This is a genomic window from Pseudomonas sp. NPDC088890, assembly GCF_044900155.1.
GTDB classification, from domain to species: domain Bacteria; phylum Pseudomonadota; class Gammaproteobacteria; order Pseudomonadales; family Pseudomonadaceae; genus Aquipseudomonas; species Aquipseudomonas urmiensis.
This window is the reverse complement of record NZ_JBJDNG010000005.1, coordinates 1-54791: the sequence shown is the minus strand read 5'-3', so window position 1 is coordinate 54791 and position 54791 is coordinate 1. Positions and strand designations below refer to the sequence as shown.

At 62.4% G+C, this 54791-nt stretch carries 55 protein-coding genes, 1 tRNA gene and 1 pseudogene (1 of these 57 running past the window's edge); 28 read left to right on the top strand and 29 right to left on the bottom strand.

Annotated elements, in window-relative coordinates; translation table 11 throughout:
* Window positions 1-1329, bottom strand: the 5' portion of a protein-coding gene (locus ACI2JX_RS12710) for a fumarate reductase/succinate dehydrogenase flavoprotein subunit (RefSeq protein ID WP_264233845.1). 396 nt of this gene lie to the left of the window's left edge; only the first 1329 of its 1725 coding nucleotides appear in the window; its start codon is at window positions 1327-1329; its stop codon lies beyond the left edge, outside the window.
* Window positions 1326-2075 carry a GntR family transcriptional regulator gene (locus tag ACI2JX_RS12705; protein ID WP_264233847.1) on the bottom strand — a complete coding sequence of 250 codons (750 nt, stop codon included), beginning with the start codon at window positions 2073-2075 and terminating at the stop codon, window positions 1326-1328. The genes ACI2JX_RS12710 and ACI2JX_RS12705 overlap by 4 nt, the downstream gene beginning before the upstream one ends.
* Window positions 2076-2290: 215 nt before the next feature.
* Here ACI2JX_RS12705 and ACI2JX_RS12700 point away from each other — a divergent pair.
* The 5 genes from ACI2JX_RS12700 to ACI2JX_RS12680 all read left to right on the top strand — a co-directional run bounded on the left by ACI2JX_RS12700 (window position 2291) and on the right by ACI2JX_RS12680 (window position 6132).
* A tRNA-Arg gene (locus ACI2JX_RS12700) sits at window positions 2291-2367 on the top strand.
* Window positions 2368-2531: 164 nt separating this feature from the next.
* Window positions 2532-4262: a dipeptidase gene (locus ACI2JX_RS12695; RefSeq protein WP_404690198.1), complete on the top strand. Its 1731-nt coding sequence runs from the start codon at window positions 2532-2534 to the stop codon at window positions 4260-4262.
* 267 nt (window positions 4263-4529) lie between these two features.
* Window positions 4530-4886 (top strand): RING-HC finger protein, encoded by a 357-nt coding sequence (locus ACI2JX_RS12690; RefSeq protein ID WP_264233850.1) that lies wholly within the window; start codon window positions 4530-4532, stop codon window positions 4884-4886.
* 22 nt (window positions 4887-4908) lie between these two features.
* Window positions 4909-5367, top strand: a complete 459-nt coding sequence (locus ACI2JX_RS12685) for a DUF805 domain-containing protein (protein WP_372353290.1) — start codon at window positions 4909-4911, stop codon at window positions 5365-5367.
* Between the two features lie 327 nt (window positions 5368-5694).
* The gene (locus ACI2JX_RS12680; RefSeq protein ID WP_404690197.1) at window positions 5695-6132 is read left to right on the top strand and encodes a CBS domain-containing protein; all 438 of its coding nucleotides are present in this window, start codon (window positions 5695-5697) and stop codon (window positions 6130-6132) included.
* Here the strand turns inward: ACI2JX_RS12680 and ACI2JX_RS12675 are convergent, their stop codons facing one another.
* The 3 genes from ACI2JX_RS12675 to ACI2JX_RS12665 form a co-directional block, all read right to left on the bottom strand.
* On the bottom strand, window positions 6133-6771 hold the full coding sequence (locus ACI2JX_RS12675; protein WP_404690196.1) for an NADH:ubiquinone oxidoreductase subunit N: 639 nt from the start codon (window positions 6769-6771) through the stop codon (window positions 6133-6135).
* A 71-nt stretch (window positions 6772-6842) separates the two neighbouring features.
* Window positions 6843-7085 carry a DUF2789 domain-containing protein gene (locus tag ACI2JX_RS12670; protein WP_264233857.1) on the bottom strand — a complete coding sequence of 81 codons (243 nt, stop codon included), beginning with the start codon at window positions 7083-7085 and terminating at the stop codon, window positions 6843-6845.
* A 61-nt stretch (window positions 7086-7146) separates the two neighbouring features.
* Window positions 7147-7605 carry an aminoacyl-tRNA deacylase gene (locus ACI2JX_RS12665; protein ID WP_186552925.1) on the bottom strand — a complete coding sequence of 153 codons (459 nt, stop codon included), beginning with the start codon at window positions 7603-7605 and terminating at the stop codon, window positions 7147-7149.
* A gap of 177 nt (window positions 7606-7782) precedes the next feature.
* Between ACI2JX_RS12665 and ACI2JX_RS12660 the strand changes: the two genes are divergently transcribed.
* Complete coding sequence (locus ACI2JX_RS12660) at window positions 7783-9144, top strand: nodulation protein NfeD (RefSeq protein WP_404690195.1); 1362 nt, start codon at window positions 7783-7785, stop codon at window positions 9142-9144.
* A 2-nt stretch (window positions 9145-9146) separates the two neighbouring features.
* On the top strand, window positions 9147-9902 hold the full coding sequence (locus tag ACI2JX_RS12655) for a slipin family protein (RefSeq protein ID WP_368971603.1): 756 nt from the start codon (window positions 9147-9149) through the stop codon (window positions 9900-9902).
* Window positions 9903-9931: 29 nt separating this feature from the next.
* Here ACI2JX_RS12655 and ACI2JX_RS12650 read toward each other — a convergent pair whose 3' ends face one another.
* From ACI2JX_RS12650 to ACI2JX_RS12640, 3 genes are all read right to left on the bottom strand, one after another.
* A complete protein-coding gene (locus ACI2JX_RS12650; protein WP_186552928.1) occupies window positions 9932-10564 on the bottom strand; it encodes a LysE family transporter in 633 nt (210 codons plus the stop codon).
* Between the two features lie 98 nt (window positions 10565-10662).
* Window positions 10663-11250 carry a mechanosensitive ion channel family protein gene (locus ACI2JX_RS12645; protein ID WP_264233861.1) on the bottom strand — a complete coding sequence of 196 codons (588 nt, stop codon included), beginning with the start codon at window positions 11248-11250 and terminating at the stop codon, window positions 10663-10665.
* Window positions 11250-13160 (bottom strand): ATP-binding cassette domain-containing protein, encoded by a 1911-nt coding sequence (locus ACI2JX_RS12640; protein ID WP_404690194.1) that lies wholly within the window; start codon window positions 13158-13160, stop codon window positions 11250-11252. Before ACI2JX_RS12640 ends, ACI2JX_RS12645 begins: the two co-directional genes overlap by 1 nt.
* A gap of 50 nt (window positions 13161-13210) precedes the next feature.
* Between ACI2JX_RS12640 and ACI2JX_RS12635 the strand changes: the two genes are divergently transcribed.
* A complete protein-coding gene (locus ACI2JX_RS12635) occupies window positions 13211-13693 on the top strand; it encodes a TIGR02444 family protein (RefSeq protein ID WP_392463787.1) in 483 nt (160 codons plus the stop codon).
* Here the strand turns inward: ACI2JX_RS12635 and ACI2JX_RS12630 are convergent.
* Window positions 13669-14832, bottom strand: coding sequence for an AlgP family protein (locus tag ACI2JX_RS12630; protein ID WP_404690193.1), 1164 nt, complete (start codon window positions 14830-14832; stop codon window positions 13669-13671). The genes ACI2JX_RS12635 and ACI2JX_RS12630 overlap by 25 nt on opposite strands.
* A 223-nt stretch (window positions 14833-15055) precedes the next feature.
* Here ACI2JX_RS12630 and ACI2JX_RS12625 point away from each other — a divergent pair, with 223 nt between their 5' ends.
* A complete protein-coding gene (locus ACI2JX_RS12625) occupies window positions 15056-15721 on the top strand; it encodes an FKBP-type peptidyl-prolyl cis-trans isomerase (protein WP_404690192.1) in 666 nt (221 codons plus the stop codon).
* 9 nt (window positions 15722-15730) lie between these two features.
* Here ACI2JX_RS12625 and rsd read toward each other — a convergent pair whose 3' ends face one another.
* The 7 genes from rsd to ACI2JX_RS12590 form a co-directional block, all read right to left on the bottom strand.
* Complete coding sequence (gene rsd, locus ACI2JX_RS12620; protein WP_186552934.1) at window positions 15731-16201, bottom strand: sigma D regulator; 471 nt, start codon at window positions 16199-16201, stop codon at window positions 15731-15733.
* 230 nt (window positions 16202-16431) lie between these two features.
* A complete protein-coding gene (locus ACI2JX_RS12615) occupies window positions 16432-16938 on the bottom strand; it encodes a disulfide bond formation protein B (RefSeq protein ID WP_264233873.1) in 507 nt (168 codons plus the stop codon).
* 224 nt (window positions 16939-17162) lie between these two features.
* Window positions 17163-18401, bottom strand: coding sequence for a heme biosynthesis protein HemY (locus ACI2JX_RS12610; RefSeq protein WP_368971597.1), 1239 nt, complete (start codon window positions 18399-18401; stop codon window positions 17163-17165).
* Window positions 18398-19498: a uroporphyrinogen-III C-methyltransferase gene (locus ACI2JX_RS12605; protein WP_264233877.1), complete on the bottom strand. Its 1101-nt coding sequence runs from the start codon at window positions 19496-19498 to the stop codon at window positions 18398-18400. Before ACI2JX_RS12605 ends, ACI2JX_RS12610 begins: the two co-directional genes overlap by 4 nt.
* 45 nt (window positions 19499-19543) lie before the next feature.
* Window positions 19544-20311: a uroporphyrinogen-III synthase gene (locus ACI2JX_RS12600; RefSeq protein ID WP_368971596.1), complete on the bottom strand. Its 768-nt coding sequence runs from the start codon at window positions 20309-20311 to the stop codon at window positions 19544-19546.
* A complete protein-coding gene (hemC, locus tag ACI2JX_RS12595) occupies window positions 20308-21249 on the bottom strand; it encodes a hydroxymethylbilane synthase (protein WP_404690191.1) in 942 nt (313 codons plus the stop codon). The genes ACI2JX_RS12600 and hemC overlap by 4 nt, the downstream gene beginning before the upstream one ends.
* Before the next feature lie 135 nt (window positions 21250-21384).
* Window positions 21385-22134: a LytTR family DNA-binding domain-containing protein gene (locus ACI2JX_RS12590; RefSeq protein ID WP_264233883.1), complete on the bottom strand. Its 750-nt coding sequence runs from the start codon at window positions 22132-22134 to the stop codon at window positions 21385-21387.
* A gap of 311 nt (window positions 22135-22445) precedes the next feature.
* On the opposite strand from ACI2JX_RS12590, the gene argH reads away from it, so the two are divergent.
* On the top strand, window positions 22446-23840 hold the full coding sequence (gene argH / locus ACI2JX_RS12585) for an argininosuccinate lyase (protein WP_264233885.1): 1395 nt from the start codon (window positions 22446-22448) through the stop codon (window positions 23838-23840).
* 234 nt (window positions 23841-24074) lie between these two features.
* Here the strand turns inward: argH and ACI2JX_RS12580 are convergent, their stop codons facing one another.
* Window positions 24075-24734 (bottom strand): glutathione S-transferase, encoded by a 660-nt coding sequence (locus tag ACI2JX_RS12580; protein WP_404690190.1) that lies wholly within the window; start codon window positions 24732-24734, stop codon window positions 24075-24077.
* A 145-nt stretch (window positions 24735-24879) separates the two neighbouring features.
* On the opposite strand from ACI2JX_RS12580, the gene ACI2JX_RS12575 reads away from it, so the two are divergent.
* The 3 genes from ACI2JX_RS12575 to ACI2JX_RS12565 all read left to right on the top strand — a co-directional run bounded on the left by ACI2JX_RS12575 (window position 24880) and on the right by ACI2JX_RS12565 (window position 28536).
* Complete coding sequence (locus tag ACI2JX_RS12575; protein ID WP_186552941.1) at window positions 24880-25179, top strand: hypothetical protein; 300 nt, start codon at window positions 24880-24882, stop codon at window positions 25177-25179.
* A gap of 72 nt (window positions 25180-25251) precedes the next feature.
* The gene (locus tag ACI2JX_RS12570) at window positions 25252-25497 is read left to right on the top strand and encodes a TIGR02647 family protein (RefSeq protein WP_404690189.1); all 246 of its coding nucleotides are present in this window, start codon (window positions 25252-25254) and stop codon (window positions 25495-25497) included.
* Between the two features lie 174 nt (window positions 25498-25671).
* Complete coding sequence (locus ACI2JX_RS12565) at window positions 25672-28536, top strand: class I adenylate cyclase (protein ID WP_404690188.1); 2865 nt, start codon at window positions 25672-25674, stop codon at window positions 28534-28536.
* A 76-nt stretch (window positions 28537-28612) separates the two neighbouring features.
* Here ACI2JX_RS12565 and rnk read toward each other — a convergent pair whose 3' ends face one another.
* The 3 genes from rnk to cyaY form a co-directional block, all read right to left on the bottom strand.
* Window positions 28613-29023 carry a nucleoside diphosphate kinase regulator gene (gene rnk / locus ACI2JX_RS12560; protein ID WP_404690187.1) on the bottom strand — a complete coding sequence of 137 codons (411 nt, stop codon included), beginning with the start codon at window positions 29021-29023 and terminating at the stop codon, window positions 28613-28615.
* A 135-nt stretch (window positions 29024-29158) separates the two neighbouring features.
* A complete protein-coding gene (locus ACI2JX_RS12555; protein ID WP_264233895.1) occupies window positions 29159-29371 on the bottom strand; it encodes a DUF1289 domain-containing protein in 213 nt (70 codons plus the stop codon).
* Window position 29372: 1 nt separating this feature from the next.
* Window positions 29373-29705, bottom strand: coding sequence for an iron donor protein CyaY (gene cyaY / locus ACI2JX_RS12550; protein WP_264233897.1), 333 nt, complete (start codon window positions 29703-29705; stop codon window positions 29373-29375).
* A 188-nt stretch (window positions 29706-29893) separates the two neighbouring features.
* Between cyaY and ACI2JX_RS12545 the strand changes: the two genes are divergently transcribed.
* From ACI2JX_RS12545 to ACI2JX_RS12520, 6 genes are read left to right on the top strand one after another with little or no spacing between them, the layout of a single operon-like run.
* The gene (locus ACI2JX_RS12545) at window positions 29894-30097 is read left to right on the top strand and encodes a lipoprotein (protein WP_264233899.1); all 204 of its coding nucleotides are present in this window, start codon (window positions 29894-29896) and stop codon (window positions 30095-30097) included.
* Between the two features lie 9 nt (window positions 30098-30106).
* The gene (lysA, locus tag ACI2JX_RS12540; RefSeq protein ID WP_186552949.1) at window positions 30107-31354 is read left to right on the top strand and encodes a diaminopimelate decarboxylase; all 1248 of its coding nucleotides are present in this window, start codon (window positions 30107-30109) and stop codon (window positions 31352-31354) included.
* Between the two features lie 4 nt (window positions 31355-31358).
* Window positions 31359-32189, top strand: a complete 831-nt coding sequence (dapF, locus tag ACI2JX_RS12535) for a diaminopimelate epimerase (RefSeq protein ID WP_392463798.1) — start codon at window positions 31359-31361, stop codon at window positions 32187-32189.
* Between the two features lie 13 nt (window positions 32190-32202).
* A complete protein-coding gene (locus ACI2JX_RS12530; RefSeq protein ID WP_264233903.1) occupies window positions 32203-32913 on the top strand; it encodes a DUF484 family protein in 711 nt (236 codons plus the stop codon).
* Complete coding sequence (gene xerC / locus ACI2JX_RS12525; protein WP_264233905.1) at window positions 32913-33812, top strand: tyrosine recombinase XerC; 900 nt, start codon at window positions 32913-32915, stop codon at window positions 33810-33812. The genes ACI2JX_RS12530 and xerC overlap by 1 nt, the downstream gene beginning before the upstream one ends.
* On the top strand, window positions 33809-34504 hold the full coding sequence (locus ACI2JX_RS12520) for an HAD family hydrolase (RefSeq protein WP_264233907.1): 696 nt from the start codon (window positions 33809-33811) through the stop codon (window positions 34502-34504). Before xerC ends, ACI2JX_RS12520 begins: the two co-directional genes overlap by 4 nt.
* A 104-nt stretch (window positions 34505-34608) precedes the next feature.
* On the opposite strand, the gene sutA is transcribed toward ACI2JX_RS12520, so the two are convergent.
* The 3 genes from sutA to glnK all read right to left on the bottom strand — a co-directional run bounded on the left by sutA (window position 34609) and on the right by glnK (window position 37071).
* A complete protein-coding gene (gene sutA, locus ACI2JX_RS12515) occupies window positions 34609-34932 on the bottom strand; it encodes a transcriptional regulator SutA (protein WP_186552954.1) in 324 nt (107 codons plus the stop codon).
* 430 nt (window positions 34933-35362) lie between these two features.
* Window positions 35363-36685 carry an ammonium transporter gene (locus ACI2JX_RS12510; protein WP_186552955.1) on the bottom strand — a complete coding sequence of 441 codons (1323 nt, stop codon included), beginning with the start codon at window positions 36683-36685 and terminating at the stop codon, window positions 35363-35365.
* A 47-nt stretch (window positions 36686-36732) separates the two neighbouring features.
* Window positions 36733-37071 (bottom strand): P-II family nitrogen regulator, encoded by a 339-nt coding sequence (gene glnK / locus ACI2JX_RS12505; protein WP_002555808.1) that lies wholly within the window; start codon window positions 37069-37071, stop codon window positions 36733-36735.
* A 419-nt stretch (window positions 37072-37490) separates the two neighbouring features.
* On the opposite strand from glnK, the gene ACI2JX_RS12500 reads away from it, so the two are divergent.
* From ACI2JX_RS12500 to ACI2JX_RS12480, 5 genes are all read left to right on the top strand, one after another.
* Window positions 37491-37784 (top strand): accessory factor UbiK family protein, encoded by a 294-nt coding sequence (locus ACI2JX_RS12500; RefSeq protein WP_404690186.1) that lies wholly within the window; start codon window positions 37491-37493, stop codon window positions 37782-37784.
* A 131-nt stretch (window positions 37785-37915) separates the two neighbouring features.
* Window positions 37916-39070, top strand: coding sequence for a hypothetical protein (locus tag ACI2JX_RS12495; protein WP_404690185.1), 1155 nt, complete (start codon window positions 37916-37918; stop codon window positions 39068-39070).
* Between the two features lie 123 nt (window positions 39071-39193).
* Window positions 39194-40681: a YifB family Mg chelatase-like AAA ATPase gene (locus ACI2JX_RS12490; RefSeq protein ID WP_404690184.1), complete on the top strand. Its 1488-nt coding sequence runs from the start codon at window positions 39194-39196 to the stop codon at window positions 40679-40681.
* Between the two features lie 142 nt (window positions 40682-40823).
* On the top strand, window positions 40824-41075 hold the full coding sequence (locus tag ACI2JX_RS12485) for a DUF2790 domain-containing protein (protein ID WP_264233915.1): 252 nt from the start codon (window positions 40824-40826) through the stop codon (window positions 41073-41075).
* 173 nt (window positions 41076-41248) lie between these two features.
* Entirely contained in the window at window positions 41249-42550 is a 1302-nt protein-coding gene (locus ACI2JX_RS12480; RefSeq protein ID WP_186552976.1) for an Nramp family divalent metal transporter, read from the top strand.
* Window positions 42551-42592: 42 nt separating this feature from the next.
* On the opposite strand, the gene ACI2JX_RS12475 is transcribed toward ACI2JX_RS12480, so the two are convergent.
* Together ACI2JX_RS12475 and ACI2JX_RS12470 are read right to left on the bottom strand one after the other, a co-directional pair.
* The gene (locus ACI2JX_RS12475) at window positions 42593-42976 is read right to left on the bottom strand and encodes a response regulator transcription factor (protein ID WP_404690183.1); all 384 of its coding nucleotides are present in this window, start codon (window positions 42974-42976) and stop codon (window positions 42593-42595) included.
* Window positions 42973-43968, bottom strand: a complete 996-nt coding sequence (locus ACI2JX_RS12470) for a response regulator (RefSeq protein ID WP_404690182.1) — start codon at window positions 43966-43968, stop codon at window positions 42973-42975. The genes ACI2JX_RS12475 and ACI2JX_RS12470 overlap by 4 nt, the downstream gene beginning before the upstream one ends.
* Before the next feature lie 262 nt (window positions 43969-44230).
* On the opposite strand from ACI2JX_RS12470, the gene ACI2JX_RS12465 reads away from it, so the two are divergent.
* The gene (locus ACI2JX_RS12465) at window positions 44231-49330 is read left to right on the top strand and encodes an AAA family ATPase (protein WP_404690181.1); all 5100 of its coding nucleotides are present in this window, start codon (window positions 44231-44233) and stop codon (window positions 49328-49330) included.
* A gap of 31 nt (window positions 49331-49361) precedes the next feature.
* Here the strand turns inward: ACI2JX_RS12465 and ycaC are convergent, their stop codons facing one another.
* Together ycaC and ACI2JX_RS12455 are read right to left on the bottom strand one after the other, a co-directional pair.
* Window positions 49362-49988 carry an isochorismate family cysteine hydrolase YcaC gene (gene ycaC / locus ACI2JX_RS12460; RefSeq protein ID WP_186552979.1) on the bottom strand — a complete coding sequence of 209 codons (627 nt, stop codon included), beginning with the start codon at window positions 49986-49988 and terminating at the stop codon, window positions 49362-49364.
* A 58-nt stretch (window positions 49989-50046) separates the two neighbouring features.
* Complete coding sequence (locus ACI2JX_RS12455) at window positions 50047-50409, bottom strand: helix-turn-helix domain-containing protein (RefSeq protein ID WP_404690180.1); 363 nt, start codon at window positions 50407-50409, stop codon at window positions 50047-50049.
* 135 nt (window positions 50410-50544) lie between these two features.
* Here ACI2JX_RS12455 and ACI2JX_RS12450 point away from each other — a divergent pair, with 135 nt between their 5' ends.
* Window positions 50545-51519, top strand: a complete 975-nt coding sequence (locus tag ACI2JX_RS12450; RefSeq protein ID WP_264233928.1) for a GlxA family transcriptional regulator — start codon at window positions 50545-50547, stop codon at window positions 51517-51519.
* Window positions 51520-51653: 134 nt separating this feature from the next.
* Complete coding sequence (locus tag ACI2JX_RS12445; protein WP_404690179.1) at window positions 51654-53438, top strand: monovalent cation:proton antiporter-2 (CPA2) family protein; 1785 nt, start codon at window positions 51654-51656, stop codon at window positions 53436-53438.
* 5 nt (window positions 53439-53443) lie between these two features.
* On the opposite strand, the gene ACI2JX_RS12440 is transcribed toward ACI2JX_RS12445, so the two are convergent.
* Window positions 53444-53728: a HigA family addiction module antitoxin gene (locus tag ACI2JX_RS12440; protein ID WP_404690178.1), complete on the bottom strand. Its 285-nt coding sequence runs from the start codon at window positions 53726-53728 to the stop codon at window positions 53444-53446.
* A 463-nt stretch (window positions 53729-54191) separates the two neighbouring features.
* Between ACI2JX_RS12440 and ACI2JX_RS12435 the strand changes: the two genes are divergently transcribed.
* Window positions 54192-54485, top strand: a complete 294-nt coding sequence (locus ACI2JX_RS12435) for a hypothetical protein (RefSeq protein ID WP_186552983.1) — start codon at window positions 54192-54194, stop codon at window positions 54483-54485.
* An 84-nt stretch (window positions 54486-54569) separates the two neighbouring features.
* Here ACI2JX_RS12435 and ACI2JX_RS12430 read toward each other — a convergent pair.
* Window positions 54570-54791, bottom strand: a pseudogene (locus ACI2JX_RS12430) (hydrolase); the annotation flags it as partial.

The following is a 54791-nucleotide window of genomic DNA, read 5'->3' as shown; positions in this document are numbered from 1 at the left end:
GCGCCGCAGCTTGTACTCGACCTGCGCTGGCGGCAGACCGTGCTCACGCTGCAACGGCGCGAACACCCGCGCCCGCTCGCGCTCGACCTGCTCGACATCGACCTCGGCAAATTCCCGCCCGGCCACGTACTGCGCGGCATTGACCCCGGCGAACCAGCCATAGGTGAAGGCGCCGAGCATATAGTTGTGCGGCACCGCAGCCATGTCGCCCGCCGCGTACAGGCCCTTGACGCTGGTCTGGGCCTTCTCGTCGACCCACACGCCCGAGGCCGAATGCCCGGAGCAGAAGCCGATCTCGGAGATGTGCATCTCGACCATGTGCTGGCGGTAGTCGGTGCCACGATTGGCGTGGAACTGGCCGCGACTGGGGCGCTCGTTGCTGTGCAGAATCTCTTCGATGTTCTGGATGGTTTCCTCGGCCAGGTGATCGAGCTTGAGGAATACCGGGCCATTACCACCCTCCAGCTCCTGATGAAACTCCCACATCATCTGCCCGCTCCAGTAGTCGCACTCGATGAAGCGCTCGCCCTTGCTGTTAGCCGTGTAGCCACCCAACGGGCCAGTGACGTAGGCGCAGGCCGGGCCGTTGTAGTCCTTGATCAGCGGGTTGATCTGGAAGCACTCAAGGTTGGCCAGTTCAGCCCCTGCGTGATAGGCCATGGCGTAGCCGTCACCGGCATTGGTCGGGTTCTCGTAAGTGCCCATCAAGTAACCCGACGAAGGCAGGCCCAGACGCCCGGCGGCACCGCAGGCAAGAATGACGGCCTTGGCGCGGACGACCTTGAACTCACCGCTACGGCAGTCAAATCCAAGAACTCCGGCAGCGGCGCCCTGGCCATCGAGCAGTACCCGTGTGCAGACCATGCGATTGCTGATCTCGATCCGCGCCCGCTTGAGCTGGCGGTACAACACCTTCTTGATGTCGTGGCCCTCGGGCATCGGCAGTACGTAGGCGCCCATGTGGTGCACCTTCTTCACCGCATAATCACCCGTCTCGTCCTTTTCGAACTTCACGCCCCAGCGGTCGAGCTGCTCGATGGTGGCGAAACTGTGAGTGGCATAGGCGTGCACTGCGGTCTGGTTGACGATGCCATCGTTGGCGACGGTGATCTCCTTGGTGTACTGCTCAGGCGTGGCGTGGCCGGGAATAATGGCGTTGTTCAGGCCATCCATGCCCATGCTGATGGCACCGCTGCGCTTGACGTTGGCCTTGTCCAGCAGCAGGACGCGCAGACTTTTGTCGTGCTCCTTGGCCTTGATCGCCGCCATCGGGCCGGCGGTGCCGCCGCCGATGACGATAATGTCGTAGTCCTGGGTCTCGATACTCATGCCTTGCCCCCCTTCTGGCGGTCGATGCGCAGGCGATACTGGAAGGCATCGCCGCGGTAGTAGAGGTGTTCGAAGTCCAGCGGCGTACCATCGGCGGCGTGGGTCAGACGTTCGATGCGCATGATCGGCGCGCCCTCCTCGACCTCCAGTGCCTGGGTCAGGTCGCTGTCGGCCAGCACCGCGTCGATGGCCAGATCGGCGTGCCCAAGCTCGATGCCACAGTCGTTCTCTAGCACCAGGAAAATGTCGCGGGTGACCAGGTCGGCTTTTTCCAGCTTTTCACCGACCGCCTTGGGCAGCCAGGTCAGCTCCAGCGACACCGGCTCACGGTTGATCAAGCGCACGCGGCGGATCTCGGTGACCAGCTCTCCCTCCTCAACCTGCAAGCGCGCGGCTACCAGCGCACTGGCTGGCACGTGACGCAAGCTGCGCAGGCGGTTGATCACTTCGTAGCCCATCTGCGTCATCGACTCGGCCAAACCTTGCAAGGTGCTGACGTTCTGGAACGCCTTGGGCTTGGCGACGAAGGTGCCCTTGCCGTGGATCTTGAAGATCAGCCCCTCCTTTTGCAGATCGCCCAGCGCCTGGCGCACAGTGATGCGGCTGACATCGAAGGCCTTACCTAGCTCGTTTTCCGACGGCATGCGGCTGTGCGGTGGGTAGCTGCCATCGAGAATGCGCTCGCGCAGCAGTTCCTTGAGCTGGGTGTAGAGCGGTACCGGGGACAGGGGGAGCAATTGGGCCATGGTTCTCTTCGCTGATCGGTGACTTGTTATAACAAGTTGTGACCAGAGAATAGCGAGTATAAGAATGGCTAGGGAAATACTGATATCGAATATGGATATTGCTGGCAGGCAAGTATCGGGCTCGGGTGGGGGCGGCCTGAAGATCCACAGGGAAAAACACCACAGATCAAGGCGATGGACGTCATTCCCCAAGATGGGTATCATTGCGCCGCGTTGCACTCGTAGCTCAGCTGGATAGAGTACTGCCCTCCGAAGGCAGGGGTCGTGGGTTCGAATCCCGCCGAGTGCGCCATATCTTGAAAAGCCCTGGGACTTGTCCCGGGGCTTTTTCGTTTGTGCACCGCGTCGCGTTTCTGGTACTCCCGTGCCGCTGTCCTTTGATGTTAGCGTGAGCAGCTTCCCGTTCATCCGAGCGGGTACCTCCTTTCATGCATCAGCAAAGGAATGCGCTTACCCATGCACCTGAAAAAATTCTCTGCCCTGACCCTGTTGCTGGCCAGCATCGGCCTGTTCACCTCGCAGGCCCAAGCCAATCTTTCCCAGCAGCAATCGGCCGCCATCCTCAAAGCCTACGACGGCAGCGACCCGGCCGACTTCAAGCAATTCATCGGCAAGCTGGCCAACAGCGACCTGGCCAAGGCCGACAACCTGGGTGACACCCTCAAGGCCTACCTGGCCGGCAAGCCGCTGGCCGCCGAACAGCACAACGAGATCAACCGCCTGCTCGGCCTGTATACCCGCATCAAGTACGGCAAGGCCGCCACTGACAACCTGCGCGAGCTGGTCGCGATCCCGACTTTCCAGGTCGAAGGCGTAGCCCAGCATGACAATCCGCAATTTCACAAGATCGCCGACAAGATCAAAGCCTTGGCCGAGAGCTTCGGCCTGACGTTCCGCAACATCGACAACCGGGTCTACGAGATCACGCTCGGTGAAGGCAAGGAAGTGGTCGGCATTCATGCCCACGCCGACGTGGTGCCGGCCAATCCAGACAACTGGAAGCTCGACGACGGCACTCACCTCGACCCGTTCAAAGTCACCCTGGTGGGTGATCGTATGTACGGCCGCGGCACTGAAGACGACAAGAACGGCATCATCGTCGCGCTGTACGCCATGAAAGTCGCCAGGGACGAGAAACTGCCGCTGGCTCGCCAATTGAAGCTGTTGGTCGACACCACCGAGGAAACCACCGGTGAGGCCATCCCCTATTACTTCGAGCGCAACCCGGTGCCGGACTACAACCTGGCACTGGACGGCGGCTATCCGGTGGTCATCGCCGAGAAAGGCTCTGGAGTGGTAATGGCCACCTTCCCCCGCCGCGCAGCCAGCGGCCAAGGTGCCGAGCTCACCAGCCTGACGGGTGGCCTGGCCAACAACCAGATCCCCACCACTTCGGTGGTGACCCTGATGGGCGACAACCCTGCCGATCTCGCCGCGCGCCTGAACAAAGCCGGTGCGCAGTTCGTCAAGGATAACGGCGCTAACTTCAGCATCGAGGCGAAAGTCGAAGGCAAGCAAGTGCTGCTGACCAGCAAAGGCGTCTCGGCGCACTCTTCCGAGCCTGAGTCCGGGGTCAATCCGGTCGCGCGCATGCTGGTGTTCATCAACGGGCTGGGTGAGCACGTGCCGCTCAAGCACAACCACATCACCGACGCCGCCCGCTACGCCGCCGACAATTGGGGGCTGGACTACACCGGCAAGAAGCTGGGCATTGGCTTTGAAGATTCATTCATGGGCCCGCTGACGGCCTCGCCGACCTTCGTTGGCCTGGATGACAAAGCCCTGAAATTGGCGGTCAACTTGCGTGTGCCTAAAGGCAAGCCAGTCGACACGCTCAAGGCCGAACTGGCCGACAAGCTCGGTGCTTGGGCCAAAACCAGCGCTGTTGCGGTGTCCTTCGACACCAACCTGGACCAGCCGATGTACCGCAATCCTGAAGGCGAATGGGTCAAGGCCCTGCTCGCAGTAGCCAGCGAGAACCTTGGCATGCCCCATGAGTTCGGCACTTCTGCCGGCGCCACTTCGGTGCATGACTTGCCCAATGGCGTGCAGTTTGGTCTGGCCATGCCCAACGTGAAATACACCGGGCACAACGACAACGAGTTCAAGACTGTGGAGCAATTCATGCTGGACTTGCAGATCGTCAGTGAGATGGTCGCGCGGATTGGGCAGATGCCAAAACTTTGAGGTTTAGCTCAATGGTTGAAAAAGGCGCTATGGCGCCTTTTTCTAAGGCCTGCGCTATGACCACGGGAATTATTGGCGCCAGCATTTCGCCATAATCGAAATATTTGGTAATCTCTGCGCCGCTTGCGCGCTCAGCCCGGCTCTTCGCAGGGCCTGACCGCCTGTTAGTTAGAGAATTTTTTAACCGGTGCCCAGCGGACATTGAGGTCCACGGCATCGGATTTCGACACAGGGACGCGTTCGAAAAACGCCACAAAAGGATTTGCAATGGCAATGGTATTTTGCCGCGGCTGCGCCAAACAGTTGCACGAAACGGCACCCGCCTGCCCACTATGTGGCGCCCCCCAATTCGCTGTCACACCGCCTGCCCAGAGCATCGGCGGCGAGTCGTCGTGGATGGGCGTCACCGCGCTGATCCTCGGCATCCTCTGCTTGCTCTCCCTGTTCGATGACGCCGAATGGGACGCCGACACCCTGCTCGGTCTGAGCCTGTTCGCCTCGATCGGCCTGGTCAGCGGCATTGTCAGTATCAGCCAGAGAAAACCCGGCAACGGCATGGCCGTCGCCGGCGTCGTCATGACGGCGTTCTCACTGCTCTGCTTTATCGGACTATCAGTTAATTAATCGTGAGGGAAAACAAATGAGCATGGTGTTCTGCCGTGGTTGCGCCAAACAAATTCACCAGTCGGCCCTGAGCTGCCCAGGTTGCGGCGCCACCCAGACCACAACCTACACAGGCACGATCGGCAATGGCGCGACCGCGACCGTGGCCAGTGGTAATGCCTACATCGAAGTGATGAAGAAGTACGCCGTATTCAAGGGCCGTGCGCGCCGCAAGGAATACTGGATGTTCATCCTGCTCAACATGCTGGTGGCCTTCGTGGTCGGTTTTGTCGATGGCCTGATCGGTACCGCGCCGGCGCTGGGCGGTCTCTATAACCTGGCCGTGCTGCTGCCGAGCATCGCCGTTGCCGTGCGTCGCCTGCACGACAGTGACCGCAGCGGCTGGTGGCTGTTGGTGCCGATCGTCAACCTGGTGTTCCTGATCCAGGACGGCACCCAGGGCAGCAACCGCTTTGGTCCGAGCCCGAAAGGCATCGTCTGAGGCGGCCGGTGCACATGGATCAGGGAGGGCGGCCTGCGGGCTAATGCTGTTCACATAAGGCCTGGTCAGCTTTGGCGCTGCTCTGCAGCCCTTCGCGGGCAAGCCCGCTCCCACAGGTCCGGCGCCGACCGTTATAGCGGCGCTGTTCCTGTGGGAGCGGGCTTGCCCGCGAAGGGCCGCAAAGCGGCCCCAACAACTTACGGACACAAGCCAGGCTCATGACGTTTTTCAATCAGGTCCATGCCGTTTTCCGCGTTGCCGTGCAGAGCGTCGTCGCCGATGCTTTAGTTACCTGAAGACCAGCATTCCCCCCCCACCGAGGCCTGTATGAAGAACGTCGAAGAACTCCTCAAAACCAAGTCCCAACATCAGACCGTCTACACCATTGGGCCAGATCTCTCGGTGCTCGAAGCCCTTAAGCTGTTGGCGGAGAAAAACATCGGTGCCTTACCGGTGGTAGAAAATGACCAGGTGGTGGGGATCGTCAGTGAGCGTGACTATGCGCGCAAGCTGGTACTCAAAGGCCGCTCATCCGCCGCTACCCCGGTCAGCGAAATCATGACCCGCGATGTGCTCACGGTCGATCCGGGCAAGAGCCTGGATCATTGCATGAACCTGATGACCGACCGTCACCTGCGCCATCTACCTGTGGTCAAGGACGGCAAGCTGCTCGGCCTGCTGTCGATCGGCGACCTGGTCAAGGAAACCATCGCCGAGCAGGCCAGCCTGATCCGCCAACTGGAGCAGTACATTCGCGGCGAATGATCAGTGATAGGCGCTCTCCAGCTCGTCCAGTTGATGGTCGAAGCTGCGCAGGCGCGCCGACCAGGTGTACACCAGCACTTCCAGATCGCGGTTGAGCAGCGCAGTGCCGCCCCGGCTGTTATCCGGGGTATCGCACAGATCCAGCTGGTAGCGCTCGCGGGCCATCGCCGCGGCCACGCTGGAAAGGTCGCGGGCAAAGGCCAGCCAGTGATGGTGCGGGTCGTGGGTCTCGCGGTCGAGTTCACGGCATTGGCACTTGAGGGCGTCCAGGCTCTGTTCCAGCGGCGTGCCCTTGAGCTCGCCCATGACTTCTTCGAAGGTGCGCCCCGAATGCCAGTAGCTGCCCCAGAAATAACGGTCGAACACCGTCTCGACCCGGCGTAGCGCCACCTTGGTGTTCCAGATGGTCACCAACGTTCGCCCTTGGCTCACTTCGCGCTTGTTCAAGTGCAGTTGCTGCCAGGCGATCCACGCCAGACCGCAGAGCGCCACCGCCGCAGTCACCGCCGCAGCGGCGTACATGAACTGCACCGCCTGGTTCATCTGGTGGGTGTGCCGGATACCATAGAAGTAACCGACGGTCAGGGTGCCCAGGATCGTCACGGTGCACCAGAAGCCTGGTGCGTAGGGATCTTTCATCGCGCTATCCCCTTATTGTTTTACCTGAGCATAGCAACGACCAAATCACCCATCAGGTGCCGCTCGGCGCTTTATTTTCGCGGGCGACGCAAGGCCTCGTTGAGTTGATCGAACGGCACCGCCCAATCGGCATCTTCGATGATGCTTTCCTTGAGGAACGCGCGCTGGGAGTCGGTCCAGAACGGCGCATCGACCAGCTTGATGTCGTTCTTCAGCGGCGAATGAGAGGTGATGAACTGATCGATGCTCTTGGCATCGTCCGCCAGCCCTAGTTGCTTGAACAGATCGGAAAACGGATGGTTCGGTGCTTCCATGGGTTCCTCCTTGGCCGGGAAGGTCGTCCACGACGCCCGCCCGGCACTGGGTTGAGATTCATCAGCAGAGCTCGCGCACTTCGGCCTGCGGGACCAGCTTGAGGTACTGCTCCATACTCATGTGGATCAGGTGATCGTGATCACCTGCCTCAAGGTAGACATCACCTTGGCGGGTCAAGGTCGGGTCGAGCAGCATTTTTATGTCATAGGCATCGCCCAACGCCGGAACAGCACCGCGTTCGCAATCACCGAACAGGGTCGGCAGGCCGCTTTCGCGGGTCAGTTGCCAGGCGCCGGTCATGCGCACCTTGCTCATGTCCAGGTGCCGGTTGGCCGGCAGCACCGCCATGATGTAGTTGCCGTGGCGGTCGTCGAGCAGCACCGACTTGGCGACTCGCTCGGCCGGTACGCCTGCGGTGCGCGCCGATTCCAGGCTGGTCGCGGAATGGGGATGGGGAACAATGTCATAGTCGCAGTTGGCCTGGTCCAGGCGCTGCTGCAGGGTCTTGGCCATACGCATGATGCACCTCCGGTTTCACCCCCACTTATAGGAGCGGCGTTGTGCCGCGATTGGGCAGCAAAGCCGCCCGAGCGCCTGCGCATGAACAGCGCTGGCCTCGCCCCCTCTCCAAGTTTAGGCCCTGCCTCGAAGGGCACGACTAAACTTCACTGATAGAGACACTCGAGGTGACGACAGGTGATCGCTCGCTGCTGGCGCTGTTTGCTGTTGTTACTGCTGCTCGGCGTTGCCACGGGTGGCCACGCTGCGGCTGGCGGCAGCATCTGGATGCTGGATATCGATGACGCGATCGGCCCGGCCAGCGCCGATTACCTGGTACGCGGCCTGGACCAGGCGCAGCGACAAGGCGCCCAGCTTGTGGTGATCCGCATGGACACACCAGGCGGCCTGGACAGCTCCATGCGTCAGATCATCAAGGCCATCCTCGCCAGCCCCATACCCGTTGCCACATTCGTCGCCCCAGGTGGCGCTCGCGCTGCCAGTGCCGGCACTTACATCCTCTATGCCAGCCACGTGGCAGCGATGGCGCCGGGGACCAACCTGGGCGCCGCCACCCCTGTGCAAATCGGCATGCCCGGCAAACAGCCAGGCGAGAGCAAGGACGACCAAACCGATACGCCAGACTATCAGGACACCCTCGCCCGCAAGCAGGTCAACGACGCTGCTGCCTACATCCGCGGCCTGGCCCAGTTACGTGGACGCAACGCCGACTGGGCGGAAAAGGCGGTACGCGAGGCCGTTAGCCTGTCGGCCAATGAAGCGCTGCGCCTGAAGGTCATCGACCAGATGGCCAACGATGTGCCCGACCTGCTGCGCCAACTGGACGGCAAGGCCCTGCAAGCCGCCGGCGAGCCGCGCCAGCTGCAAACCAATGGTGCGCCGCTGGTCGAGCACCTGCCGGACTGGCGTACCCGTCTGCTGGCAGTGATCACCAACCCCAGCGTGGCGCTGATCCTGATCATGATCGGCATCTACGGCCTGCTGTTCGAATTCATGAGCCCCGGCACAGGTGTGGGTGGCGTGATCGGCGGCATCAGCCTGCTGCTGGCGTTGTACGCCCTGCAGCTGCTACCGGTGAGCTATGCCGGGGTGGCGCTGATCATGCTCGGGCTGGCGTTCATGATCGCCGAGGCGTTCTTGCCCAGCTTTGGCGTAGTCGGCTTTGGCGGCATCGTCGCGTTCGTGGTCGGCGCGGTGATCCTGATGGACACCGACGCCCCTGGCTACGGCATTCCGCTGCCGTTGATCGTCACCTTGGCGCTAGCCTCGGCGCTGTTGCTCGGTGGCGTGCTGGGGATGGCCATGCGGGCACGACGACGGGCGCTGGTCAGCGGCGATGCCGGCTTGGTCGGCAGCCTGGTGACAGTGACCCAGGTCACGGCGGACAACCCGTTCTGCGGCTCGGTACAGGCCCAGGGCGAACAATGGCAAGTGCAATGCGCGACGCCACTGCAGCCCGGCCAGCCGGTACGGGTGATCGCCCGCCACGGCGTGCGGCTTGAGGTCAGCGCCACTGCGCCCACGGCGCAAGGAGAATGACGATGTTCGTGCAATTAGGCTTCGGCGCGCTGCTGATGCTGATCGGCGTGCTGCTGATCTCGGCGTTTCGCATCCTGCGCGAATATGAGCGCGGGGTGGTGTTCCAGCTTGGGCGCTTCTGGCAGGTCAAGGGGCCGGGGCTGATCCTGCTGATCCCGGTGATCCAGCAAATGGTTCGGGTAGACCTACGCACCGTGGTGCTCGACGTGCCGCCACAGGATGTCATCACCCGCGACAACGTCTCGGTCAAGGTCAACGCGGTGCTGTACTTTCGTGTGCTCGATCCGCAGAAGGCGATCATCCAGGTCGAGGACTTTCTCAACGCCACCAGCCAGCTGGCCCAGACCACCCTGCGGGCCGTGCTCGGCAAACACGAGTTGGACGAGCTGCTGGCCGAGCGCGAGCAGCTCAATCAGGATATTCGCCAAGTGCTGGACGCGCAGACCGATGCCTGGGGAATCAAGGTGGCCAACGTCGAGATCAAGCATGTCGACCTCAATGAATCGATGATCCGCGCTATCGCCCGCCAGGCCGAAGCCGAGCGCGAGCGGCGGGCCAAGGTGATCCACGCCGAGGGTGAACTGCAAGCGTCGGAAAAGCTGATGCAGGCCGCGCAGATGCTCAGCAAGGAGCCAGGGGCGATGCAGTTGCGCTACATGCAGACGCTGGGTTCGATTGCCGGGGACAAGAGCTCGACCATCGTCTTTCCGATGCCGCTCGATTTGCTCAAGGGAATGGTGGATCGGGATCGCTCATGACTGGGGCCGCATTGCGGCCCCAAACTGCATCAGAGCGGCGCCCGACGCAGGGTCGCGAGGAAGGTCGCAGCGCCCAGGAACAACCCGGCGAAGGTGCGGTTCAGACGCTTCTGCTGCTTGGGCGTACGCAGCAAACGCAGCACCCGCGAAGCCAGCCCGGTATAACCCGCCATCACCAGCAGATCGACGCTGATCATGGTCACGGTGATCGCCAGGTACTGCGGCAACAGCGCCTCGTGCGGGTTGATGAACTGCGGCAGCACCGCCAGCATGAATACCAATGCCTTGGGGTTACTGACGTTCACCAGAAAGCCACGAAAGACCAGGCTCAACGGCTTGCCAATCGGCCGCACGCCGGACTCTTCGCTCATGTCCATCGGCAGCGCGCGCCACTGTTTGTAGGCCAGGTACACCAGGTAACCGACGCCGAACCATTTGATGACTTGGAAGGCAGTGGCGGAGGCGGCGAGGATCGCGCCGACACCGGCAGCGATGATGGCGATTTGCACGATCAGGCCGATCTGTAGGCCTAGCGCGTTCCAGTAACCGCGCCAGAAACCGTACTGTAGACCGCTGGACATCGAGGCGATCGCCCCGGCACCTGGCGACAGGCTGATCACCCAGCACGCGGCAAAAAAGGCCAACCACGTTTCCATCGACATCACACACCTCGCTCGTGCACATGTTGCAAAACGTTAAGCTACGAGGTTGATGAAAAAATGACCAGCGATATTTTGCAGGGACGGGTTTAGGCAGCCTTTCAGTCCCCTTGAACCGAAACATCCTTAGCCACACCCGGTACCTCAGCGCCCCGCCAGCGCCGCACCGATTTCTGGAAGAACTGGCTGTTCGGCACCTGCACCAGCGCCCCACCCGCTTCGGGCAGCTCCATCAAGGTCGTGAACAGCAGGTTGATGGCAATCACCCGACCCTTTACCCCTGGTTTGTCGAGGGTATCGACCAGCTCGACCACATCACCAATGCGAAACGGCCCCACGGTAAAGATCAGCACCGCACACAGCAGGTTGGACAACACGCTCCACATGGCGAAGAAAGCCACCGCCGCAACCGCGACGAAGCCTGACAGCGCAGTCCACAACACCGTCGCCGAAACGCCCATGCGCTCCAACACGAACAGCAGCGCGCTGCCCATGATCAGCCAACGCAAGCCGCCGCGCACCGGCACCAGCAGCTCCGGTGGCAACGGGTAACGCTCGCCCAGGCGGCTCAGGCAGCGGGCGATGAAGCGTTGCAGGACAAACGCTGCGACCAGGATCAGCAAAATCTGCAAACCCAACCACAGTGCGTCCATCCATTGCCCCGGCAGCAGGCCTTGCAACTCCTCCATCAGGACAGCGCCTCAAGCTCGGCTTGCATGCTTTCCAGCAGTTCCAAGGCCTCCATCCAGGACTCCTCCAACTGCGCTTCGCGTTGCTTGAGTTTGCTCTGGCGGGCGAGCAAGTCGCGCAGCTCGTCCTTGCGGGCGGCTTCGTACAAGCCGCTGTCACCGAGCGCAGTCTCGATCTCGGCCAACTGGCTGTGGACCTGGCCCAGCTCGGTCTCCAGCTTCTCGGCGGCGCGCTTGTGCGGGGCCAGTTGCTGACGCAAAGCGGCTGCGGCCTGGCGCTGGGCCTTTTTGTCAGTCTTGTCCGGGTTGGCCGGCGCTGTACTGACCGGCGCGTTGCGCTGGCGGTAGTCGATCAGCCAGCGGCTGTAGTCATCGAGGTCGCCATCGAAGGTGTCGACCTTGCCGTCGGCCACCAGCAGGAAGTCGTCGGTGGTGCTCTTGAGCAGGTGCCGGTCGTGAGAGACCACCACCACTGCCCCACTGAACTCCTGCAAGGCCATGGTCAAGGCCAGGCGCATTTCCAGGTCGAGGTGGTTGGTCGGTTCGTCGAGCAGCAGCAGGTTCGGCCGCTCCCAGGCAATCAGGGCCAGCGCCAAACGCGCCTTCTCACCACCGGAGAAGTTCACCACCGGCTCCTCGGCGCGGGCGCCATGGAAGTCGAACCCGCCAAGGAAGTCGCGCAGGGTCTGCTCCCGTTCAGTTGGGGCGATGCGTTGCAGGTGCAACAGCGGGCTGGCCTTGTCATCCAGCGAATCGAGCTGGTGCTGGGCGAAGTAGCCCACCGCCAGGTTTTCGCCGCGCACCAGCCGCCCACCGAGGGGTTGCAGCTCACCGGCAAGGTTCTTGATCAGGGTCGATTTACCGGCGCCGTTCGGGCCGAGCAAGCCGATACGGGCGCCTGGGGTCAGCTGCAGCTTGACCTTCTCCAGCACCGCCTTGTCGCCATAGCCCAGGCGCCCTTCGGAAAGGTCGAGCAGTGGACTGGAGATTTTTTCCGACTCGCGGAAAACGAAGTCGAACGGCGAATCGACATGCGCCGCCGACAGCTCTTCCATGCGTTCCAGCGCCTTGATCCGGCTCTGCGCCTGACGGGCCTTGGTAGCCTGGGCCTTGAAGCGGGCGATGTACTTTTCCATGTGCGCGCGCTGCGCTTGCTGCTTCTCGTAGGCCTGCTGCTGTTGCGCCAGGCGCTCGGCACGGGTGCGCTCGAAAGCGGTGTAGCCGCCCTTGTAGAGGTTGAGCTTGCGCTGCTCGACATGCAGCACGTGATCGACCACCGAATCGAGGAAGTCGCGGTCGTGGGAAATCAGCAGCAGCGTGCCTGGATAGCCCTTGAGCCAGTCTTCCAGCCAGAGGATGGCATCCAGGTCCAGGTGGTTGGTCGGCTCATCGAGCAGCAGCAGGTCGGACGGGCACATCAGCGCCTGGGCCAGGTTGAGGCGCATCCGCCAGCCACCGGAGAAGTCACCGACGCGGCGGTCCATCTGCTCGTTGCTGAAGCCAAGGCCCGCCAGCAGCTTGCGCGCACGGGCGTCGGCAGTATAGCCGTCGGCGATCTCCAGCTCGCTGTGCAAGCGGGCCAGGGCCGTGCCGTCATGGGCTTGTTCGGCCAGCGCCAGCTCGGCCTGAACCTGGCGCAGGCGGATGTCGCCGTCGAGCACATAGTCCACCGCCACCCGGTCGAGGGTGTCGACCTCCTGGCGCATGTGGGCGATGCGCCAGTCGCCAGGCAGCTGGCAATCGCCGCCGTCGGGCGTGAGCTCACCGCGCAGCAAGGCGAACAGGCTGGATTTGCCGGCGCCGTTGGCACCGATGAGGCCGGCTTTGTGACCGGTGTGCAGGGTCATCTCGGCGCCATCTAGCAAGCGCTGCGGACCACGCTGTAAAGTGAGGTTGGATAGTCTGATCATGATGGTCGCGGAGTCTACCAGCTTCCTCGGCCGCAAGCGCGAGTGGAACCATGCACACCGACCTGTGGAATCACGCCCTGGCCCTGTACGCCAAGCCGGGTGTCGAAGAGGCCTGCCTGAGCCTTCAGCAATTGGGTGCGGACGTTTGCCTGCTGCTCTGCGCAACCTGGTTGCAGGCGCAGGGTGTCAGCGCTGATGCCGATCGCGTGCAGGCCTTGGGCGAGCTTGCCCGGACTTGGCAGCAGGAGGTGGTGATGCCCCTGCGCAGCCTGCGCCAACAATGGCGCAGCGCTGCGCAAACCGACCCGCAGTTGGCCGCCTTGCGTGAGCAGGTCAAGGGTTTGGAATTGCAGGCAGAGAGAACGCTACTGGAGCGCTTGCAAGCATGCTCGCGACAATGGCCCGCGGGCTCGAACGAGACCACGGACGATTGGTTGGCCCGGCTGGCACCAGACCGTTGTCACGACCACGACGCGCTGCATCAGCTGCGCGTCGCGGCGCAGCAGCTTCAGGAAGCCGAAGACGGCGTCTGAGCTGGGGCGCTGGCCGGGGCCGAAGCGGTCGAGGCTGGCGCTGCCGAGTTGGTCGCAGAGGCCGAGCTGCTCGCGGACGGTGCAGGCTTGGCTTCGGCTGGCTTGCTTTCGACCTTGGCAGCGGCAGGCTTGGCTACGGCTGGTTTGGTGGTAGCTGGCTTGGCCGGTGCTTTAGCAGCAGCAGGCTTGGCGGCGGGTTTCGCAGCGGCTTTCACGGGTGCCTTGGCAGCGGCTGGTTTGGCGGCTGGTTTAGCCGCGGCGGTCTTGGCAGCAGGTTTGGCGGCTGGTTTAACCGCGGCGGTCTTGGCAGCAGGTTTAGCAGCAGCGGTTTTGGCCGGTGCTTTGGCGGCGGCTGGTTTGCCTGCAGGTTTCGCTGCAGCAGCTTTAGATGGCGCCTTGGCCGCTACTGGCTTGGCGGCTGGCTTGGCAGCAGGTTTGGCTGCAGCGGTCTTGGCCGGGGCCTTGGCGGCTGTCGGTTTCGCGGCAGTTTTAGCAGCTGGTTTGGCGGCAGCGGTTCTAGCCGGGGCCTTGGCTGCGGCTGGCTTAGCAGCCGGCTTGGCAGCAGGTTTGGCTGCGGCGGTTTTCGCCGGGGCCTTGGCGGCAGCGGGTTTAGCTGCGGTTCTGGCTGCTGGCTTAGCGGCAGCGGTTTTTGCGGGTGCTTTGGCGGCGGTGGCTTTCACCGCTGGCTTGGCAGCCGACTTAGTCGCAGCAGGTTTGGCTACAGCTTTGCTGGCAGCAGCACGCTGGCCGAGGGCCTTACCGGCTGCTTCACGCACTTTGCCAACACCCTGGGCAAGTTTCAGGCTTTCCTGAGCATCACGCTTGAGTTGCTGGATATAAGTACGGGTCTGCGATTGACGCTCCTTGAGTGAATCGAGCAATGCTTCAAGTTCACCCGCGGCTTTATGCGCCTTGTTCTGCGCCTTGGCTTTGCCGGCCTTGGCCGCGTCCTGCAATTTCAGACGCGAGTTGTGCAGTTTTTCCTGCGCCTTGCCACGTTGCTTTTCCAACTTTGCCAACAGTTTCTCTGCATCCGCCAGCGCTTGCGAGCAGGCATCTTCCAGATGTTCGAGCAGGCTACCGGAAAGTTGCTGGAGCAGGTGCAACGGCGTACTTACTGGCTTCTTCTTGGCCGACATGGTTTACCTCCTGGCTGACGAGATTGCGGCTCATACTATGCTTCTGCTGCTACCGCCGCTAGGGCATGTTGACAGTATTGTTAGCGCCGCGTTGCATGCCTGGGCAAAGTTGTTATCTTGCAGCTCCGTGCAAGTGTAGTTCGCCATTAAAGTATTGCTGATATTTACACGGGGGCGACAACAAGGCTGGCATACTTGCCACTCTTCGCAGCAGGAGTCGACCGTGCCTCGTTATCTTGTTTTTGGCCTGTGCCTGATGGCGCCCTTGGCCCTCGCCGCCGCTGATAAACCATCATCCAATGACCAGGACCTGGCTTACAGCCTGGGCGCCAGCCTTGGTGAACGGCTGCGCCAGGAAGTCCCCGGCCTACAACTCGACGCCCTAGTCGAGGGCCTGCGCCAGGCTTATCAGGACAAACCCCTGAAGCTCGACAAGGCGCGCATGCAGCGCATTCTCGAGCAGCACGAAGAGCAGGCCAACGCCGCTTCCGAGCAGACTCAGGTGGACCAACTCAAGGCCGTGGAAACGCGCTTCATGGCTAACGAACGCGCCCGCAAAGGCGTACACGAATTGCCCGAAGGTATTCTCTACAGCGAGTTGGTCGCAGGCACTGGTACTCAGCCAAACGCCACCGGCAAGGTGCAGGTGCGCTACGTAGGGAAGTTGCCGGACGGCTCGGTGTTCGATCAGAACCAGCAACCACAATGGTTCAGCCTGGATTCGGTAATCGAAGGGTGGCAGGTGGCACTGCCGAAGATGAAGGCGGGCGGCAAGTGGCGGCTGGTGATTCCATCGGCCCAGGCCTACGGTGCCGAAGGTGCGGGCGACTTGATCGCGCCCTACACCCCGCTGGTGTTCGAGATCGAACTGCTGTCGGTGGCGGACTGAGCCGGGCCATCAGGCCTGGACCGCATCCTCTTGCTTGTGAGCGTTGTGCAGCACTTCGATCAGGCAGTCTTCCAGTTCGAAGCGCTCACGTAGCAAGGCACCGAGCTTGCTCAACTTGTCGGCGAATCGCTCAGGATCGGTGCACTCACCTTTGGCACAATGGTCGTTGAACGCCAGGGCGATCTGAGTGCTGTCATCGATGCGCGGGTTGATCTGGGTAGCCAGCTCCAAGGCCCCCTGATCACCGAAGGCCTTGGCTTCGCTGACCAGCTGTTCGCTGATTTCGAAATGCCAGGCCGAGACATAGTCGACCAACACCGCGCAGAAACCGCTGTTCTTGTCTTTGTCGGCGAAGGCCGGCTTGGCATCGCGCAGGGCACGGAAAGACTGCACCAGCTCTTCGCGTTCCTGGAGCCAACGGTCAATCAGCTTGTGAACCCCGCCCCAGCGTTCCTGGGCATTCTGACAACTATCGAGCATGGCGATTCTTCCCTTCTGGGTAGATGCCGCTGCACCTCGTTCCACAACTCTGCGGCACAAAGGTGACATCAGCAGGCGGCATCGAGCAGTTGTGTTTTTCGGTATCCGTGCAGGGAGATTATTCCCGCACGTGCTGCCCTTCAAGGTACGCATTGGACAAAGTTCATACAAGCGTTTCATCCCTGGGTATTACGCCATTGGTCGAGCAACTGGCCCAGGCTTGCGCCAAGTCAAAGCGTGTTGAGGGTGCGGAAACGATACGCCAACAGGCGCGACAGGGGCAGCGCCGCGAGCAGCAGGAAGGCCAGCAGGCTCCATTCGGGCAGGGTCAGGTCAAGAAAGCTCCAGGTCAGCGAGCCGCAGTCCGGGCCGCCCAACAAAAACGTCTTCAGACCCTGGCTCCAGGAGTGCTCGAAAAGCCTGCCGATAGGCGCCGGGCAGGTCTCGATCGGCATACCACTGCCCTGTAGCCAGACATGCCGCGCCGCCAACAGCGCGCCCCCTGCCGAGCAGGCCAGCGTCAGCCGCGCATAGGTGCGCCAGCCCAGCCCCGACGGCGCGTGAACAACTGCACACAAGCAGACCATGGCGTACAGTGCCAACAGCAGGCGCTGGCTGTAGCACAGCGAACAAGGCGCAAGGCCCAGGCTGTTTTCCAGCACGAAGGTTGCGCTCAGGATCGCCAGCGAGGCGAGCAAGGCAGGCAGGTAGCAAATTCGGTAACGGGCCAGCGACATGAGCGATGTAGGTCCCGGGGGAGTCAGTGACGTGACTTGAAACGGTAGAGGAAAGCGACAGTTTGTTTCAAGGCACTACAGTAGAGACAAGTCGCTGAATGCGCGGGAAAAGTTTCATCTTTGCGTAGGAAGATTCTGATGGCGGTACTGTAACCCGGCCGAATGCTTGTGGATAAACGCCGTACCCCCGGACCTGCACATCATTGCGCAGGTCCGGGGATGGGTCAGGCGCGTACGCCCTCGGGCAGCGGCAGCGCCAGCAGGCGCTCATCCAGCAACCCCAAACCCTCCTGGAACAACTGATTGCTGCGCTCGATCTCGCCTAATCCTGCGAGCAGACGCGCAAGCTCGGCACAGGTTTCTGGATTGCGCTCCAGGCGCAGGCTGCTTTCCAGATAGTCACGGGCTTTGCCCCAAAGACGATTCTGCAGGCTCAGGCGGCCCAGCGTGAGCAGCAGGCTTGGGTCTTGCGGGTGGTCCTTGAGCCACCCTTCGGCGGTCTGCAACTGCCGCGCGGGGTCTTCACCGCGCACCAGCCCGTAGAGCCGGGCCAGGTGGCTCTCGTATTGGCGCTTGAGTGCCGCGCGCAGCACCTGTTCGGCTTCACCCTGGGCGCCCACCTGGCGCAGCTGTTCGGCATAGGCCAAGACCAGTTGCGGCTCTTGGCGCTGGGCCGAGGTCAGCTGCTGCCAGGCGCGCTCCAAGGCTTGGCGCGCGCTCTGGGAGTCTTCTCCTCGGGTTGTCGCCAGATTCAGGTTTTGCCCCCAGGCCCGCTGTTCCAGCTCGGCCAGCTCGCTAGCCGGCAACACCTTGCCCTTGCGCAGCTCGGGCAGCAGGCGAATCAGCGCCGGCCAATCGCCGCGCTGCAGATACAATCGTTGCAACAGACGCAGCACCTGGCCGTTGTGCGGGTGACGCTCGTGCATCGCCAGCAAGGTTTCCAAGGCGCCATCGGCTTCACCACGGTCCATCTGCAGTTGCGCATGGGTCAAGGCAATCGCCAGTTCTGCTTGCGGCTGACGCTCCAGGGCGCGCTCCAGCAGGTTGTCGCTGTCTTCGCTGCGGCCCAGCTCGTTGGCTGCCCGCGCGGCACCGAGGTAGTACAGCAGCGGCTGGCGCTCGGCCTCGGCAGCGCGATGCAGGTGACGCTGAGCGCTGGCCCAGCGGCCTTCGGCCAGATCCAGCTGGCCTTGCTCGACAGCGATACGCGTGCGCCGACGGCGGTTGCGCCGCGACCAAGGGTTGACCACGCCACTGGAGGTCAACACCAGGCCAATCAGGTAACGCAGCAGCCACAGCGCCAGGACGATACCCACCAACGCACCCAACGCGGCCCACAAGCCAGACTGGTAGCGAAAGCTGCCATAGGCGATCAGTACGTAGCCACTGTGCTTGGCAATGGCGATGCCCAACGCTGCGGCTACCACGATTGCCAGTACCGCCAGCAGGTAGACCCGCTTCATGGCTTGCCCCCTTCTGTTTCAGTGGGCAGATGGCGGCGCTGAATGTAGGCCTGCACTGCGGCCAGGCTTTCGCTCAAATCGGGGGTAACCACCGAGACCGGCTGCTCGGCCAGGGCATTCAAGCTGTCGAGCATGGCCTTGCTTTGCGGGTTGTCGGCGTTGAAGTTGGCCAGCAACACGCTGCGGGCATCGTCCAGGGCCTGGGTATAGACCTTTGCCTCACCATTGAGGGCCGCCCACTGGGCTTGCTCGATGGTCAGGCTCAGGGCCAGGCGCAACTGATTGAGCGACTGCCCGGCCAGCAGTGGGCGGACGTTGTCGTCAGCGTCGAATTCGATCTGGAAGTACTTGGAAATCTCTGCCCACCACTGCGACCAGCGGCTGGCACCATCGCCGTCGGAGGTCAGCGCGCCGAGGGCGTCGGCATTGCCATCGAACTCTGGCGACTGGGCGCTCAGCTGCTGGACTTGCTCGCGCTGGGCAGCCAGCTTGAGGAACAGGCCGGTGCGGTCTGGTTGCGCAGTGCTGTTGAGGGTAGCCAGGCTGCGGGCCAGTTGCTCGCGAGCGGCGAAGGCACCTGGATCGCTTTGTTCACGCAGGATCTCGTCAGCGCCTTCGACCAGAGCCTTGGCACTGGTGATGTCTTGCAGGGCGGACAAGCGCAAGGTCGCCAGGCGCAACAGGTGTTCGGCCTCAGCCAGGCGCCATTCCTTGCGGCTCTCGCCCAGCACGGTTTCCAGGCGTTGGCTCAGACGCTGCTGATCGCCCTGCAGCTGCGCCACCAGGCGGCGACGGTCTTCCAGCTCACTGGCTGCCGGCAGACTGGCCAGCTGGGCGCTGATTTGTTGATCGCGTTGCTGCAAGGCAGCGGTCTGCTCGCTCAGCGCTTCGAGGCGCTGGCCCTGGCCTTGCTCGCTGCCCTGCAGCTGTCGCACCTGCCAGACGCCCCAGCCCCCGACCGCGACCCCGGCGGCACCGAGCAGCAACGCCAGCACTGCAAGGCCATTGCCTGAACGCTTGGCGGGCTTTGCGGCTGGGGTTTCCAGCGCGTCGGCTGCGGTGGGCTGTTCGTTGTTGGACAAGACAGTTTCGCTCACGTATCCATCCTTTGCATGGGGGCGCATCGCTCTGAGCTTAGCGCCTTAAGAGGCAGGTGCAGCGCTGCGCTGCACAGCTGCCAGCAAGGCCGTGGCACTGGCGCCACGGCAATCCACAATGTGTTGGGCGCCGGCCGCTCGCGCTTGCTCGGCTACCCGCGGGCTTGGCACGAACAACGGCACATGCGCCAAACGTGGCCAATCTGCACCTGCCAGCTGCCGCAAGTGTGCAAAACCCTGCCCACTGCTGACCACTAGGCCATTGAGGCGTTCCGCTTCGATCTGGCGTACCAGTGTGCCTGGCGGGTACTGCGGCAGGCAGCGGCGATACAGTTCCAGATAATCGACACTAGCACCTTGCTCAGCAAGACGCTCTGCCAGCAGTTCACGACCTCCGACACCGCGGATGATCAAGACCCGTGAATCCGCCCTGGCGGTAGCCTTACGCAGATCGGGTAGCTCAAGCAAGGCCTCGCTGTCGTCACCTGCAGTAGGGCAAGTCACCAAAAGCCCAGCATCCTCAAGCACGCGGGCGGTCGCTTCACCCACCGTGAACCAGCCCTCGCGGGGTGCTTGCAGGCCGGTCTGGGCGAGCCGTTCGAGCAATAAGCGGGCAGCCGGCTTGCTTACCACGATGAAAGCCTGATAGCGCTGTAGCTCGCTCAGACGCAGGGTTTGTGGCGCATCCAGGGCAACTGGCTCGATCGCCAACAACGGCAGGCTGCTGCTGGCGATACCGGCAAGCGCCAGGCTGTGCGCCAGTGCCGCACAATCCTCTTCAGGTCGGGTCAGCAGCAGGCGCCAGGGGCTCACGGATGGCCAGCCTCGCCATAGACTTCCTTGAGGATCGCCTCGGCGCCCTGCCCCAGCAGGTCTTCGGCGACCTGCACGCCCAAGGCTTCGGCTTGCGTGCGCGGCGCACGCGCCTCGGCGACCAGCAAAGTGCCGCCACTCGGTTGCCCCACCAGGCCACGCAGCCACAGCTGCTCGCCTTCGAGCACCGCGTAGCAGGCAATCGGCACTTGGCAGCCGCCATTGAGGTGTTTGTTGAGCGCGCGCTCGGCCACCACTCGGTCGGCGGTATCAATGTGGTGCAGTGGCGCCAGCAAGGCGTGGATTTCACTGTCGGCGCTGCGGCATTCGATACCTACCGCACCCTGGCCACCGGCTGGCAGGCTGTCGTCGACGCTGATGCTGGAAGTAATACGGTCTTCAAAACCCAGGCGAATCAAACCGGCAGCGGCGAGGATAATGGCGTCGTACTCGCCAGCATCGAGCTTGGCCAGGCGGGTGTTGACGTTGCCGCGCAGGAACTGGATCTTCAGATCCGGCCGACGCGCCAGCAGTTGGGCCTGACGACGCAGGCTGGAGGTGCCGACGATGCTGCCCGCTGGCAGCGCTTCAAGACTGGCGAAGCGGTTGGAAACGAACGCATCACGCGGGTCTTCGCGTTCACAGATGCAATACAGACCCAGGCCTTGCGGGAAGTCCATGGGTACATCTTTCATCGAATGCACAGCGATGTCGGCTTCGTTGTCCAGCAGCGCGGTTTCCAGCTCCTTGACGAACAAGCCCTTGCCGCCAATTTTCGCCAGCGGCGCGTCGAGCAACTTGTCGCCGCGGCTGACCATGGGCACCAAGCTCACCCGCAGGCCTGGATGAGCCTGTTCCAGGCGCGCTTTGACGTATTCGGCCTGCCACAGGGCCAGGGCACTTTTACGGGTGGCAATGCGGATTTCGCGAGTGGACATGTAACGCCCCGATACAGAGAGATGCTGTCGATGATAACAGCTCCTCCGGGTCTGCCTGCAGACCCAGATCAGCAATCGACGGCCCTCGCCGCAAAGGCGCAGTGCTGCCCTGCGCGAGCAGCTGGCAGGGTTGTGTCAGTGCAGCCCCTGCATCATCTTGCGCACGCCGGCCACATGCCGGCGGCTGACCGTCAGCGCATCACCGTCCAGCCCTTTGAGGAACAGCTGGAAATGCCCAAGCGGCGTGCGCTGCAGACGCTCGATACGCTCGCGGGCAACCAGCGCATTGCGGTGAATCCGCACGAAGCGTTCGCCGAACTCGTCCTCAAGCGCCTTGAGCGGTTCATCGAGCAATACTTCCCCGGCCTCGTGGCGCAGGGTGACGTACTTGTGGTCGGCGATGAAATAGATGACTTGCGGCAGGGGGATCAACTCGATGCCCTTGCGCGTTCGCGCGCTGATATGGCTACGCGGATTGCCACCGCCTTCATTGGCCGGGCGTGTCAGCGCTGCCAACTCGGCGCGGTTGGGTTTTTCGGCTTTACGCAGGGCATCACGCAGCGCCTGCGGCTGAATCGGCTTGGCGACGTGGCTGAGCTTACTGTCCTTGAAAGCTTCGCTGTCGTATTCATCGCCGGCGGTGCAGAACACCACAGCTGGCGGCGCTTCGCGTTCGCACAAGCGTGCAGCGACTTGCAAGCCATCAAGGCCGGGCATGTCGATATCCAGCAGGACCACGTCGGGCTTGTGGCTTTCGATCAGGGCCAAAGCCTCATCGCCGTTGGTGGCGCTGGGCTCCAGCACTGTGTAGCCCTCCAGCTCGCCTAGCAAGCGGCTTAGGCGTTCGCGGGCTTGGGGTTCGTCATCAACGATCAGGACATTCATAATTGCGCTGGATTCCTGAATGAGTCTCGCACGGGTATAGCGTAGACAGGTGTGGGTCGACCGACACCGCGGTCACGCTCTAGACCGATGCAATGGCCAAAGATTCACTAGTCCGGCAGATTCACTGCCAGTCCTTTGTCCAACTGTAGACGGTCCGTGGAACACTGCCGTTCAATCGCTAAATATCCTTACGCAAGACAGGGTCTGGGGTTTTCTCGCGATTTCAATCGACCGGCGCCCTGCGGCAGCCCGCGCAACCCTGCTATTATCGGCGCCACTTTTTATCGTTCACGCCTTCAACGAGTGAATCCATGAGCACCGACAAGACCAATCAGTCCTGGGGCGGCCGCTTCAGTGAGCCCGTCGACGCCTTCGTCGCCCGTTTCACCGCCTCGGTCGATTTCGACAAGCGCCTGTACCGCCACGACATCATGGGTTCGATCGCCCACGCCACCATGTTGGCGCAGGTCGGCGTACTCAGCGACGCCGAGCGCGACACCATCATCGATGGCCTGAAGACCATCCAGGGCGAAATCGAGGCCGGCAACTTCGACTGGCGCGTCGACCTGGAAGACGTGCACATGAACATCGAAGCGCGCCTGACCGACCGCATCGGCATCACCGGCAAGAAGCTGCACACCGGCCGTAGCCGTAATGATCAGGTGGCCACCGACATCCGCCTGTGGCTGCGTGACGAGATCGACCTGATCCTGGCCGAAATCACGCGCCTGCAGCAGGGCCTGCTGGAGCAAGCCGAGCGTGAGGCCGAGACCATCATGCCGGGCTTCACCCACCTGCAAACCGCGCAGCCTGTCACCTTCGGCCACCACCTGCTGGCCTGGTTCGAGATGCTCAGCCGTGACTACGAGCGTCTGGTCGACTGCCGCAAGCGCGCCAACCGCATGCCCCTGGGCAGCGCCGCGCTGGCCGGCACCACCTACCCGATCGATCGCGAACTGACCTGCAAGCTGCTGGGCTTTGAAGCAGTGGCCGGCAACTCGCTCGATGGCGTCTCCGACCGTGACTTCGCCATCGAATTCTGCGCCGCCGCCAGCATTGCCATGATGCACCTGTCGCGCTTCTCCGAAGAGCTGGTGCTGTGGACCAGCGCCCAGTTCCAGTTCATCGACCTGCCTGATCGCTTCTGCACCGGCAGCTCGATCATGCCGCAGAAGAAGAACCCGGACGTACCGGAGCTGGTACGCGGCAAGAGCGGCCGCGTGTTTGGCGCCCTGACCGGCCTGCTGACCCTGATGAAAGGCCAACCACTGGCCTACAACAAGGACAACCAGGAAGACAAAGAGCCGCTGTTCGACGCCGCCGATACCCTGCGCGACTCGCTGCGCGCCTTTGCCGACATGATCCCGGCGATCAAGCCACGTCACGCGGTCATGCGTGAAGCGGCGCTGCGTGGTTTCTCCACCGCGACCGACCTGGCCGATTACCTGGTACGCCGCGGCCTGCCGTTCCGTGATTGCCACGAGATCGTTGGCCATGCGGTGAAGTACGGTGTCGATACCGGTAAAGACTTGGCCGAGATGAGCCTGGACGAGTTGCGCCAGTTCAGCGATCAGATCGAGCAGGATGTATTTGCCGTGTTGACCCTGGAAGGCTCGGTCAATGCGCGTAATCACATCGGCGGGACTGCACCGGCGCAGGTGCGTGCGGCTGTAGTGCGCGGCAAGGCGTTGCTGGCTGCGCGATAAGCTTCCTTGCGAGGGCTTCGCCCTCGTTCGCGGGCAAGCCCGCTCCCACAGGGACTGCGCTGAATCCGTAGTCGACGCGGCCCTTTTCGCAGGGGCTGCGCAGAATCCACAATCGACGCGGTCCCTTTCACAGGGGCTGCGCGCAGCCCACAATCGACGCAATCCCTGTGGGAGCGAGCTTGCTCGCGAAGGGCCGCAAAGCGGCCCACTGCAGCCAACTCACTGACCTAAAGATCAGCGCTTCTTGCTGATCATCTCCAGGAAGCCCGGCATCGCCGCTGCTTTATCCGCGACAATCGTCGCCATGTGCGGGTTATCCCCCATCAGCGCCAGCAGCGCCTTGGCCTGCGGGAAGTCTTCCAGCAAGTCCAGGTTCAACACCTTCTTGCCCACCGCACAGGCCAAATCGACCGAGAAACAGAACATCAGGTCGGCGAGGGTCAACTGCTCGCCAGCAACATACGGGGCGAACTTGCCATTACGCTTGAGCGTGGCAAACCCGGCAATCAGCTCGGCACGCGCCTTTTCCTTGACCAGCGGCTCGACCGCCTGGCCAAAGAACGCCTCGGCGTAGCAGGTACGCGCGGGAAGTTCGATATACAACTCGATCTCCTTGAGCAGCTCGCGCACCTTGGCCTGGCCGAAGGCATCGGCTGGGAGCAGCGGCTTGCCAGGTTGGGTCTGCTCGATATAGTCGAGGATCACACTGGTTTCACTGATAAAGCCATGTTCAGTCTCCAGCGTCGGCACCTTGCCACGTGGGCTGATAGCCAGGGCCTGGGGTGTTTGCCCGCCATAGAAGGTCACCTCCTCGAACGGCAGGCCCTTCTCCAGCAAGGCCAGCTTGACCATGTTGTAGTAGTTACTGACCGAAAATCCGTGAAGCTTGAGCATTGATACAGCCTCCAGGCCGTGTGGGGATGGCCCCGGTGTTATAGCCGCAACCCCTCGCCATGACCAGCGTCATGCACCGCGTCGATGGCCGGGCATTGCCTGCGCGAGCATGGCAAACTGTGCACTTCACTACAGGAGCACCGCCATGAGCGAACCCCGCGACATCGATACTGATGAAGAAGAAGCCTTCGCCGAGGCCACCCTGACCCAGGCCATCGAAAACCAGATTGAAAGTGGCGAGCCCCCCGCCGCCAAGGCCACCTTCAACAAGCTGACCCTGGTCGGCTACGAGCGCGAAGACATCCTCAACCTGATGGCTCACGTGTTGGCCATCGAGATTGACGCCCTGCTCGACGAAGATCGCCCGTTCAATACCGAGTGGTACGAAAACGCCTTGCGGGCACTGCCGGAGCTGCCACCTGAGGCGGATCAAGGCGACCAGTAAAAAGTCTGACTACACTCCACGCTCAGGCACCCATTGCGGTGCCACATCCTTGTCTGGAAGTCAGGAGTCGCCATGTCCCTTACCCCCGAGCTGATCGCTGAACTGGAAGTCCTTGCCCTGTTCAATCTGGACAGCAGCCAGGAAGGCATCCAAGTCCACAATAACGCTTCCCCCGCGCTGATCGCCGCCGCCAAGCGCCTGCACGTAAAGGAACTGACCGACCAGCCCGATGGTGGTTATCTGACCAGCCTGGGACGTGATGCGGCTGAGCATGTCCAGTCACTGCTGATCATTCTGAAAAGCGCAGAGACCGCCTGATTTGTGTAATCCTGTTCGCGGCCAAGCCCCCTCCCCTACAAGTAGGCGCGGGCTTGCCCGCGAAGAGGCCTACAGCCACGCTAGAAATCTGACGCCAAAAATTCACATAGCCCTTATCCGACTCCCCCGCTCAGGCTAAACTCGCCACAGCCCCGGCCTGACCCTGAGTGCGCAATGAACCACCCCCACGAAATTCGCCCCGATCTGGATGAAGGCATCGACCGCAAGGTGCTGGCGAAATTGCGCGCGCGCTTTCTGCTCATCAATAACGGCCGGCTGGAACGGGCGATGGACGGCCTGTCGACACGCCAGCAGCAGGTGCTCACGCTGTTGCCGCTATTGTTCCACGTCAACCACCCCCTGCTACCGGGGTATGTCAGCGGCAACACCCCCGCCGGTGTGTCAGGCTTCGAGCCTGAGCCCGAGCGGGTTGCCGAAGCCCAGCGCCTGGCCCGCTCGTTCACCCACAAGCCGCGCCTGGGCAATGCGCCACGGCCCATTCACGGTCTGTTCCTGATGGGCAGCCTGGGCACCCTGGCCCAAGCCGAACACAGCGACATGGACCTCTGGGTCTGCCACGCCCCGGACCTTGGTGAGGGCGCACTGGCGGAGCTCAGACGCAAATGTCAGCTGCTTGAAGCCTGGGCGATGAGCCTGGGCACCGAGGCGCACTTTTTCCTGATCGACCCGCAGAACTTCGTCCAAGGCGAGCGCGACAGCCAGCTCAGCTCCGATGACTGCGGCACCACCCAGCATTATCTATTGCTCGACGAGTTCTATCGCACCGCGATCTGGCTGGCCGGGCGCACCCCGCTGTGGTGGTTGGTACCCGTGTATGAAGAGCACAATTACCAGGCGTACACGCAAACCCTGCTGTCCAAACGGTTCATTCGCGCCGACCACGATCTGGACCTTGGCCACCTGGCGCACATCCCGGCAGGCGAGTTTGTCGGAGCCGGCCTGTGGCAGCTGTTCAAGGGCATCGACTCACCGTACAAATCGCTGCTCAAGTTACTGCTGACTGAGGTCTATGCCAGCGAACAGCCAGCCGTGCGCTGCCTGAGCCTGGATTACAAACAGGCGGTGTTCGCCAACCAGCTCGACCTCGATGCGCTCGACCCTTACGTGATGGTCTATCGCCGCATCGAGCAATACCTGCAGCGGCGCGGTGACCCGCAGCGCCTGGAGCTGGTGCGCCGCAGCCTGTACCTGAAGATCAACAAGAAACTCAGCGGCCTTGGCCGTTCGCGCAATGGCGACTGGCAGCGGCGCTTGCTCGCCCGACTGGTCGAGGAATGGGGCTGGGATGAACGCCAATTGGCCCTGCTCGACAGCCGCAGCCAGTGGAAGGTGCGCCAGGTCGCGGTCGAGCGCCGGGAGCTGGTCGCCGAGCTCAACCACAGCTACCGCTTCCTCAGCCAGCTCGCCCGCGAGCAGAACGCCAGCAGCCGCGCCGACCAACGCGACCTCAATGTGCTCGGGCGCAGACTGTACGCGGCGTTCGAGCGCCGTGCCGGCAAGATCGAAGTGATCAACCCTGGGATCGCCCCGGATCTGGCTGAAGACACCCTGACCCTGGTGCAATCACCCAACCGCAAGGAGCCAGGCACCCACCACTGGGGCCTATACAACGGCAATCTGGGCGTGCACGAGTGGGAGCATTTCAGCCCGATCAAGCGCTGCCGCGAACTGCTCGAGCTGCTGACCTGGGCGCACCGCAATGGCGTGATCGACAGCAGCACGCGGCTCGCTCTGCACCCCGGCGTCAGTGACTTGAGCGAGTTCGAGCTGTTCAACCTGCTGGGCAGCTTGCAGCAGAGCATCGCCCTGCCGCTGGAGCCAGTCAGCGAGGTGCGTCTGCTGCAACCAAGCGTGGCCGACGAGATCCTCCTGCTGGTCAACGTTGGCCTGGACCCCCTGCGTCATCACCGCGACCTGAACATCCTGATGACCACCGAACGGACCGACTCGCTGAGTTATGCCGGCGTGCGTGAGAACCTGGTACTCAGCCTCGACCAGATCACCCTCAACAGCTGGAACGAAGTGCTGGTGCAGCGCTATGACGGCGAGCATGCCCTGATGCGCTGTCTACGCGACTTCCTCAACAGCCTGGGCCAGCGCAGTCATCGCCCGCGAGTGCGGGCGCGCTGCTTCTGCCATAACCGCGCCCAGGCAATCGCGCAGCGGGTCGAGGAACTGTTCGACACCGCGCAACTGCTGCTCGATCAAAACTTGAACCACCGCTACTTGGTGCAGATTGCCCAAGACACCCACGTATTGGAGCTGCTGCCTGGGCATGTCACCTTGGCCACCCTGGCCAACCATGAAGACGTGCTCAGCTACCTGGGCGAGGAACGCGGCCAGTACAGCCCCTTGCACCTGGATGCCAATGCCCTGCAGGACCACGACCTGCCGCGGATTCTTGAGCTCGGCCAGCCGCAGTGCATCCAGGTGTTCTACCGTCTGCTCGAGGGCTGGGCCGACCTGTATGTGCTGGATGAATACAATGCGCTGTGGCAACAGCGCCTGCCGCTGGATGATGAAACCCACCTGCTGCTGCCGCTGCAGCGCTTCCTGCGCTCGGTGGTGATGCGACGCGATGCCAGATTGCCGCTGGACAGCCTGCAGCAAGCGTCATTGCAGATCGACTACTACCAGTTACTGCCCTCGGGATCAGGAAAGGTCCGCAGCCTCGAGCCGCGTCCGGCGCCAACCGACGGCATCGTCCAGCCCTATTACGAGGTCCAGGCGATTGTCCAGGCTGGTATTGGCGACGCAGTGCATATCACGCTTTATTGCGACCAGCAGGAGTTCTCGCAACTGGATCATGGCGACCAGTTGTATGCCGTGGTCGCACGGCAGATCCTCGGACAGCGTCGTAGTGCCGGCAGTTATCGCTGCTATATCACCGATTTGGATCTGTCCGAATTGCTAGCCGATGAGCAGGGGTCGACCTGCCTCTACCTGCGCTACAAAAGCGAACTGGAGCAGGCGTTGAATGCAGGCCTGGCGCAATTGCAGGCGTCACTGGAGCCCTGACTGCCCCATCGCGGCACAAGCCCACTCCGACAGCCCTGGAGGAGCGGGCTTACCCGGCTATGAAGTCACGTCGTTTTCAAAGATCGAAGTCGCCAGCCGCTTCCGGCTGGTACTCAACCTCAAGCAGCTTGAGTTTGAGGGTCTTGCCAGCCGGCGCCGGCCAATCGATCTGGTCGCCCACCGACAGCCCCAGCAGCGCGCAGCCAATGGGCGCAAGGATCGAGACTTTGCCTTCGGGCCCCGCGTCTTTCGGATACACCAGGGTCAGGTGGTAGTCCTTGCCACTGGCTTCTTCACGGCAGTGCACGCGCGAATTCATGGTCACCACCCCAGCCGGGACCTCCTCGTGACCGACCACCTTGTCGGCGCGGTCAAGCTCGGCCATCAAGGCCTCCACACCTGGCGTGTTTTCATCGAGGCTGTCGATCAGACGCTCGAGACGTTGCACGTCCAATCGGGTGAGGATGAGGGAAGGTTTGGTGCTCATGATCCAGTCAGACTCCTTGTTCATCAGGCAAATTGTGGTGGGCAGATAAAGCAAAACCCCGCCCAAGGGCGGGGTTTGTGAATGCTTTCGGCAGCACCGACGCAGAGCCCGACAGTATCACAGCCGGGTAAATACTCAAGCCCGGGCGCGCTGGGCCTCGGCTTCGCGGCAAATCTGCCGGCGCCGTTCGTCGTCGGCCGAGCGCCATTCGCGGATATGCTCGACATGGCGGTGGCAACCGGTGCACACCCGCTGCTCATCCAACCGACAAACGCTGATGCACGGCGACTTCACCGCGGTGCTGACATTACTGTAGAGCGGCTTGGGTGGCCGCGGCTGCTCGCTCATCTCAGATCTCGTCGAAGTCCAGCTTCTCGCCGACCCGCTCCCAAACGATGCGTTCGAGCATTTCGCCGAGCAGCTCCTCACTTTTCTCGCAGACCCACTTCTTGCTTTCTTCGTCGTAGTCGAAGTGGAAGCCCCCGGACTTGTCAGCCAGCCACAGTTGGCGCAGCGGCTCCTGGCGGCTGAAGATCAGCTGGCTGCCGTTGTCGAACTTGATGGTCAGCACGCCGGCGGAGTTTTCCATGTCCAGGTCCAGGTCGGTTTCATCGAACAGGTCTTCCAGGGCCTGTTGGGTCGCGTCGACCAGATCGTGGAAACGCGCTTCGCTCAAACTCATTACACAAACCTCGAAATTGGCTGCTTACGGCAAGCGGGGCACGATACGGACGCTGGCCGGCGAATGCAAAGGATAACCCAATCTCGAGGCAGGCCCGCGCCCGCCAGGCGGACCGGCCCTTGCATAGGCAATCAGGCAGGCGCTCGGTATACTCGGGCGCAATACTGCATATTTCAAGGATTTCACCAATGAAGCGCCTGATTTCCTCCCTCGCGGCGCTGGTCGCGGTTGCCTGCCTCGTTTCGGCCTGCGGTCAGAAGGGCCCCCTGTACCTGCCGGAAGACGGCAAGAACGGCAAAGCCAACAAATCGCACCAGCACCAGCACGCTCAGCCCTCGCAGCAGCCAGCGCCGCAGCCAGAGCAAGAACCCGAGCAGCAGCCAGCGCAGTAAGGAAATCCAATGGACGCTTTCAACTACCGCGACGGCCAGCTGTTCGCGGAAGGCGTGGCCCTCTCGGCCATCGCCGAACGGTTCGGTACGCCGACCTACGTTTACTCGCGCGCTCACATCGAGGCGCAATACCGCAGCTACACCGATGCCCTGCAAGGCGTCGAGCACCTGGTGTGCTTCGCGGTCAAGGCCAACTCCAACCTCGGCGTGCTGAACCTGCTGGCCCGCTTGGGCGCAGGCTTCGATATCGTCTCTGGCGGTGAGCTGGAGCGGGTATTGGCCGCTGGCGGTCGGGCTGACCGCGTGGTGTTCTCCGGTGTCGGCAAGACCCGCGAAGACATGCGTCGCGCCCTGGAAGTCGGCGTGCACTGCTTCAACGTCGAATCCACCGATGAGCTGGAGCGCCTGCAAGTGGTGGCCGCCGAGATGGGCAAGGTTGCCCCGGTCTCGCTGCGGGTCAACCCGGACGTCGATGCCGGTACCCACCCGTACATCTCCACCGGCCTCAAGGAAAACAAGTTCGGTATCGCCATCGCCGATGCCGAAGAAGTCTACGTGCGCGCCGCGCAGCTGCCGAACCTGGAAGTGGTCGGCGTCGACTGCCATATCGGTTCGCAGCTGACCACCCTGGAGCCGTTCCTCGATGCCCTCGACCGCCTGCTGGCGTTGATCGACCGCCTCGGTGAGTGCGGCATCCTGCTGCGCCACCTGGACCTGGGCGGCGGCGTCGGCGTGCGTTATCGCGACGAAGAGCCACCGCTGGCCGGCGACTACGTCAAGGCCATCCGCGAACGCGTCGGCGACCGTGACCTGGCCCTGGTGTTCGAACCAGGCCGCTACATCGTGGCCAACGCCGGCGTCCTGCTGACCCGCGTCGAATACCTCAAGCACACTGAACACAAAGATTTCGCCATCGTCGATGCGGCGATGAACGACCTGATCCGCCCAGCCCTGTACCAGGCCTGGATGGGCGTCAGCGCGGTCCAGCCGCGTGACGGCGAAGGCCGTGCCTACGACCTGGTCGGGCCGATCTGCGAGACCGGCGACTTCCTCGCCAAGGACCGCGTGCTGAACTTGGCCGAAGGCGATCTGCTGGCCGTCGAGTCGGCGGGCGCCTATGGTTTTGTCATGAGCTCGAACTACAACACCCGTGGCCGCTGCGCCGAGGTGCTGGTCGACGCTGACCAGGCCTTCGAGGTACGTCGCCGCGAGACCATTGCTGAACTGTTCGCTGGCGAAAGCCTGCTGCCGGAGTGAAACCATGCTGCTGCGTTTCACCAAGATGCACGGCCTGGGCAACGACTTCATGGTCCTCGACCTGGTCAGCCAGCACGCGCACATCCAGCCCAAGCACGCCAAGCAATGGGGTGATCGGCACACCGGCATCGGTTTCGACCAGCTGCTGATCGTCGAGGCGCCGAACAATCCCGACGTGGATTTCCGCTACCGGATCTTCAACGCCGACGGTTCCGAGGTCGAGCAGTGCGGCAACGGCGCGCGCTGCTTTGCGCGCTTCGTGCTGGACAAGCGCCTGACCGCGAAAAAACTGATCCGCGTCGAAACCAAAGGCGGCATCATCGAGCTGGACGTGCGCAACGACGGGCAGATTTGTGTCGACATGGGGCCGCCACGGCTCAATCCGGTGGATATTCCGTTCGAGGCGCCCGAACAGGCCCTGAGCTATCCGCTGGAAATCGACGGCCAGAGCTATTCGATCGCCGCCGTCTCGATGGGTAACCCACATTCGGTACTGCGCGTCGACGACGTGCACACCGCGCCCGTACACGCGCTGGGCCCGAAGATCGAAAACCACCCGCGCTTCCCACAACGGGTCAACGCCGGCTTCATCCAGGTCATCGACCGTCACCGCGCCAACCTGCGGGTTTGGGAACGCGGCGCCGGCGAAACCCAGGCCTGCGGTACCGGCGCCTGCGCCGCTGCGGTGGCCGCCATCAGCCAGGGCTGGATGGATTCACCGGTGTCCATCGATCTGCCAGGCGGACGCCTGAGCATCGAATGGGCTGGCCCAGGCCAACCGGTGTTGATGACCGGCCCGGCCGTACGTGTCTACGAAGGACAGGTTCGTCTCTAAGCGAGTAACCGCCATGACCGATCAGCCACAGGTTGTACCCGAACAAACCACCGACCTCGATGCCGAGGCGGTGGTGGCTTACCTGCGTGCCCACCCGACGTTCTTCGCCGAGCACGACGAACTGCTCATCGAGCAACGCATCCCCCACCAGCGCGGCGACAGCGTGTCGCTGGTGGAGCGCCAGCTCAAGCTGCTGCGCGACCGCAACATCGAGATGCGCCATCGTCTGTCGCAACTGATGGACGTGGCCCGCGACAACGACCGCTTGTTCGATAAAACCCGCCGGCTGATTCTCGACCTGCTCGATGCCAGTAGCCTGGAAGAAGTGGTGATGGCCGTCGAAGACAGCCTGCGCCAGGAATTCCAGGTGCCCTTCGTCAGCCTGATCCTGTTTGGCGAGAACGCCACGCCCGTCGGCCGCTGGGTCAGCAACAGCGAGGCGCAACAGGCCATCGGGGCTCTGCTGGGCAGCGGCAAGACCGTCAGCGGCAACCTGCGCGAACACGAGCTGGCCTTCCTGTTCGGTGACGAGCAGCGCAAGGAAGTCGGTTCCAGTGCGGTCGCGACGCTGGAATACCAGGGCCTGCACGGCGTCCTGGCCATCGGCAGCCGCGATCCGCAGCACTACAAAAGCACGGTCGGCACGTTGTTCCTCAGCTACATCGCCGAAGTGCTCGGCCGGGTCGTCCCGCGCCTGACCCAGACCCTGCGACCGGTGCGCTGATGGAGCGCCAGCTGGAGGCTTATTGCGCACACTTGCGCAACGAGCGCCAGGTGTCGGAACACACCCAGCTGGCGTACCGTCGCGACCTGGAAAAGGTCCTCGAATACTGCAACAGCCAGGGCATCGCCAGCTGGCAAGCGCTGCAGATACAGCAGATGCGCCAGCTGGTGGCGCGCCAGCATCACCATGGCCAGTCTTCACGTAGCATCGCCCGGCTGCTGTCGGCAGTGCGCGGGCTGTATCGCTACCTCAACCGCGAAGGCGTTTGCACGCACGACCCAGCCAATGGTCTGTCGCCGCCCAAGGGCGAAAAGCGCCTGCCCAAGGCACTGGACACCGACCGCGCCCTGCAACTGCTCGAAGGCGGCGTCGATGACGACTTCATCGCCCGCCGCGACCAGGCCATTCTTGAGCTGTTCTACTCCTCAGGCCTGCGCCTATCGGAATTGACCAATCTCGATCTTGAGCATTTGGACCTGGCCGCTGGGTTGGTCCAGGTCCAGGGCAAGGGCAACAAGACCCGCGTTCTGCCAGTCGGTCGCAAAGCCCGCGAGGCGTTGCAAGAGTGGCTCAAGCTGCGCGGCATCAGCGCCCCCCGTGACAACGCGGTGTTCTTGAGCCGCCAAGGCCGGCGCCTGGGCCCACGGGCCATCCAGCTGCGGGTCAAGGCGGCCGGAGAGCGCGAGCTGGGCCAGCACCTGCATCCCCACATGCTTCGCCATTCTTTCGCCAGCCATTTGCTGGAATCGTCCCAGGACCTGCGCGCCGTGCAAGAGATGCTCGGCCATGCCGACATCAGCACCACGCAGATCTATACCCACCTGGACTTCCAGCACCTGGCCGCGGTGTACGACAGCGCCCACCCCCGGGCCAAACGCAGCAAAGGCACAGACTCATGAGCATCAAGCTGATTACCTTCGACCTGGACGACACCCTGTGGGACACCGCACCGGTCATTCTCAGCGCCGAAACCGTCCTGCGCGACTGGCTCGAAGCCAACGCCCCGCGCCTGGGCGGTGTGCCGGTCGAGCACCTGTATGCCATCCGCGAACGCCTGGTCCAGGCTGAGCCTGGGCTCAAGCACCGCATCAGCGCCCTGCGCCGGCGGGTGCTGTTCCATGCTCTGGAAGAGGTCGGCTATAGCGAGCAGCAGGCCCAGGCATTGGCCAACGAAGGCTTCGAGGTGTTCCTGCATGCGCGGCATCAGGTCGAGGTATTCCCTGAAGTGCAGCCGGTACTGGAGATCCTGCGCCACCACTACACCCTAGGCGTGGTCACCAATGGCAATGCCGACGTCAGCCGGATCGGCTTGGCGGATTACTTCAAGTTCGCCCTGTGCGCCGAGGACTTGGGGATTGGCAAGCCAGACCCAGCGCCCTTCCTCGAAGCGCTCAAGCGCGGTGAAGTGCAGGCGGCGCATGCCGTGCACATTGGCGACCATCCTGGCGATGACATCGCCGGGGCCCAGCGCGCCGGTTTGCGCGCGGTGTGGTTCAACCCGCAAGGCAAGGCCTGGGCCGGCGAGAAAGCGCCGGACGCGGAGATTCAGCGGCTGTCGCAATTACCCGAGGTGCTAGCGCGCTGGCGCTGAGGCAATCAGCAAGCACTCAAGCGGCTGCGTGGGAGCGGGCTTGCCCGGCGCCATCACCCACAAAAAAGCCCGCAGCGACGGCGGGCTCTTTTGCAAACAACCACTCAGATAGGGCGGCTGCCGTATTTGTTGTCCGGCTTCTTGGGCGGATCGGCGACCACGTTGGCCTCCACTTCCTGCACCTTGCCACCGCGCGACAGAAACTCTTCCATCGCCTTGGCCAGCGCATCACGCTCCTTTTGCTTGGCTTCCATGCTCGGCATCTCGTCTACCGAGACCGCCGCCTTGGACTTGCCCTTGGCAACCGGAGCGGGGCTATCGTCGCCAGCGTCTTCCGCGCCGTCGTCCGCCGCAGCTTCCAGGCCGTCATCAGCCTCGTCTTCGTCGCCTACTTCGAGGTCATCATTTTCCAGATCGTCGTCGCTCATGTTCTACCTCATGACTTGCGAAAAGCAGGTTAGTTATAGACCAGTGCAGCCGTAGACCGGCTGCCACCGGTGAAAATTCAACTGGCCGTGGGTTGGCCACTGCCCTGGGCATCCGCCTCCGGATGGGCGGCGGGACCCTGCAGGCCCTGCTCCTGGCAGGACCTGACGAAATCTTTTGAGCCCTTGCTGGCCATACGATATTGGCAAGCCTAGCAAAGGGTAGCGAAGTGTGGGGACTACTCGTCTAACACCCTTCGGCGCGCATTCTAGCGTGCTCGCAGAAAAAGCAAAGCTCCATAAACGCCCTATGTGTTGTAAGTTTTTTGCGCGCGTCGCAAACGGCGCAGATAAACCGTTTGCTGTGCGCGAAACTGCAAAATTCAGACAAAAAAATGCCCGGCGAACCGGGCAAGTTTTTCCAGCGTCGCGGTTACAGGTTGTAGCCGCGTTCGTTGTGTTGAGCCAGGTCGAGGCCGACCGACTCTTCTTCTTCGTTGACCCGCAGGCCCATCAGCACATCCAGCACCTTGAGAATCACGTAGGTGACGATGGCGGTGTAGACCACGGTGAAGATCACGCCTTTGGCCTGGATCCAGAACTGCGCGCCGATGTCCTCGACCGCGCCGAAGCCGCCCAGGGCCGGTGCTGCGAACACGCCGGTCAGCAGCGCGCCGACGATGCCGCCGATGCCGTGCACGCCGAAGGCGTCCAGCGAGTCGTCATAGCCCAGCTTGCGCTTGAGGCTGGTGGCGCAGAAGTAGCAGATCACACCCGAGGCCAGGCCGATCACCAGGGCGCCCATCGGGCCGACGGTGCCAGCGGCCGGGGTGATGGCGACCAGACCGGCAACCACACCCGAAGCAATACCCAGGGCGCTCGGTTTGCCATGGAAGATCCACTCGGCGAACATCCAGCCCAGCGCCGCAGCAGCGGTGGCGATCTGCGTGACCAGCATGGCCATCCCCGCAGTGCCGTTGGCCGCAGCCGCGGAGCCTGCGTTGAAGCCGAACCAGCCGATCCACAGCATGGCTGCGCCCATCAGGGTGTAGCCCAGGTTGTGCGGGGCCATTGGCGTGGTTGGGTAGCCTTTGCGCTTGCCCAGTACCAGGCAGCAGACCAGGCCTGCAATACCGGCGTTGATGTGCACTACGGTGCCGCCAGCGAAGTCCAGTACGCCCCAGTCCCACATCAGCGCGCCGTCACCGCTCCAGACCATGTGCGCAATCGGCGCATACACCAGGGTGAACCACACGGCCATGAAGATCAGCATCGCCGAGAACTTCATCCGCTCGGCGAAGGCACCGACGATCAGCGCCGGAGTGATGATGGCGAAGGTCATCTGGAAGGTGATGAACACCGCTTCCGGGAAGGCAGCGGTCAGGCTGTCAGGGGTAACGCCATTGAGGAAGGCTTTGGAGAAGCCGCCGACAAAGGAACTGAAATTGAGAACGCCTTTTTCCATACCGGTGGTATCGAAAGCCAGGCTGTAGCCGTAGACCATCCACAGGATGCTCATCAGGCCGGTAATGGCAAAGCACTGCATCATTACCGACAGCACGTTCTTGGAGCGGACCATGCCGCCGTAGAACAGGGCCAGGCCCGGAATGGTCATGAACAGGACCAACGCCGTCGCCGTGAGCATCCAGGCGGTATCGCCGGAGTTCAGCGTGGGGACAGCTTCCTCGGCCAGGGCGAGGCCTGGCATTGCGAGGGACAATAGGGCTCCTAGCCCTGCGATCTTACGCAGAGTCATGTTGTTTTCTCCTGGGGCGTTGGGTTTGGTGAGGCTTTTTTTGTTGCTTAGATCGCGTCGGTATCGGTTTCGCCGGTACGGATGCGGATCGCCTGCTCCAGATTGACTACGAAAATCTTGCCGTCACCGATCTTGCCGGTGTTGGCGGCCTTGGTGATGGCCTCGATTACCCGGTCCAGGTCCTTGTCGTCGATGGCAACGTCGATCTTCACCTTGGGCAGGAAGTCGACCACGTATTCAGCACCGCGATACAGCTCGGTGTGGCCCTTCTGCCGACCGAAGCCTTTGACTTCGGTGACGGTGATGCCCTGCACGCCGATTTCCGACAGCGACTCGCGCACGTCGTCCAGCTTGAACGGCTTGATGATGGCAGTGACTAGCTTCATGAAACTCTCTCCCGATTTGGTGGACTTGCCCCAGGAAAACAAACCCGTCTCAAGTCTAAGCGCAGCGCCCGGCTTTGTAACGCATCGTTGGCACCCTCCTCACCGTCGATGCACGCCTCGACGGTGCTGAACAGCCTTTCGGCTCGGCCTGCGCACTGCCTGGTCACAAGGAACTGCATCAGTGCATGGCTCGCAGAGGTCTTTGCAGAAACCTTGCCAGGTCGGATAAACCGCCCAAAAACAGCTTGTTGCGTGAAACACGAAGGATTGGCCAGTCGCCACCAGCAAAAACATGCACAACTTCGGTGCGCGTCATTCAGGGGCGCTGCGCAAAAACTGTGCAACGCAGGGGCAGCCAGAGAGCCAAAGGTGGCGTGCTACACTGGCGCTCTTTTCACTGATCAAGCGGACAGCCGAACATGCTCGCGCCCAAAGCCCTACTCGACGCCCTCAGCGACCAAGCCTCACGCCTGTTCAGCGGCGACACCGCGCAACCGCGCGCCGAACTGGAAAGCCAGTTCAAAGTCCTCATGCAAAGCGCCTTCAGCAAGCTGGACCTGGTCAGCCGCGAAGAATTCGACAGTCAGATGGTGGTCCTGGCGCGCACCCGCGCACGCCTGGAGGCCCTGGAGAAACAGGTTGCCGAGCTGGATGCGCGAATGGCTCCCGCCGCAGCGCCCCAGCCAGCAACGGATAACTCAGCAGCAGATTGATGCAGGCCGTCATTTGGCTTCGTTAGCCCTGCCCCTCCAGAGGGCAGGCGCCCGGGTCTGAATTTTGTTTTATGCCAACATTATCTTTTTAGGTATAAATTATACCAAGCGAGATAATTTAGGATAATTCGATGAGCCCTTCCCGCCCGATCTTCAAACGAGAGCTATTGGCCAAGACACTTGCCAACGATCTGGCCGGGGAATCGCTGGTCGACTATAGCTCGGGGATGTTCCTGGCAGCCCCGCGGCGTACGGGTAAGAGTACCTTCCTCAACAACGACCTGATCCCGGAGTGCGCACGCCGTGGCTGGCTGCCGGTGTATGTCGACCTCTGGGCAGACCGCGAAGCCGACCCCGCCGACTTGATCAGCGCCGCCATCGGTAACGCCTTGGGCCAATACCAAAGCGCGTTCGAAAAAGTCGCTAAGAAGGCGGGAATCGACAAGATCAACTTGCTCCGTACCCTGAGTTGGGATTTCAGCAAGCCGCGCCTGCCACAAGGCACCACCCTGGCTCAGGCACTGGGGGTATTGCATGCGGTAGCGGGCAAGATGGTCGTGCTGGTGATCGATGAAGCGCAGCACGCGCTCAATACCGAAAGCGGCATCAACGCCATGTTTGCCCTCAAGGCTGCCCGCGATCAGCTCAACCGCGGCAGCGACCCGGATGGCCTACGGTTGGTATTCACCGGATCAAGTCGCGACAAACTGGCCAACCTGGTACTCAAAAGCAAACAGCCCTTCTATGGCGCCAACATCACGCCCTTTCCGCTCCTGGGCAAAGAGTTCGTCGCATTCATCACCCAGGTGTGGAACCAACGCCTGGCCGCTACCAACCAGTTCAAGGTCGAAGATCTCGAGTATGCATTCGGCCTGGTCGGCAGACGCCCGGAAATGCTCGCCAAATTGCTCGCGGAAGTCAGTGTCGGCTTGGGCGAAGCGGGCAATCTTGGCGAGTTGCTGAAAACCGGTGCACTCAATCACCAGGCCGGGGTCTGGAGTGATTACGAAAGTGCCTTCAACGAGCTTTCGCCCTTGCAGCAGGCGGTATTGGAGGTGATGGCGCGGCGCGTCATCGACAAACAGCCGTTTTCGCCGTTCAGTGAACAGACCTTCACAGAAATCAACCGTCGGCTGGAGCTGGGCCAGAACCTGCCGAACGCGACGGCTCCCAATGTGCAGAAAGCCCTTGAGGTGCTGCGCGAGCAAGAGCTGGTATGGAAAGCCAATCGCGGCGAATACGCATTGGAAGATTCCGCCATGGCCGAGTGGCTGACCAGAGCGTGAGCCGCGCACCTGCGCTTGCCGGTAAAACCTCGACTCACTCTTTCCAGTTGCCTCGGTGACGGCGCCGCTACGCTTTGAAAAGCCGCAGGAGGCGGCCTACATCTCAGCGACCACGGAGTGTCCATGTCCCTTGCCCTTGTCCACAGCCGCGCCCAGGTCGGCGTGCAGGCGCCGGCTGTCAGCGTTGAAACCCATCTGGCCAACGGCCTGCCCAGCCTGACCCTGGTCGGCTTGCCGGAAGTGACGGTCAAAGAAAGCAAGGACCGCGTGCGCAGCGCCATCGTCAATGCCGGTCTGAACTACCCCGCCAGGCGCATCACCCAGAACCTCGCCCCCGCCGACCTGCCCAAGGATGGCGGACGCTACGACCTGGCCATTGCCTTGGGCATTCTCGCCGCCGATGGCCAGGTCCCGGTAGCTACCCTGAGCGACATCGAATGCCTGGGCGAGCTTGCCCTCTCGGGGGCAGTGCGCAGCGTGCAAGGCGTGCTACCCGCCGCGCTCGCTGCCCGCGAGGCCGGTCGCGCCTTGGTGGTGCCGCGCGATAACGCCGAAGAAGCGAGCTTGGCGAGCGGGCTGGTGGTGTATGCCATCGGCCATTTGCTGGAACTGGTCGCTCACCTAAATGGCCAGGTGCCGCTGCCACCTTATGCTGCCAATGGCCTGGTCCTGCAGAGCAGGCCTTACCCAGATTTGAGCGAGGTGCAAGGCCAAATCGCGGCAAAACGCGCCCTGCTGGTAGCGGCGGCAGGTGCGCACAACCTGCTGTTCACCGGCCCGCCAGGTACTGGCAAGACCCTGCTCGCCAGCCGCTTGCCGGGTTTACTGCCGCCGCTGGATGAACACGAAGCGCTGGAAGTTGCCGCCATCCAGTCAGTCAGCGGGCGCACACCCTTGAACAGCTGGCCACAGCGACCTTTTCGCCATCCGCACCACTCGGCCTCCGGGCCGGCATTGGTCGGTGGCGGCAGTCGTCCACAGCCAGGCGAGATCACCCTGGCCCATCACGGCGTGTTGTTTCTGGACGAACTGCCCGAGTTTGAACGCCGGGTGCTTGAGGTGCTACGCGAGCCGCTGGAATCGGGCGAAATCGTCGTCGCCCGGGCCAAGGACAAAGTCCGCTTCCCTGCCCGCTTCCAGTTGGTGGCGGCAATGAACCCCTGCCCCTGTGGTTACCTGGGCGACCCCAGCGGACGCTGTCGCTGCAGCTCCGAGCAGATCCAGCGTTATCGCAACAAGCTCTCCGGCCCGCTGCTCGACCGCATCGACCTGCACCTGACCGTGGCCCGCGAAAGCACCGTGCTGACCAACACCCCCAGCGGTGAGACCAGCGCCAGCGTCGCCCGCGTGGTCGCCGAAGCTCGCGACGTACAGCAGCGCCGCCAAGGCTGCGCCAATGCCTTTCTCGACCTCGAGGGTCTGCGCCGGCACTGCCCCTTGAGCGGCGAAGACCAGCGCTGGCTGGAAAACGCCTGTGAACGCCTGACGTTGTCGCTGCGCGCGGCGCACCGATTACTGAAGGTCGCACGGACCTTGGCCGACCTGGAACAGGTGCAGGACATCGCACGCACGCATCTGGCCGAGGCGTTGCAGTATCGGCCGGGGTCCTGACAGGAGCGGGCTGGGAGGCCCATACACCGGTTCAATCCTCGCCATAGCAGCAATATATTTTGCGCGCTAACTATTTGCGCTCAATATTGCCTCCAGACAGCAAGCAGTCGTCGCCCACTACCGACTCATCTGGAGAACGATCATGACCCTTCGCAAAAGCTTCGCCATTGCCGCTACCACCTTCGCCGTTGCCAGCAGTGCCAGTGTCTTCGCCCAATCCGGTGAAGTCCGCGCCTACCACTACGGCATGGACATCGATCAGGTGATCAGCGTGCAGGCCCCGGCAAACCCTCAAGGCCACAGCAGTACCGCCACACTCACCTACCGCGACAGCAATGGCCAGGTACACCAGGTGAGCTACAGCCAACCCAACACCCTCGCCAATCAGAACTGAATGTGAGTCAGACACACCGAACAGGGCCGCTTTGCGGCCCTTTCGCATTAAAAGGCCATCACCAAAATAGAAACATCTTGTAATATTTAGCACGTAATTTTAGTTGTACGACATCCTATCTACTGTGTTCGACTGCGCCAGCTCTCACAACAAAAATAACGGAGACACCATCGATGACGAGCATACCTTCCGTGGAGGGCAAAACTGCCACGCCCTCGCAAAGCCGCCTTTCTCGGGTAGTCAAACTGCTCGGGCCGGGCATCATTGCCGTGCTGTCCTGGCTCGGCGCAGGTGATCTGATCACCTCGTCGGTGGCCGGGGCCAACTACGGTTACGCGATGATGTGGGTGCTGGCAGTGTCACTGCTGCTGCGCTACCTGATCGTCAATATCATTGCCCGCTTCCAGCTGTGCAATAACCAGGGCATGACCATTCTCCAGGGCTACGCCCAACTGCATCCGGTGTTTGCCTGGTTCATGCTCGGCTATGCCTTGCTCATGGGCCATCTGATGAATGCCTACATGATCAAGGGTGCCGGCGAAGCGCTGGCGATGCTGCTGCGCATCGACTATCCGCTGCTGTGCTCGATGGCCGTGGTGCTGGCGGTATGGATGCTGGTCGGGCGCAATATCTACTCGATGATCGAAGGGGTGATGAAGCTGCTGCTGGCAGTGATGACCCTGGCGTTTCTCGCCCTGGCGGTGATGTCTGGCCCAGATGTGGTCGGCATCGTCAAAGGCACCATCGGCTTTAGCATCCCTGCTGATGAGGGCGTGCACGGCGCCATGCTGGTCGCGGTGTCGGTGATCGGTGCGGTGGCAGGGTCGGTGGCCAACTTCGTCCACCCGTACGTGATGCGCCAGAAAGGTTGGACCGGCCCGCAGCACAAGCGTGTACAGCGCAATGACCTGCTGTTCGCGGTGTTCGTCGGCATCGTGATCAACCTGGCGATCTGGATCGTCGGCGCAGAAATCCTGCGTCCCAATGGCATCGAAGTGAACACCCTGGGCGACCTGGGCAAGGCCCTGGAAATGTTCTTCGGCCCGATCGGTTGGTACATCTTCTTCATCGGCGTGTTCGCGACCTTGTTCGCCAGCATCTCCGGCAAGACCACTGCCTTCCCGATGCTGATTACTGATGCCTTCCAGCACGTGCGGCCACAGCGGCGTGAGCGCTATGGCAAGGAGTTCCACAAGGACCCGGCGCACCGCTGGTTCATGCTGTTCATCCTGGTCACGCCGCTGATCTGGTCGATCCCCGGCATGCCGGACTTCGTCACCCTGACCATCGGGGTCAGCGCACTGAACATCGTCGGTCTACCGGTGATTTCGCTGGGCTTGCTGATCATGTCCAACCAGAAGTCGCTGCTGAGCAAGGAGTACCGCAACAACCTGTTCGAGAACATTGCCCTGGCCTTCGCCACCGGCCTTGCGTTGTGGGTAGCGTTCCAGCTGGGTGTGGATCTGTTCACTTAAGTCATCGTACAACGTGACCGGGGTTGCTTCGCGGCCCCGGTATCAAACAGCCAAGGCCAAGCCTATTGCCTGCAACAACGCCTCTTCGCTGAATGGCTTGCGCAAACAGGCCACCGCCCCTTCGCGCATCGACTCATCCAGCCCGGCATCGTTCCAGTGTGCAGTCATGCAGATCACTGGCACGCGCCAACCCATCGCCGCCAGTTCACGTAGAACCTGCAAGCCACCGAGCCCCGGCATTTTCAAGTCGAGCAAGACGCAGCCCGCCTCACGCGCCATCCCTGACCCGAGGAATTCCTCCCCCGAGCTGAACGGCAGCGGGTCGAAGCCTGCTGAGCGCAACAGGTTGGCCAGGCTTTTGCGAACGGACTCGTCATCATCGACGATGCACACCCAAGCCTTGGCGGTTGAAACGGGTCCGTTCATGCGGCGCCCTGGCCCTCGACGTAGCCAGAGCTCGCGACCACGTTGTGCATCGAAACCAGATCGACCAGCGAGCGCGACTGCATCTTGTTCATGATGTTTTTCTTGTGCACCTTGGTCGTCACTTCGCTGGTTCCGATGTGTTTGGCGATCTGTTTGTGCGACAGCCCACTGACCACCAGCGAAAACACCTGGCGCTCGCGAGTAGTGAGGCGCGCATACTTGTCTTTAACCTGTCGCGCGTGCTGCCACGCCCTGCCCGCCGCCACCGCGCGCAAACGTACGACATCGAGCAGCGCCAACAGCTGCTGCTCATCGAACGGTTTGGTCAGCACCTCGATCGCCCCCGCGCGCATTGCCTGCACCGCCATGGGAATAGTCCCGTAGCCGGTCATGAACACCACCGGCCACGGCAGGTCGAGCTTGCCGAGCATGTCCTGAAGCTCCAGCCCAGTAGCGGCTGGCAGATTGATGTCCAGCAACAGGCAGGCATAAGGTGAATCCCACTGCGCCTGCAGCAGTTCCTCTGCCGAGGCGTAAAGCCGGTGAGGGATACCCTCCACCCGCAACAACCTGCCCAGCGCGGAGCGCACCGATGGATCGTCGTCCACCACCAGCACCGGCACAGCGGCGCCATCGTCGCTCGGGGGCGGTAGGTCGGGATCGAGGTTGAATGAAGGGCTATGGGCAAATGACGCAAGGTCTGCGGCAGTATCGACTGCCAACCGGTAGCCTCGACGGGCGACGGTCTGGATCAGGCGCTTGTCACCGAGCATCTTGCGCAGCAGCGATACCTGCACCTGAAGATTGTTGTCCTCGACCACGGTGCCCGCCCAGACCTGGCTGAACAGCTCTTCCTTGCTCACCACGCGGCCCTTGGCCCTGACCAGCATCGCCAGGACATCGAACGCACGGCCACCCAGAGGCAATGGCTTGCCGTCGAGGAAAGCCTCTCGTCGCTCCAGCGACACCAGCGCATTGCCTAGTCGGATCATGATCGTCTCGAGTTTCACAGGCCAAGGCGGTTGCACAGCCCCATGCAATCTAGGTGAGCGTGCGCGTTCAGACAATTATCCCGAGGGATAGGTTGGCCTGAGGATACACCTCCAACGCACGCGGCAATCGAGCAAAGGCCGCGGCGCAGGATCCAGAACGGTCAGATTGGTTCCCATTCCTGCCAAGCCGCCTACAACGGGCATTCGCGCCGGGTCCGCTGCGTATACTCGCGTTGAACATGCAGGCTGCAGGGGATGCGCGATGCTGGGTGAACGCCTCGTTCAATGGCCTATCGATCACGATCCGTCGATCGATGAAGACTGGCTCAACCGTTGCGATACGGCCTTGCTGGCACAGGAGGGCGAGCTCAGCTACTTCCGCTTGTGGGACGCACGTTCTGCTCGAGCTTGGACGGCGATACGCGCGCCAGTGGAATCGCCCGCTGCCTGCCAGCGTCTGGAGCGCGACTACCGACTGCGGCTCGACCCTGAATGGGCTGTCACGCCATGTGCATTCGTGCGCTCGGCCGAAGGCCCCTTGTTGGTCTACCCAGCAGGTGAATCGCTGGCCGAAGTCATCGCCCAAGGACGGCCTACCCTGGGCGCGTTTCTGCAGATCGCGGTCAACGCCAGCAACGCACTGGCGCAGGCCCATCAGGCCGGGGTCTTGCATGGCGCGCTGCAGCCCCAGCATGTCGTATTGCTCGCTGATAATCGGGTCAAGCTCGGTGGGTTCCAGGCCGACAGCGGCCAGCGGATCAATGATCAGGGCAGAGCAATCGACACCTGGTCGTTCCTCGCACCCGAGCAGGTTTGCCCGCACGGCTCCAGCAGCGACCGACGCAGCGACCTCTACGCCCTAGCCGCCATCCTCTACCAACTACTGGTGGGTGAACTACCGCTGGCCGGTCGCGACAAGCAGCATTGGCGCCAGCTGCACGCAGGCGTTCGGCCCCGCCCCGCCGCCGAGCTCAGCCCAGACGTGCCCCAGGCGATCAGCCTGATCCTCGCCAAGGCACTGGCCAAAGAGCCTGATGCGCGTTACCAGAGCGCCCAGGCGCTGGCCGTCGATCTTGCCCATTGCCAGCGTCAATGGCAGGCGAGCCAGACGATCGCGACCTTTACCCTGGGCTGCTCCGACCCCATGCCCTGCACTCACGAGCGCCTGTATGGCCGCAGCAGCGAGTTGCAGTCCATCGCCCGCATCCTCAAGACCTTGCGTCGTGACAGCACAGCCCAAGCGCTGTTCATCAGCGGGGCGACGGGCATGGGCAAATCGAGTCTGGTCAAGGCGGCCTTGCGCGATCATGACGCCGGCTATTGGGCGGCCGGCAAATGCAACAGCCTGGAGCAGGCCATCCCCTACGCCCCGTGGGTCGACATCCTCGGCGCGCTGACCACCCAGTTGCTGGCCAAGAACCCTGCAGACCTGGAGACCATCCGCAGCCAGATCCAGCAGCGCATCCAAGACCGCGGCCGCTTGCTCGGCACCCTGGCCCCAGAGCTGAAGCTGATCATCGGGCCAATGGCCGAATTTCCGCAACAACCCTCTCGGCTGGCACTGGAAAAGGAGTTGCGGGCAATCGTCGATTTCCTTCAACTGTTCACCGCGCCTGGCCGGCCATTGATTCTTTTTTTCGACGACTTGCAGTGGGCTGACGACGCCTCGTTGCACCTGCTCAGGGAGTTGCTGGCGCGCTCCCCGGCTAACCTGCTGCTGATTTTTGCCAGCCGCTGCAATGCTGCCGGCAACCCGGCTGGCAAAGCCTACGAACTGGCCAACTCTACCCATTTGACCCCGCTGCACAGCCATCACCTGGAGCTGCTGGCGCTGCCTGTCGATGCCGTCGCTCAGCTGATCAGCGAGCGCTATCACGTCAGCACTGACGACGCCCAGCAGGTCGCTGAACTGGTGCACGCGAAAACCGCCGGCAACCCACTTTTCGCTCGGCAAATCCTCAAAGCCATGGTCGAAGACAAATTGTTCACCTTCGACCCCCTGGCCATGCGCTGGTCGTGGTCTCTCGAAGCTGTGGCCCAACACCGTTATGCCGACAATGTCGCCGACCTGATGATCCATCGCCTGGGCCGCTTGCCAGCGGCGCAACGGGAGATCCTGCGAGTCGCCGGCGCCGCTGGCGGGCGCTTCGACCCACCGCTGCTGGCCAAGCTGGTGACGATCGACCACGATCGCTTGGGCGAGCATCTCAGCGCTTTGCTGGACGCAGGCTTTCTTGCGGCCAGCCAGCACGGCTTGAGTTTCTCGCACGACCGCGTGGAGGAAGCCGCCTACCTGCTGACTGCCGCTCCGGAGCGCGCTGCACAGCATGCCCAGATCGCCCGGGTGATGAAATACGTGTGGCGCAATGCGCTGGCCGATGCAGTGTTCGAGATCGCCAATCAGGTGCAACGTGCAGAAAAGTCTGTGTTCAGCACTGAGGAGTGCGAGGCCTACCTGATTCTCCTGATGGAGGCGGCACGACGCGCCCGTGACTCGGCCTCGTACGAGCAAGCCGCAGGATATCTGAACGCCGGCGAGGAACTGCTACAGACCTGCGGCTCGCCAGCGGTCGACTACCGACACGCCTTCAGCCTTGCCTGCATGGCGGCAGAAGGCGACATGCTGCTGTCGCGCATGAGCCAAGCCCAGCAGCGGATCGGTGAATGCCGCAAACGGGCGCGCTCGCCGCTCGACCAGGCCATCGCCTGCAAACTGCGCGCACGATTCAAAACCCTGCATTCAGACTATGACGCGGCGATCAACGATGCGCTTGAAGGCCTGCGCCTGCTGGGCATCGAGCTTGGCCGTGGCAGCGATGCGCTCCAGGTCGAGGCTCAACTGCGCAGTATCCAGGCGCTGATCGAACAGCGCGGCCGGCATTGCCTTGAGGCGTTGCCCAAGGCCGAGAGCGAAACAGTCATCGTCGCCATTGGCCTACTGGCGACCTTGTCTTGCTCCTTCTTCATTGATGACGATATCCGTTACCTGCACCTGGCGAAAATCCTCGAACTGACCCTCGCGCACGGCGTTGCCCCCGGCAGTACCTACGGCCTTGCCTGGTTCGGGGTGATGGCGGCAGAGCGCTTTGGTGCGTATCACGATGGTCACGCCTACTGCCTGGCGGCGCTCAAACTGATCGAGCGGTACGGCTTTGAGGTCGACCTGACCAGCACCCTGCTAGCCCTCGACCAAGTCAGCGCCTGGACTGCGTCGATGGATTTCGCCCGGCGCACCGCGCAGCAAGCCATCGACTCGGGACGCTTGAGCGGCGACCTGGCGATGGCCTGCTACGCCTGCAACCATTTGGTCTCCGATTCGCTCGTGATGGGCCAGCCCTTGCATTCGGTTGCCGAGGAAATCCAACGCGGCCTGGCTACTGTGCGCCAGTATGGCTATCGCGATATCGAACAGATCCTGCTGGCCCAACAGGCCTTCGTGAGCGCCTTGAGCGAGGGTGGCGAAGCCTACCGCGACAGCCTCGAAAGCTCGCGCTACGACGCCGTGGAAACCCACGCCACCTCACGCACGACGTTATTCTTCAAGCGGCTGTTCGAAGGCATGTCGGCGTTCTACCTGGGGGATATCAACCAGGCCGTGGTCGCCCTAGAACGCGCTGCCCCCCTGACCTGGGCAGTGCCTGCGCATATCAACCTGGCCGACTATCACCTGTTTTGCGGCTTGACCCTGGGCAGCCCGGAAGCGCCCGGCAGCCTTGAGCACAAGCGTGAACAGTTGAGCCGGCTGCGCGAGCTGTTCAGCCAGTGGGCACAGTTCAATCCAGTCACCTTCCGCAACAAACTGCTGTTGATCGAAGGGGTGATCGCCAGACTCGACGGCGATGGACTGGCAGCCATCCGCTGCTTTGACCAGGCGCAGATCGCCGCTACCGCCGCAGGCTTCATTCATGAACAAGCGCTGGCCCACGAGCAACTGGCCGAGGTGTGCATCCCCAGCGGTCTGATATCCGGCGCCAACCTGCACCTGCGTATTGCCCGCGACTGCTTCCATATCTGGGGTGCAGTCGGCAAGGTGCGGCAGTTGGAAACACTGCACCCGTTTTTGCGTACCCAGCCGATTCAGGAGACCTATCGCTCGACCTCCCAGGCCAGCCTGGACCTTGAAGCCGGCATCCAGGCTGCGCGGGCGCTGTCTGAAGAAGTGCTGCTTGAAGGGCTGATCGAAACGCTCATGGGCCACCTGACCCTGCACTCCGGTGCCGACCACGGCGCGTTGCTGATCGTCAGCGGTGCCGAGTTCCAGATGGCCGCCAGTGCAGCCATCAGCGACAGCGGGCTGCAAGTGAGCATGGAAGATTGCCAGAAGTTCATCACCCAAGCGCCGCTATCGATCATCAACGCGACCATGCGCACCAAAAAGCCGCTGCTGCTGCATGACGCCCTGTCCGACTGCCCCGAGGCCTTCCGCCACGACCTGCAAGCGCGCGGCGCGCGCTCGGTGCTGTGCCTGCCGCTGGTGATTCAAGGGGTGTTGATCGGCCTGGTCTATCTGGAAAATCGACTGGTGCCCAACCTGTTCGGCAGCCAGCGGCTAGCCATGCTGGAAATCCTCGCCTCGCAGGCCGCAGTATCGCTCCAGACGGCCAAGTTCTATACCCGCCTGGCCGAAGACAACCAGGCCCGCGCGCAGATGGCCGCGGAACTGCGCCACTCGCGCGCCGAGCTTGCGCGCAGCTCGCACCTGCAGGTGATGAACGAGTTGTCCGCCTCGATCGCCCACGAAATCAGCCAGCCCCTGCTGGGCATCGCCTCCAATGCCGCGGCCAGCCTGCGCTGGCTCAAGCGCGAGCAGCCCAACCTTGAGGAAGCCATCGGCGGCCTGCAAGACATCCGCGCCGACAGCGAACGGGCGGCGAGCATCGTCAAGGCGTTGCGCGCCCTGGCCAAGCAGACGCCGATGCAGCTCAAGGTGGCCAGGCTGGATGAGTTGCTCGAAGACGTTATCCGCATGACTTCATCCGATGCGCTCAGGGCTGCGGTGAAGGTCCAGGCGCAACTGCAGCCTGGGTTAAGCGCCAAGGTCGATGCAGTGCAGATTCAGCAACTGGTGTTCAACCTGATCACCAATGCCCTGGAAGCGCTAAGCGATTTTCGCACTGACGGGGTGCTGCAGATTGCCTGCGCCCTTGGCGAGGCAGGCGTTGAAATCAGTGTGGATGACAACGGCCCAGGTATCGCGCCAGAGGAGCAAGGGCGGGTTTTCGATGCGTTCTATACCACCAAGGCCAGTGGCTTGGGGATGGGCTTGGCGATCTGCAATTCAGTCGTGCAGGCGCATGGCGGCAGTCTGCGTGTGCAGGCCTCGACGCTGGGCGGCTGCCGGATTGTGGTGACGCTGCCCTGAAAGCTGGGGCCGCCGCAGCGGCCCCGCGGTATTACTTGGCCGTGAGTGCCGAGTAGCTGTTCATCAGGTTGCGATAGTTAGGAATCCGCTGCGACAGCAGATTACCCAAGCCTTCGATGTCGTTGCGCCAGTCACGGTGCAGCTCACACGCCACCGAGAACCAGTTCATCATCTGCGCCCCGGCCTGGGTCATGCGCACCCACGCCGCCTGCTGCACGGTTTCGTTGAAGGTGCCGGACGCATCCGTCACCACGAACACCTCAAAGCCTTCGGCCAGGGCCGACAAGGTCGGGAACGCCACGCACACGTCAGTGACCACGCCCGCGATGATCAACTGCTTGCGCCCAGTGGCCTTGATCGCCTTGACGAAATCTTCGTTATCCCACGCGTTGATCTGCCCTGGACGGGCAATGTATGGCGCGTCCGGGAACATTTCCTTGAGCTCGGGCACCAGCGGGCCGTTCGGGCCTTGCTCGAAGCTGGTGGTCAGAATGGTCGGCAGGCCGAAGAACTTGGCCAGATCGCCCAGGGCCAGGACGTTGTTCTTGAATTCGTTGGGCGAGAAATCCTGGACCAACGAAATCAGACCGGTCTGGTGATCGACCAGCAGTACCACGGCATCATCTTTGTTCAGGCGCTTGTAGTCGGGATTGCTCATGATGTAACTCCTTGGGTTGGGAACACCCTTCAGACCTATCCATAGGGATAGAAATGGCTTAAGGGTGGTAGCTCGGAACTTGCGATCTGGCCGACTGGCGCCAGGCCTTGGGCGGCTGCCCGACCAGGCGGCTGAAGACACGGGTGAAGTGCGACTGGTCGAAAAACCCGCACTCCAGGCTGACATGGGTGATTGGCGCTTCAGTGACCAGCAGTTGCTTGGCCTTCTCCAGCCGCGCCAGCAGGCGCCAGGCCTGTGGTGAGAGCCCGGTATTGATCTTGAACGCGCGAGAGAAGTGGCTGCGGGTCAGGTTGCACACAGCGGCGATCTCGATGATCGACAGGTCGCTGTGCAGCATCAGCTCCTTGGCTCGATGCAGACGCCCGGCCGTAAGTGCGCCTGGCTCGGTCTGGGTGGGCATGGCGAGGCTCCTCTTTCAATGGGAGCAGTCTCGCCGCCGGCTCATGACAAAGTCCTGAGGCAAAGCTTAATAGTTCTTAATTGTGCCGCCCGCGCCTTGTTAAGATGCCGCACAGATTCAAGAGGTATATGGGTTATGCAGCAGCCCCATGCTTACAAAACCGTGGCAGTGGTCCTGTTCGATGATGTGCTGATGCTCGACGTGACGGGCCCATTGGACGCGTTCGCCCTGGCCAACCGCTTCTTGCCTGCAGAACGCCGTTACCGCCTGCTTACCCTGGCTGAGGGCGAAGGCAAGATCCGCAGCTCCTGTGGCTTGCAGGTGGTGGCTGACCTCAGCTTGCAGCAGCTGCCCGGTGACATTGACCTGTTGCTGGTACCAGGCGGACCGGGCGCCTATGACGTGGCGCTGCCTGGGCTGGAAAACTGGCTGCCCCGGGCCGTAGCCAGCGCCAAGCGCTTTGGCGCGATCTGCACCGGGGTGTTCTTGCTCGGCCGCGCCGGCCTGCTCGGCGGCTTTCGCTGCACGACCCATTGGAACTACGTGGAGCGCCTGGCCCAGCAGTTTCCCGAAGCGAAGGTCGAGACCGAGCAGATCTACGTGACTGACCGCAACCTGATCACCTCGGGCGGGATTACCGCCGGGATCGACCTGGCCTTGGCCGTGGTCGCCGAAGATCACGGCAAAGCGTTGGCCTTGGAAGTGGCCAAGGTGCTGCTGGTGGCCCGCCATCGCCAGGGCGGCCAGTTGCCCTACGGGCCATTGCTTGCCGCTGTGCCGCGCGATGGCTCACCTATCGCCAGGGTCCAGGCGTATATCGTCGATCACATCGACCAAGCGTATACCGTGCAAAAGATGGCCGAGCTGGTGGCGATGAGCAGCCGCAATTTTGCTCGCACCTTCCACCGCGAGGTGGGCCTGACACCTCTGCAGTACCTGCAGAATGCGCGGATCGACCACGCCCGCAAACTGCTTGAAGGTAGCGACCTTGCGTTGAAGGTAGTGGCGGCGCGCAGTGGTTTTGGTAGCGATCGGCACATGCGCAAGGTGTTCTGCGAACGGATCGGGATGACGCCGAATCAGTATCGCGCGCAGTTTGGCGAGGGCTGAGGGCAAAACTGACTGTCACCTTCAAGGAGACAATCAGTCTCATACGATCCAGATTGTCCAAGCCTCCCCGACACCCCACAATCCGCCCTCCACCTATTCAACGCTGCCCCGTAGCAGCTCATGGAGTCCGAGCGATGCCACACGAAGGCAGCCTTCTACAAACCGCGGTGATCTTTCTGCTTGCCGCCGTCATTGCCGTGCCTCTGGCCAAGCGCCTGCAGCTGGGGGCCGTTATCGGCTATCTGCTCGCCGGGGTGGCCATCGGCCCACAGGCCTTGGGGCTGATCCGCGATACTGAAAGCGTCGCGCATATCTCCGAACTGGGCGTGGTCCTGCTGCTGTTCATCATCGGCCTGGAGCTTTCGCCTCGACGCCTGTGGCTGATGCGCAAGGCGGTCTTCGGCGTGGGCCTGGCGCAAGTGCTGCTGACCGGCGCCGTCATTGGCGCCATTGCCGTGTTCGGCTTCGGCCAATCGCTGCCGGCGGCGCTGGTGGTGGGGCTGGGCCTGGCGCTCTCCTCCACTGCGCTTGGCCTGCAAAGCCTCGCCGAGAGTAAGCAGCTCAACGCGCCGCATGGCCGCTTGGCGTTTGCCATCCTGCTGTTTCAGGACATCGCCGCCATTCCCCTGATCGCACTGGTGCCGTTGCTGGCTGCCAGTGGCCCGGACACCAGTCATGGCGACAGCCTGGAGCATGGCCTGAAGGTGTTCGCCAGCATCGCAGTGGTCATCGTCGGCGGTCGTTACCTGCTGCGCCCGGTGTTCCGCATCGTCGCCCGCACCGGCCTGCCAGAAGTCTCCACCGCCACTGCGCTGCTGGTAGTAATCGGTACCGCCTGGCTGATGGAAGAAGCCGGTATCTCCATGGCCCTGGGCGCTTTCCTGGCCGGCCTGCTGCTGGCGGACTCGGAGTATCGCCACGAGCTGGAGTCACAGATCGAACCGTTCAAAGGCTTGCTGCTGGGGTTGTTCTTCATCAGTGTGGGCATGGGCGCAAATCTCAGCCTGCTGCTCGAGGCCCCCCTTCTGCTGCTGGGCCTGACGCTGCTGCTGGTGGCGGTGAAACTGCCACTGCTGATGCTGGTCGGGCGCATCGGCGGCCTCAACAAAGCCAATGCGCTGCGCTTGGGCGTGGTGCTGGCGGCCGGTGGCGAGTTTGCCTTCGTGGTCTTCAAGCTGGGCAAGGACCAAGGCCTGTTCGACGCCTACACCTATGACCTGCTGCTGATGACCATCACCCTGTCGATGGCCGCTACCCCGATGCTATTGATCATCTGCGCGCGCCTGCTCAAGCGCCCGCAAGCCACCCGCGAAGTGCCCGAGCAGTACAAACAGATCCAGACTGATGCGCCGCGTGTGGTGATCGTCGGCATGGGCCGCATGGGCCAGATCGTCTCGCGCATCCTGCGCGCGCAGAACATCCCCTTCATCGCCCTCGACACGTCGGTGGACGCCATCGAAATGACCCGCACCTTCGAACAAGTACCGGTGTTCTATGGCGACCCACTGCGCGCCGAGGTGCTGCATGCGGCGAAGGTCGGCGAGGCCGAGTATTTCGTGATCACCACGGATGATCCTGAGATCACCACCCGCACTGCCGAACGGGTCAAGCGCCTCTACCCGCACTTGAAAGTGTTGGCCCGGGCACGTAACCGCCAGCATGTGCACAAGTTGACTGACGTTGGCGCCGTACCGATTCGGGAAACCTTCTACTCCAGCCTGGAGATGACCCGGCGCGCTTTGGTTGGCCTGGGCTTGACCGAGGAGCAGGCGGCGGATCGTATCGAGCGCTTCACCGAGCATGACGAACAGGTGCTGGAGACCCAGGGCCGTGTGCGTGATGACCGCGCCAAGGTAATGCAGAACGCCAAGGAGGCGCGGGAGGAGCTGCAACGCTTGTTCGAGTCTGATGCCGATTGAGCGGCTCAGGCAAAAGCCAGACGGGTAATCTGCGGATGTTCTCTATGTGCGGCCTGCCAGAGATCGTACGCGGCTTGCTCAGCCAAATACTGGCGGGCATCACCGAGGCCTGCCAGCTCAAGACGATAAGCCAAGTCGGCAGAGAGGGCGGCGCGGCCATTGAGCACGGTGGACAACTGCCCTCTGGAATAACCTAGGTGACGAGCCAATGCCGAGACATTCATGCCGATCGCAGGCAAGACATCTTCGCGCAGAGATTCGCCGGGATGAGGCGGATTGTGTATAGCCATAGTCTGTAACCTGAAGATTTATCAGTTCAGAAGTTTGTGCTTGATGAACTCGAATTACCCGGGCATGCCTTCCATGGGAATCGTGGGATTCTTCCCAAATGCGCGAGTTCTAGAACAACTGGAGCCGCTTTGCGCCCCAAGATTGTTGTATCAGCATCGTCCTACAACCGCTGAATACCTTTCTTACTGGTTACCACCAGACCAGCGAAATACCCTACGAAATCTGTCGCCCCCCATCTGATTGTCCGGGAAATCCAAGCCCACTAGGCTGACCGGGTCGCTGACGTTTCAGCGATCGGGTGTGGAAACCTGGAAGGTCAAGATTGGACTGCCTCAATGGCAGTTGTGCGCGGGAGGCCTCTGGCCTACCGGATTCCTTCTTGACCGGTTTTCCACCCCGCGTACAGCTGCCGCCCTCTGCGTGGAAACAGATTGGTTGCAGTCCACTCAAGAAGGTTCTGCAATGAAAAAAATCGTCCCCGACCCACCGCTCCCCAGCACCCAGCAACACGCCTTCGGCCACTGCGACGCCGGCCATCCGCCGATCTTCTGTGTCAATCCCAACATCACCGCCCACGACGCCTTGGTGCATGTCGCGCTGTACCTGCGCAGCGCCTACGCCAGTGGCTACCAGGCACTCGATCATGTGCACGAAAAAGGCAAAGGTCTGTTCTGGGCCAACCTGCACGCCGTCGAAATGGCTGATGCGCTGGTTGAAGCGATGCTGGAAGGGATCGAGTCGCAGCCTGTGCGCTGAATAGCTCGCCAGCTTTTTCACCGACACATGCAAAAAGGCCGGCACCCCCTTAGGGATGCCGGCCTTTTCGATTGCAGTGGCTGATTATTGACCCGCAGTCAGCGCGTTGTAGCTGGTCATCAGGTTGCGGTAGTCCGGGATGTGGTTGGAGCACAGCGCGGCCAGGCCTTCGATGTCGTTGCGCCAGTCGCGGTGCAGCTCGCAGGCCACGCCGAACCAGGTCATCAGCTGGGCGCCAGCACGGCTCATGCGGTCGTGGGCGGCGTCGCGGGTCATCTCGTTGAAGGTGCCGGAGGCATCGGTCAC

Excerpts from the sequence above, each read along its gene's own strand:
- ACI2JX_RS12705 (WP_264233847.1), bottom strand. The coding sequence starts at position 2,075 with ATGGCCCAATTGCTCCCCCTGTCCCCGGTACCGCTCTACACCCAGCTC.
- ACI2JX_RS12695 (WP_404690198.1), top strand. The coding sequence starts at position 2,532 with ATGCACCTGAAAAAATTCTCTGCCCTGACCCTGTTGCTGGCCAGCATC.
- ACI2JX_RS12690 (WP_264233850.1), top strand. The coding sequence starts at position 4,530 with ATGGCAATGGTATTTTGCCGCGGCTGCGCCAAACAGTTGCACGAAACG.
- ACI2JX_RS12685 (WP_372353290.1), top strand. The coding sequence starts at position 4,909 with ATGGTGTTCTGCCGTGGTTGCGCCAAACAAATTCACCAGTCGGCCCTG.
- ACI2JX_RS12680 (WP_404690197.1), top strand. The coding sequence starts at position 5,695 with ATGAAGAACGTCGAAGAACTCCTCAAAACCAAGTCCCAACATCAGACC.
- ACI2JX_RS12675 (WP_404690196.1), bottom strand. The coding sequence starts at position 6,771 with ATGAAAGATCCCTACGCACCAGGCTTCTGGTGCACCGTGACGATCCTG.
- ACI2JX_RS12670 (WP_264233857.1), bottom strand. The coding sequence starts at position 7,085 with ATGGAAGCACCGAACCATCCGTTTTCCGATCTGTTCAAGCAACTAGGG.
- ACI2JX_RS12665 (WP_186552925.1), bottom strand. The coding sequence starts at position 7,605 with ATGCGTATGGCCAAGACCCTGCAGCAGCGCCTGGACCAGGCCAACTGC.
- ACI2JX_RS12655 (WP_368971603.1), top strand. The coding sequence starts at position 9,147 with ATGTTCGTGCAATTAGGCTTCGGCGCGCTGCTGATGCTGATCGGCGTG.
- ACI2JX_RS12650 (WP_186552928.1), bottom strand. The coding sequence starts at position 10,564 with ATGTCGATGGAAACGTGGTTGGCCTTTTTTGCCGCGTGCTGGGTGATC.
- ACI2JX_RS12645 (WP_264233861.1), bottom strand. The coding sequence starts at position 11,250 with ATGGAGGAGTTGCAAGGCCTGCTGCCGGGGCAATGGATGGACGCACTG.
- ACI2JX_RS12640 (WP_404690194.1), bottom strand. The coding sequence starts at position 13,160 with ATGATCAGACTATCCAACCTCACTTTACAGCGTGGTCCGCAGCGCTTG.
- ACI2JX_RS12635 (WP_392463787.1), top strand. The coding sequence starts at position 13,211 with ATGCACACCGACCTGTGGAATCACGCCCTGGCCCTGTACGCCAAGCCG.
- ACI2JX_RS12630 (WP_404690193.1), bottom strand. The coding sequence starts at position 14,832 with ATGTCGGCCAAGAAGAAGCCAGTAAGTACGCCGTTGCACCTGCTCCAG.
- rsd (WP_186552934.1), bottom strand. The coding sequence starts at position 16,201 with ATGCTCGATAGTTGTCAGAATGCCCAGGAACGCTGGGGCGGGGTTCAC.
- ACI2JX_RS12615 (WP_264233873.1), bottom strand. The coding sequence starts at position 16,938 with ATGTCGCTGGCCCGTTACCGAATTTGCTACCTGCCTGCCTTGCTCGCC.
- ACI2JX_RS12610 (WP_368971597.1), bottom strand. The coding sequence starts at position 18,401 with ATGAAGCGGGTCTACCTGCTGGCGGTACTGGCAATCGTGGTAGCCGCA.
- hemC (WP_404690191.1), bottom strand. The coding sequence starts at position 21,249 with ATGTCCACTCGCGAAATCCGCATTGCCACCCGTAAAAGTGCCCTGGCC.
- ACI2JX_RS12590 (WP_264233883.1), bottom strand. The coding sequence starts at position 22,134 with ATGAATGTCCTGATCGTTGATGACGAACCCCAAGCCCGCGAACGCCTA.
- argH (WP_264233885.1), top strand. The coding sequence starts at position 22,446 with ATGAGCACCGACAAGACCAATCAGTCCTGGGGCGGCCGCTTCAGTGAG.
- ACI2JX_RS12580 (WP_404690190.1), bottom strand. The coding sequence starts at position 24,734 with ATGCTCAAGCTTCACGGATTTTCGGTCAGTAACTACTACAACATGGTC.
- ACI2JX_RS12575 (WP_186552941.1), top strand. The coding sequence starts at position 24,880 with ATGAGCGAACCCCGCGACATCGATACTGATGAAGAAGAAGCCTTCGCC.
- ACI2JX_RS12570 (WP_404690189.1), top strand. The coding sequence starts at position 25,252 with ATGTCCCTTACCCCCGAGCTGATCGCTGAACTGGAAGTCCTTGCCCTG.
- ACI2JX_RS12565 (WP_404690188.1), top strand. The coding sequence starts at position 25,672 with ATGAACCACCCCCACGAAATTCGCCCCGATCTGGATGAAGGCATCGAC.
- rnk (WP_404690187.1), bottom strand. The coding sequence starts at position 29,023 with ATGAGCACCAAACCTTCCCTCATCCTCACCCGATTGGACGTGCAACGT.
- ACI2JX_RS12555 (WP_264233895.1), bottom strand. The coding sequence starts at position 29,371 with ATGAGCGAGCAGCCGCGGCCACCCAAGCCGCTCTACAGTAATGTCAGC.
- cyaY (WP_264233897.1), bottom strand. The coding sequence starts at position 29,705 with ATGAGTTTGAGCGAAGCGCGTTTCCACGATCTGGTCGACGCGACCCAA.
- ACI2JX_RS12545 (WP_264233899.1), top strand. The coding sequence starts at position 29,894 with ATGAAGCGCCTGATTTCCTCCCTCGCGGCGCTGGTCGCGGTTGCCTGC.
- lysA (WP_186552949.1), top strand. The coding sequence starts at position 30,107 with ATGGACGCTTTCAACTACCGCGACGGCCAGCTGTTCGCGGAAGGCGTG.
- dapF (WP_392463798.1), top strand. The coding sequence starts at position 31,359 with ATGCTGCTGCGTTTCACCAAGATGCACGGCCTGGGCAACGACTTCATG.
- ACI2JX_RS12530 (WP_264233903.1), top strand. The coding sequence starts at position 32,203 with ATGACCGATCAGCCACAGGTTGTACCCGAACAAACCACCGACCTCGAT.
- xerC (WP_264233905.1), top strand. The coding sequence starts at position 32,913 with ATGGAGCGCCAGCTGGAGGCTTATTGCGCACACTTGCGCAACGAGCGC.
- ACI2JX_RS12520 (WP_264233907.1), top strand. The coding sequence starts at position 33,809 with ATGAGCATCAAGCTGATTACCTTCGACCTGGACGACACCCTGTGGGAC.
- sutA (WP_186552954.1), bottom strand. The coding sequence starts at position 34,932 with ATGAGCGACGACGATCTGGAAAATGATGACCTCGAAGTAGGCGACGAA.
- ACI2JX_RS12510 (WP_186552955.1), bottom strand. The coding sequence starts at position 36,685 with ATGACTCTGCGTAAGATCGCAGGGCTAGGAGCCCTATTGTCCCTCGCA.
- glnK (WP_002555808.1), bottom strand. The coding sequence starts at position 37,071 with ATGAAGCTAGTCACTGCCATCATCAAGCCGTTCAAGCTGGACGACGTG.
- ACI2JX_RS12500 (WP_404690186.1), top strand. The coding sequence starts at position 37,491 with ATGCTCGCGCCCAAAGCCCTACTCGACGCCCTCAGCGACCAAGCCTCA.
- ACI2JX_RS12495 (WP_404690185.1), top strand. The coding sequence starts at position 37,916 with ATGAGCCCTTCCCGCCCGATCTTCAAACGAGAGCTATTGGCCAAGACA.
- ACI2JX_RS12490 (WP_404690184.1), top strand. The coding sequence starts at position 39,194 with ATGTCCCTTGCCCTTGTCCACAGCCGCGCCCAGGTCGGCGTGCAGGCG.
- ACI2JX_RS12485 (WP_264233915.1), top strand. The coding sequence starts at position 40,824 with ATGACCCTTCGCAAAAGCTTCGCCATTGCCGCTACCACCTTCGCCGTT.
- ACI2JX_RS12480 (WP_186552976.1), top strand. The coding sequence starts at position 41,249 with ATGACGAGCATACCTTCCGTGGAGGGCAAAACTGCCACGCCCTCGCAA.
- ACI2JX_RS12475 (WP_404690183.1), bottom strand. The coding sequence starts at position 42,976 with ATGAACGGACCCGTTTCAACCGCCAAGGCTTGGGTGTGCATCGTCGAT.
- ACI2JX_RS12470 (WP_404690182.1), bottom strand. The coding sequence starts at position 43,968 with ATGATCCGACTAGGCAATGCGCTGGTGTCGCTGGAGCGACGAGAGGCT.
- ACI2JX_RS12465 (WP_404690181.1), top strand. The coding sequence starts at position 44,231 with ATGCTGGGTGAACGCCTCGTTCAATGGCCTATCGATCACGATCCGTCG.
- ycaC (WP_186552979.1), bottom strand. The coding sequence starts at position 49,988 with ATGAGCAATCCCGACTACAAGCGCCTGAACAAAGATGATGCCGTGGTA.
- ACI2JX_RS12455 (WP_404690180.1), bottom strand. The coding sequence starts at position 50,409 with ATGCCCACCCAGACCGAGCCAGGCGCACTTACGGCCGGGCGTCTGCAT.
- ACI2JX_RS12450 (WP_264233928.1), top strand. The coding sequence starts at position 50,545 with ATGCAGCAGCCCCATGCTTACAAAACCGTGGCAGTGGTCCTGTTCGAT.
- ACI2JX_RS12445 (WP_404690179.1), top strand. The coding sequence starts at position 51,654 with ATGCCACACGAAGGCAGCCTTCTACAAACCGCGGTGATCTTTCTGCTT.
- ACI2JX_RS12440 (WP_404690178.1), bottom strand. The coding sequence starts at position 53,728 with ATGGCTATACACAATCCGCCTCATCCCGGCGAATCTCTGCGCGAAGAT.
- ACI2JX_RS12435 (WP_186552983.1), top strand. The coding sequence starts at position 54,192 with ATGAAAAAAATCGTCCCCGACCCACCGCTCCCCAGCACCCAGCAACAC.